This window comes from Rhizobium leguminosarum, from assembly GCF_010668065.1.
Lineage (GTDB): Bacteria > Pseudomonadota > Alphaproteobacteria > Rhizobiales > Rhizobiaceae > Rhizobium > Rhizobium leguminosarum_S.
This window is the reverse complement of sequence record NZ_WUEN01000001.1, coordinates 115343-171916: the sequence shown is the minus strand read 5'-3', so window position 1 is coordinate 171916 and position 56574 is coordinate 115343. Positions and strand designations below refer to the sequence as shown.

Genomic DNA, 56574 nt, shown 5'->3' with positions numbered 1-56574 from the left:
GATGGGGAGGACATCCTGCGCCGCCTGGGCGCCGACGTGGCTACGGCACCAAGTGTCACTGAGGCGATGGAAATTCTGGCAGGCCAGTCCTTCGATCTGGCGCTTCTCGATGTCAATCTTGGCGATGAGACGAGTTTCGGAATTGCCGACCGGCTGGCAGCCGACGGCGTGCCCTTCGTTTTTGCCACGGGCTATGGGGAGGGCATCGCCCAGGCGAACAGCCACTCGGACGCGCCTGTGCTACAGAAGCCTTATACGATGGAAGGCATGACGGATATTCTTGCCCGGGTGCCGCTTCCAAGAAGAGGGTAAACCCTCACGCCTCAAGGGGATCCGGTCGCAGGCCGCCGATGAAGAGCTGTTCCAGAAACCGCGCCGCATCCTCGAAGCGCCCTTCGCCCGAATGTTCCTGCCCCAGCACGGCACGCACCTGGACGTCGAAGTCCGCGTAATGCTGCGTCGTCGACCAGATGGAGAAGATCAGGTGATAGGGATCGCATTTGACGATCTTGCCTGATTTCGCCCAGGCGCGGATGACCTCCGCCTTCTCGTCGACCAGTTCCTTCAGCGGTCCCTTCAGCTCGTCCTCGATATGCGGCGCGCCCTGCAGCACCTCATTGGCGAAGAGCCGGCTCTCGCGCGGAAAATCGCGGGCCATCTCCAGCTTGCGGCGGATGTAGCTGCGGATTTCCGCCTCCGGATTGCCTTCGGCGTTAAAGGCCCGCAGCGGCTCCAGCCAAGTGTAGAGCACCCGGTCGATCAGCGCCCGGTGCATCGCTTCCTTGGTGCGGAAATAATAGAGCAGGTTGGGTTTCGACATGCCGGCCACTTCGGCGATCTGGTCGATGGTCGAGCCGCGGAAGCCGCTTGCCGAAAACACGTCGAGGGCCGCTTCCAGGATCTGCTCTTCCTTCTCCTCCTGGATTCGCGTCCGCCTCAGGGTTTTCGCTGCTCTCGGTATGGTCACAGGCTGTTATTTCCCCTTGAAATTCAACTTCTTCGCTCAAGTTTTTCTGGAAGCGATCCCCCGCCGCCTTCTTGAGCAACCGCCCGTATTTTTATCGGCAATTTTCGTGATTTTCGTCTTGAGCCCGGCGGTGGAAGTTGTAATGTTTACCAATCGGTCAAATTATCCGCCAGATGCAAAACAAAGGCAACTGGCGATTTTCCGGCGCTCGACAAAACCAATAAGGGGGCGCAGGAAAGGACCACGGGAACCGGCGGGCATGCCCTTTGCATGACTGCCGCAAACAGGTGAGGGCATACGAAATGGTGGCAGCACCAGGCGAGAACATGCGCGTCAATGGCGACCGCCTCTGGGACAGTCTCATGGAGATGGCGAAGATCGGCCCCGGCATAGCCGGCGGCAACAACCGCCAGACGCTGACGGACGCCGATGCGCAGGGCCGCAGCCTTTTCAAAAAATGGTGCGACGATGCCGGTTTGACCATGGGTGTCGACCGCATGGGCACGATGTTCGCCACCCGCCCCGGCGCCGATCCCGATGCTCTGCCCGTCTATGTCGGCTCGCATCTCGACACCCAGCCGACCGGCGGTAAATATGACGGTGTGCTCGGCGTGCTTGCGGCTCTCGAAGTCGTGCGCACGATGAACGATCTCGGCATCAAGACCAAACATCCGATCGTCGTGACCAACTGGACCAACGAAGAAGGGGCGCGTTTTGCTCCTGCCATGCTGGCGTCAGGCGTCTTCGCCGGCGTGCACAGCCTGGACTTTGCCTATAACCGCAGGGACCCCGAGGGCAATCTGTTCGGCGACGAACTGAAGCGCATCGGCTGGGTCGGCGACGAAGAAGTCGGCGCCCGCAAGATGCACGCCTATTTCGAATATCACATCGAGCAGGGACCGATCCTCGAAGCCGAGGAAAAGCAGATCGGCGTCGTCACCCATTGCCAGGGTCTCTGGTGGCTGGAATTCACGCTAACCGGCAAGGAAGCCCATACCGGTTCGACGCCGATGAACCTGCGCGTCAATGCCGGCCTCGCCATGGCCCGCATCCTGGAGATGGTCCAGGGCGTGGCGATGGGCGAACAGCCGGGCGCCGTCGGCGGCGTCGGCCAGGTGTTTTTCTCGCCAAATTCCCGCAACGTCCTGCCGGGCAAGGTGGTCTTCACCGTCGACATCCGCTCGCCCGACAAGGAGAAGCTCGACCGCATGCGGGCAAAGATCGAGGCGAAAGCGCCTGAGATCACCGATGCACTCGGCGTCGGCTGTTCCATCGAGGCGATCGGCCACTTCGAGCCGATCACCTTCGATCCGAAACTGGTCACCTCGGTGCGCGACGCCGCCGAGCGGCTCGGCTACAGCCACATGAACATCATCTCCGGCGCCGGCCACGACGCCTGCTGGGCCGCCAAGGTCGCACCGGCAACGATGGTCATGTGCCCCTGCGTCGGCGGGCTCTCGCATAACGAGGCGGAAGAGATTTCCAAGGAATGGGCGATGGCGGGAGCCGATGTGCTGTTCCATGCGGTGGTCGAGACGGCGGAGATTGTCGTGTGATGGCGGCCGACTTGCCAGCGACTTATCTCGATTATCCTGATATCTTTAAGTTCGAAACTCAGCCAACTGCCGACGACCTCGCGTGGGCCACCCGCAATGTGACGCCAGTGAACGAAGGTCCGTGGGACGACGTCCCTGGCGTGCAGATCTTCTACATTGGCATCAACACGGCAGGCGAGCGGATCAAGCTTCCGCAAATATCGAGCTTTTGGCGATATAAACCTTCTGGTGTTCAGCTGGCCAAGTCAGATGACCGCGACCCAGATGCGCTCCACCAAACCTACTATATCTATGGGCCTGGGCCCGGTGTCGTTCGCATCGAACTTGGCCCTTCCATGCCTGGCATACTGATCAAACGTCCCAAGGACAGCCAACCCGTACAGTCAACCGGGCTGATCGACGGCAAGGATTTTTACTTTCGCGAATGCGATGGCATTTGGTCCTTGTCGGTGGGTGGCATTGACGTCCTTGAGCAGCCCGACTGGTATTACGAAGAGAAGCACGACAAGCCGAATGAGTTGAGTGAGGAGGCTGTCTACAGCCTTATCGCCAAGGGTGCGGCGCTCTTTAGAAACGGCACGCCCACGATGGCAGTGGAGCGGTAAGACAATAAGATCGCAGGGAAAAGGAACAGCAGCCATGACCACAGTCATCAAGAACGGCACCATCGTCACCGCCGACCTGACCTATAAGGCTGACGTGAAAATCGACGGCGGCAAGATCGTCGAGATTGGTCCGAACCTCTCGGGCGACGAGACGCTGGATGCGACCGGCTGTTATGTCATGCCCGGCGGCATCGATCCGCACACCCACCTCGAAATGCCCTTCATGGGCACCTATTCCTCCGACGATTTCGAGAGCGGCACGCGCGCCGCCCTTTCCGGCGGCACGACGATGGTAGTCGATTTCGCCCTGCCCGCCCCCGGCCAGTCGCTGCTCGAGGCGCTGACCATGTGGGACAACAAATCGACCCGCGCCAACTGCGATTATTCCTTTCATATGGCAGTCACCTGGTGGAGCGAGCAGGTCTTCAAGGAGATGGAGGCCATCGTCCGCGACAAGGGCATCAACACCTTCAAGCACTTCATGGCCTATAAGGGCGCGCTGATGGTCGACGATGACGAGATGTTCGCCTCGTTCCAGCGCTGCGCCGAACTCGGCGCCCTGCCGCTGGTGCACGCCGAAAACGGCGATGTCGTCGCCTCGATGTCGGCAAAGTTGCTCGCCGAGGGCAATAATGGCCCCGAGGCGCATGCTTATTCCCGCCCGGCCGAGGTGGAAGGCGAAGCGACTAACCGCGCCATCATGATCGCCGACATGGCCGGCTGCCCGGTCTATATCGTCCACACCTCCTGCGAACAGGCACACGAGGCGATCCGCCGCGCCCGCGCCAAAGGCATGCGCGTCTACGGCGAACCGCTGATCCAGCACCTGACGCTCGACGAGAGCGAATATTCCAACCCCGACTGGGATCATGCCGCCCGCCGGGTGATGTCGCCGCCCTTCCGCAACAAGCAGCATCAGGACTCACTCTGGGCGGGGCTTGCCTCCGGCTCGCTGCAGGTCGTCGCCACCGACCATTGCGCCTTCACCACGGCGCAGAAGCGCTTCGGGCTCAGCGATTTCACCAAGATCCCGAACGGCACCGGCGGCCTCGAAGACCGCATGCCGATGCTTTGGACCCATGGCGTCAACACCGGGCGGCTGACGATGAACGAATTCGTCGCCGTCACCTCGGCCAACATCGCCAAGATCCTCAACATCTATCCGAAGAAAGGCGCGATCCTTGTTGGCGCCGACGCCGACATCGTCGTCTGGGACCCGCAACGTTCCAAGACCATCTCGTCCAAGGCCCAGCAATCGGCGATCGACTACAACGTCTTCGAAGGCAAGGAAGTGACCGGCCTGCCGCGCTATACGCTGACGCGCGGCGTTGTCGCGATCGAGGAAAACACCATCAAGACCCGCGAGGGCCACGGCGAATTTGTCAGGCGCGAGCCGGTCACGGCTGTCAGCAAGGCGCTTTCCCAGTGGAAGGACATCACTGCGCCGCGCAAGGTGACGCGGAGCGGCATTCCGGCAAGCGGCGTATGACGATGGCGCATGACGATACGGCCATCAACCGGGGACCGCTGCCTCTATGCCAATGACCTCACGCCGGCACCAAAGCGTCCAACTCCGGCAGAAGCACGACGCTTTCCTGCTCGTTCGGATCGGTGCGGGCGATGATCGCCGTGCACGGCGTGCTGCTAAGGTTCGCCGGCAGGTGCGGCACGCCGGCCGGGATATAGAAAAGTTCACCGGCATGGACGATGACGTGATGCTCGAGCCGGTCTCCGTACCAGGTATGGGCTTCGCCGGAGAGCATGTAGATCGCCGTCTCGTGCGCCTCGTGCAGATGCGCCTTGGCCCGTACGCCCGGCGGGATCGTCAGGAGGTGCATGCAGATGCCCTTGGCGCCAACCGTCTCGGCCGCGACCCCTTGGAAATAGCTGAGCCCCTGCTTGCCGTCATAGGCATGATTGGGGCGAACGATGTGGCAGGTGGGCTTTGATGTCACGTCCATCCTCATCCTCCATGGAGTGTATCGTCGATAAAACCGGCGGTAATGATAGCACGCAAACCGCGCTCCCGCGGCGAAAACAAGACTGGTCGCATTGATGCAAGCACCTTCCGTCGTATCCGCCAAGGATCTCTGTCTCACCTACCAGGCGAATGACGGCCCGGTGAGTGCACTGAGCAATGTCAATCTCGATGTCCGCAAGGGCGATTTCGTCTCTTTCATTGGCCCGTCGGGCTGCGGCAAGACCACTTTCCTGCGTGTCATCGCCGATCTCGAGAAGAGCACGTCTGGCGAGATCTCGATCAACGGCATGACACCGGAAGAGGCTCGCAAGGCCCGCGCCTACGGCTATGTCTTCCAGGCGCCGGCGCTCTATCCCTGGCGCACCATCGAAAACAACATCGCCCTGCCCTTGGAGATCATGGGCTATTCCGGCGCCGAGCGGACGCGGCGCATCGCCGAAGCGCTCGATCTGGTCAGTCTTTCGGGCTTCGAGAAGAAATTCCCCTGGCAGCTTTCCGGCGGCATGCAGCAGCGCGCCTCGATCGCCCGTGCGCTCGCCTTCGACGCCGACCTGCTGCTGATGGATGAGCCCTTCGGCGCCCTGGACGAGATCGTCCGCGACCATCTGAACGAAGAGCTGCTGAAACTCTGGACCCGCACCAACAAGACGATCTGCTTCGTCACCCATTCCATCCCCGAGGCAGTCTACCTCTCGACCAAGATCGTGGTGATGTCTCCCCGCCCGGGCCGCGTGACCGATGTGATCGACTCGACCCTGCCGGCCGAACGCCCGCTCGACATCCGCGAAACCCCCGAGTTCCTGGAAATCGCCCATCGCGTCCGCGAAGGGCTGAGGACGCGGCACGCATGAGGAGCGGGAGCGTGCGCCCTGGGGTCACCCCCCTCTGCCCTGCCGGGCATCTCCCCCACAAGGGGGGAGATCGATATGCTGCACCGGCTTCCCCAAACAAGGATCGCCGTTCCGTTCGCTATAGAGCCAACGGGGACCGACGCGCTATCCTCCTGCCGATCTCCCCCCTTGTGGGGGAGATGCCCGGCAGGGCAGAGGGGGGTGGCTGCGCGTTCGACGCCAACAAATGGGGGCAGTCGCTGTGAAACCCGACACATTCAAGGACAAGATCGTCCCCGTCACCACAATCCTGCTGGCCCTCGTCGTCATCTGGTATGTCGCCGCCATCCTGATGAACGCGCCGTTCCAGCGCGACATGGACGGCCGCGCCGGCGCCACACCTACGACCCTCGAATTCATCGGCAAGACGCTGGCGCAGCCGAAGCCGATCCTGCCGGCGCCGCATCAGGTGGCGCAGAACGTCTACGAGAACACCTTTCTGCGCAGCCTTTCGAGCAACCGCAGCCTCGTCTATCACAGCTGGGTAACGCTCTCCTCCACCCTGCTCGGCTTCGGCTTCGGCATGCTGCTCGGCATCCTTCTCGCCGTGCTGATCGTCCACAACCGCGCCATGGACCGCTCGCTGATGCCCTGGCTGGTGGCGAGCCAGACCATACCAATCCTCGCCATCGCACCGATGATCGTCATCATCTCCTATAACGTGCTGACCGGCGACAATGCCGTTGCGCATCTGTTGAACCTCGATTCCGACGCTTCCCGTCTCGTCTCGAAGGCGCTGATCTCCACCTACCTCTCCTTTTTTCCGGTCGCCGTCGGCATGGTGAAGGGGTTGCGTTCGCCTGAGATCATGCATCTCGACCTGATGCGCACCTATTATGCCAGCCCGATGCAGACTTTCTGGAAGCTGCGCGTTCCAGCCTCGATCCCTTTCCTCTTCACCTCGATGAAGGTCGCGATCGCCGCTAGCCTCGTCGGCGCCATCGTCGGCGAGTTGCCGACGGGTGCCGTCGCCGGCATCGGCTCGAAGCTGCTCGCCGGCTCCTATTACAGCCAGACTATCGATATCTGGGCCGCCCTCGTCGCCGGATCGCTGCTGGCGGGCATCCTGGTTGCGATTGTCGGCGTTGCGGCGAAGATCGTCGACCGCGCCATGGGCGGGAGGCCGGCATGAGACATCTGACCTTCTCCTGGCAAGGCGTGGTCGCCCTCCTCCTCTGCGTCGGGGCGCTGACGGCCCTGCCGCTCCTGGCCGAGAGCGCGGCGCGCGCCCTCACCGACGGCACGGCAAGCCTCATTTTCACCATCGTCATCGCGGCTTCCCTGCTGTCATTCGCACCGCAGCCGCCGGCCTATCGGGCCACCGTGCTGTTTATCGGCGCGCATGGCGCCGCCTGGATGCTGCTTTCGGCTCTTTCCGGCAACGAGGGCACGGCGACGCGGGCTTTCTTCCTGCTGCTCTTTGCCTGCTGGCTGCTTGCCTGGCGATGCGTCAGCGAACTGTCGAAACTGCAGCCCGTCACGACTTTCGGCAAGTCGGTACTCCAGCTCCTGATCCCGGCGATCTTCGGCGCCTGGATCCTCATTCTCTGGGAAGGCGTGACGCGCGGCGCTGGCGTCCCCTTCATCCTGCTGCCGCCGCCGAGCGCCATCGGCGCGCGGTTCATGGCGTCGCTGCCCATCCTCGGCGCGGACGTCAGGCAGACGATCTTCAAGGCTGTGCTGATCGGTTATATCGTCGGCTGCCTCAGTGGCTTCGTCGTCGCGGTGCTCGCCGACCGCATCGCCTTCCTGCGCCGCGGCCTTCTGCCGATCGGCAACATGGTCTCGGCCTTGCCGATCATCGGCGTCGCCCCTGTCATGGTCATGTGGTTCGGCTTCGACTGGCCGTCGAAGGCCGCCGTCGTCATCATCATGACCTTCTTCCCGATGCTGGTGAATACCGTCGCCGGCCTTGCCGCCTCCGGCAGCATGGAGCGCGACCTGATGCGCACCTATGCCTCCGGCTATTGGCAGACGCTGCTGAAACTCAGGCTCCCGGCGGCAATGCCCTTCATTTTCAACGCACTGAAGATCAACTCGACGCTGGCGCTGATTGGTGCCATCGTTGCGGAATTCTTCGGGACGCCGATCGTCGGCATGGGCTTCCGTATCTCCACCGAGATCGGCCGCATGAATGTCGACATGGTCTGGGCGGAAATCGCCGTCGCGGCGCTGGCCGGCTCGATCTTCTATGGCATCATCGCCCTGACCGAACGGGCGGTGACGTTCTGGCATCCGTCTATCCGTGGTGGCTAGGCGCGCGCGGGCTCCAGAAACGGGGTCCGGGCATAACTTCAGAGGGTAAGGATAAGAAAATGAGAAAGTTGATGGTTGCAATGATGGCGAGCGCGATGTCGCTTGCATCGGCCCATGCGATGGCCGCCGACAAGGTGGTGCTGCAGCTGAAATGGGTCACGCAGAGCCAGTTCGGCGGTTATTACGTCGCCAAGGACAAGGGCTTCTACAAGGAAGAAGGCCTCGACGTCGAGATCAAGCCGGGCGGCCCTGATATCGCCCCCGAGCAGGTGATCGCCGGCGGCGGCGCCGATGTCATCGTTGACTGGATGGGCGGCGCCCTGGTTGCCCGCGAAAAGGGCGTTCCGCTGGTCAACATCGCCCAGCCCTACCAGAAGGCGGGCCTGGAAATGGTCTGCCGCAAGGACGGCCCGATCAAGACCGAAGCCGACTTCAAGGGCCACACACTCGGCGTCTGGTTCTTCGGCAACGAGTATCCCTTCTTCGCCTGGATGAACAAGCTCGGCTTGTCGACCGAAGGCGGTCCGAACGGCGTCACCGTGCTGAAGCAGAGCTTCGACGTGCAGCCGCTCGTCCAGAAGCAGGCCGACTGCATTTCCGTCATGACCTATAACGAATACTGGCAGGCGATCGATGCCGGCTTCAAGCCGGAAGAACTGACGGTCTTCAACTACACGGAAATGGGCAACGACCTTCTTGAAGACGGCCTCTATGCGATGGAAGACAAGCTGAAAGACCCGGCCTTCAAGGAGAAGATGGTCAAGTTCGTCCGCGCATCGATGAAGGGCTGGAAATATGCCACCGAGAATCCCGACGAAGCCGCCGAGATCGTCATGGACAATGGCGGCCAGGACGACAACCATCAGAAGCGCATGATGGGTGAAGTCGCCAAGCTGGTCGGCGACAGCTCCGGCAAGCTGGACGAGGCGCTCTATGCCCGCACGGCAAAGGCGCTGCTCGACCAGAAGATCATCAGCAAGGAGCCGTCGGGCGCCTGGACGCACGACATTACCGACGCCGCTTCCAAGTAGTTTCGGCAAGATGCTAAGCGAAACGCGCGGGAGATTTCCCGCGCGTTTCGTCTTTTTCTAGAGCATGATGCCAAAAAGTGTCCGCGGTATTCGGACGACATTCTCTATCTATTTGATTTAGACGCTGATTCAGATTTCCGATCAGTCGGCCTTAAATCATCTGCATCCAGCAACCGAAAAAAAATGCCTTGCAACTGTCGCATTTATCGGGCGTCAAACGTCTTAGGGATGAGCGTGATCAATCTTCGTAATGTTGACATAACCTTGCGGTGATTGATTGACGTCGGAATGGTAATTAATATCGCCTAATGGGGAATTGTTTTCTGCCGGACTTGTAGATCGAGCAAATCGATACCACCTACAAGCCGAATTTGCCGGCGAGGGATGAAGACGGCAAAGGATCGGCGGATACCTCTGAGAATGCAGGAAGGGCAGTGGCCTGATCGCGCGCTGAGTGGCAGACGCTCGAGTTCGGCCAACCTTATCATAAGATTGGACGAAGACGCATGGCACGCAAGCCGATTGGAATACTAGGCGCCTCCACCCTTTTTGCGGCGGCTCTCGCCGCATCCGCCGCTTTTTCGCAGGAGACGCCGGTCGCAAAACCGCAGCAGAACCTGCCGGCGATCGTTGTCACCCAGGCGACGAACCGAACCCTCGTCGACCGCGTAATCGGCACGGGTACGCTCAAACCCGTCGAAGAAGTCTATATCCAACCGCAGGTCGAAGGCCTCTCCATCCGCACGCTGAAAGCCGATGTCGGCGACAAGGTGCAGGCGGAAAGCACGCTCGCCACGCTGAACGAGGACGCGCTGATCCTGGAGAAGAGCCAGATGCTGGCGACGAGAGCCAAGGGTGAGGCAAGCCTTGCCCAGTTGCGCGCTCAGCTCATCGAGGCGCAGGCCAACGCCGAACAGGCAAGGCAGCAGCAGGCCCGCGCCCAGGAAATGGGCAAGAAGGGTACGGTCTCCACCGCACAGGTCGAACAGGCCGATGCGACGGCCGCCGCAGCCAATGCCCGCGTATCTTCCGCCGAACAGGCGATCGAAGTTTCCGTAGCCGATCTCAAGGTCTTCGACAGCCAGATCGCCGATGCCGATCTGAAACTGGCACGCACCGATGTAAAGACGCCGGTCTCGGGCACGATCTCAGCGAAGAACGCCAAGGTCGGCGCCATTGCCGCCGGCAACGGCGATCCGCTGTTCACCATCATCCGCGACGGCGATATCGAGCTTGTCGCCGAGGTCGCCGAAAGCGATGTCGTCAGGATCATGGCCGGCCAAAAGGCAACGATTTCGCTTTCCGGCAGCCGTGACAAGCTCTCCGGTGCCGTACGCCTGGTTTCGCCCACCGTCGATCCGGTCACCCGCCTTGGCCTCGTCCATATCTCCATCGACGATGACAGCAAGGCGCGTTCCGGCATGTATGGCAGCGCCGAGATCATCGTGCGCGAGACTGAAGGCGTAGCGCTTCCCCTGACCGCCGTGCTGACCAGCAACGAGGGCTCCTCTGCTCGCAGGGTCGAGGATGGCGTGGTGAAATACGCCAAGGTCGAGACCGGCATCCAGGACGGTGCCTATGTCGAGATCGTCAATGGATTGAAGACCGGCGACGAGGTCGTGGCCAAGGCGGGCGCCTATGTCCGCGACGGTGACCGCATCACTCCGGTGCGTGAACAGCTCCCGGCTTCCAACTAAAGGGACCATCCGATGAATTTTTCAGCCTGGTCCATTCGAAACCCCATCGCACCGCTGCTGGCCTTCTGCCTGCTGGTGTTCATCGGCATGCAGTCCTTCAACTCGCTGCCGATCACCCGTTTTCCCAACATCGACGTACCGCTGGTTTCGATCAGCGTGACGCAGAGCGGCGCTTCGCCTGCCGAACTCGAAATGCAGGTGACGAAGGAGATCGAAGACGCAGTCGCCTCGATCACCGGCATCGACGAAATCCAGTCGACCGTGACCGATGGCAGTTCGCAGACCAACGTCATGTTCCGCATGGAAGTGCCGACCGAACAGGCCGTGCAGGACACCAAGGACGCGATCGACCGCATCCGCAGCGATCTGCCGGCAAACGTCGAAGAACCTATTGTCTCCAAGGTCGATGTCGAAGGCCAGGCGATCCAGACCTTCGCCGTTTCCTCGCCCGCCATGTCGCTGGAGGAACTTTCCTGGTTCGTTGACGACACGATCAAGCGTTCGCTGCAGGGCCAAGCCGGCATCGGCCGCGTCGACCGCTACGGCGGCGCCGAGCGCGAAGTGCGCATCGAACTCACGCCCGACAAGCTCAACGCCTATGGCATCACCGCCGCAAGCGTGAACGAGCAGCTGCGCGGCACCAACATCGACCTCGGCTCCGGCCGCGGCCAGGTGGCCGGCAGCGAACAGGCGATCCGTGTTCTCGGTGACGCCCGCAACGTCGCCGACCTCGCCAACACGACGATCGGCCTGCCGAACGGCCGCTTCGTCAAACTATCCGATCTCGGCGTCATCAAGGACACCTATGAGGAGCCGAAATCCTTCTCGCGCTTCAACGATACCCCAGTCGTTACCTTTGGCGTCTTCCGCTCCAAGGGCGCCAGCGAGGTCAGTGTCGCCGAAACCGTGGCGCAGAACCTCGACAAGGTTCGGACCGAAAACCCGAATGTGAAGATCGAACTGATCGACGATTCGGTTTATTTCACCTACGGCAACTACGAAGCCGCCATTCATACGCTGCTCGAAGGCGCGCTGCTCGCCGTCATCGTCGTCTTCCTGTTCCTGAGGAACTGGCGCGCGACGCTGATTTCCGCGATCGCCCTTCCGCTGTCCGCGATCCCGACCTTCTGGATCATGGACTTGATGGGCTTCTCGCTGAACCTCGTCAGCTTCCTCGCTTTGACGCTCGCGACGGGCATCCTCGTCGACGATGCGATCGTCGAAATCGAAAACATCGCCCGCCACATCAAGATGGGCAAGACCCCCTATCGAGCGGCGATCGAGGCGGCTGATGAAATCGGCCTCGCCGTCATCGCCACTACCTTCACGATCATCGCCGTCTTCGTGCCGGTTTCCTTCATGCCGGGCATTCCGGGCCAATACTTCATCCAGTTCGGCTTGACCGTCGCCTTCTCCGTCTTCTTCTCGCTGATGGTGGCGCGCCTCATCACACCGATGATGGCCGCCTATCTGATGCGCCCCGAAGACGCGATGGAAGACCATCACGACAATGACGGCCTGCTGATGAAGGGCTATACCCGTCTCATACGTGGCACGACCGGACGCTGGTACACGCGTTATGCGACGCTGATTGTCGCGTTCGGCTTCCTGGTCGGCTCTGTTATGTTGCTGATGCAGGTTCCCGGCAGCTTCCTGCCGCCGGAAGACGCTTCACGCATCGTTCTCTCCGTCGAACTGCCGCCCAATGCACGGCTTGACGACACCGAGCAGACGACGGATGCGATCTATGACAGGGTCAAGGACATCAACGGTGTCGATAGCGTCTTCGTTCTCGGCGGCGCATCACCGAAGGGCGAACTCGAACTGCGCCGCGCGACCATCACGCTCGCCCTCGACAAGCTCGACCAATCGCTGATCAAGAAGATGGTCAACGACGTGCTCGGCCATATCCCGGTCGTTGGCCCGATGCTGCCGAAGGTGGAAGTCCACGGGCGCGAACGTCCGCAATGGAATATCGAAAAGGAAGTCTTCGCCAAGCTGCGCGACATTCCCGACGTCCATATCCTGAAGCTTAACGACCGCGGCGAACGCGACCTCTCCTTCAACTTCCTCTCCAAGAACGAGAAGGACCTGAACGACGCCGTCGGCATTCTGGAATCCAAGCTCCGCGCCGATCCGCTGCTTGCCAATGTCAGCGCCGACGGCGCCCTGCCCCGTCCCGAACTGCAGGTTCATCCGCGCAAGGATGAGGCTGCCCGCCTCGGCATCACGCCGCAGCAGATCTCCGAGACGATCCGCGTCGCCACCATCGGCGATGTCGATGCAGCCCTTGCCAAGATCTCGCTCGACGATCGCCAGATCCCGATCCGTGTCCAGACTTCACTCGACATGCGCCGCGATCTCGCGGCCATCCGGGCGCTGAAGGTCCAGACGGCCAGCGGCGGCACCGTTCCGCTCGCAAGCGTCGCCAATATCGACTATTCGGAAGGCGTAAGCTCGATCAAGCGCAACAACCGCAACCGCGTCGTCTCGATCGGCTCCGACCTGCCGCAGGGCGTGGCGCTCGACACGGCTTCGGCCCGCTTCCGCGAGATCGTCAATGGGGCCAACATCCCGGCCACGGTGCACCTTGCCGAAAGCGGCGACACCAAGGTGCAGACGGAGATGCAGCAGAGCTTCGTCAACGCCATGCTGATGGGCCTGCTGCTGGTGCTGACGGTGCTGATCCTGCTCTTCAAGGACGTGATCCAGCCCTTCACCATCCTGTTCTCGCTGCCGCTCGCCATTGGCGGCGTCGCAGCCGGCCTGCTCGTCACCAATAATCCGCTGTCGATGCCTGTCATGATCGGCATCCTGATGCTGATGGGTGTCGTCACCAAGAACGCAATCCTGCTCGTCGATTTCGCGATCGAGATGCGCCACCAGGGCATGCCTCGCGTCGAGGCCATGGTCGAAGCCGGCCGCAAGCGCGCCCGTCCGATCATCATGACCTCGATCGCCATGTCGGCGGGCATGCTGCCTTCTGCGCTCGGCGTCGGCGAAGGTGGCTCGTTCCGCGCGCCGATGGCGATCGCGGTGATCGGCGGCATCATCGTCTCGACCGTGCTCTCGCTCGTCGTCGTGCCCTCCTTCTTCCTGATCATGGACGATCTGTCCCGCCTGCTCGGATGGGCTTTCGGCCGCCTGGTCGGCAGGAAGGACAACGAGGAGCTGCCGCTATCGCGCGAGGATCTCACCCGCGTCACCCGGGAGAACCGCGACGACATCGACTCGCTGGGGGAGCGCCTGACCGCGATCGAAAAGCCGGAAAGCAAACGCAAGACCGCCAACGGCAACGACACCAACGTGCTGCGACTACCGCCCTTCGCGGCGGAATAAGCAAAGCCGAGGAATTGAACGGGCCGGGAGCGATCTCCCGGCCCGTTTCGTTTTTTTCATTCATCTCTGACGGTTGACCAAAATCAATTCCGTCGCCGTCTCCTTCCCGTATTTTGTCCGGCAGCATAAGGAATTGAAAAGACCGGCCATATCAGGAGACCGGGAGATGAACAGAACGCTGACACTCAACGGCCATGAGGCCGCTGTACTTGCCAAGGCCGCCTTCATGGCCGGGCTCGACCACGACGAGGCCGAAGGCCTGCGCGCCTGCGCCACCGTTCTCCTCTGCGACCCGCACGACGTTCTCTTCGAGGAGGGCGACAAGGCGGCCTATTTCTATTGCGTGCTCAGCGGTTATATCAGGCTCTATCGTCATAACGGCGACGGCAGGCAGGCCGATATCCGCATCTGCGAACCCGGCGACAGTTTCGCCGAATGCCTGATCCATACCGCCGAAACCTATCGTTACGGCGCACAGGCGATGGATCATGCCGTGCTGGCATGCTTCCACATTCCCAAGGTTCGTCTGTTGCTCGAGGAACGACCGCGGATCGGCAAGGCGATCATGCGCAGCCTGTCACTGCATCTGATCTCGACGATGGAATGCCTGGCAAGCGACCGCATGCAGACGGCGCCGCAGCGCGTGGCGCACTATCTGCTGACCCATTGCGTTGAGAACGGTGCGACCGCTTCGCTGCGGCTGCCCTTTCCGAAAAATCTGCTCGCCCGCAAGCTCGGTCTCGCGCCGGAGGCGCTTTCGCGCGCCTTCTCGACGCTGAAGACGAAAGGTGTCACGGTGCGCGGCCGGGCGATCGCCATCAGCGACGTCAACCTGCTGCGGCAGGTCTGTCCGCCAAAATCATCCCGCTTTAGAGCCCGCCCTGCTCCCTGAGGAAGCTGACGATCGAGCTGACGCCGTCGCCGCGCTTCATGTCGGAGAAAACGAAGGGGCGGCTCGCACGCATGCGCGTTGCATCCCGGTCCATGACCTCGAGATCGGCGCCGACATAGGGCGCCAAATCCTTCTTGTTGATGACGAGCAGGTCCGATCGGGTGATACCGGGGCCTCCCTTGCGCGGGATTTCCTCGCCCTGGCAGACGGAGATGACATAGATGGTGATATCGGCAAGATCGTGCGAAAAGGTCGCTGCCAGATTGTCGCCGCCGGATTCGATGAAGACGACGTCGAGATCGGGGATCCGCTGGTTGAGGCCAGCGATCGCCTGCAAATTGATCGTCGCATCCTCGCGGATGGCGGTATGCGGGCAGCCACCCGTCTCGACGCCGACGATGCGGTCCGAAGTCAATGCCTGCATCCGCACCAGCGCCTCGGCATCCTCGGTCGTGTAGATATCGTTGGTGACGACGGCGACGGAATAATCGTCGCGCATCGCCTTGCAGAGCTTTTCGGTCAGCGCCGTCTTGCCCGAGCCGACCGGCCCGCCGATGCCGACACGCAAAGGTCCGTTTCTTGATTTCATGTGCCTTACTCCAATCGAACCCCGATGATAACGAAGCCGCCCGCCTGCGCCACCGTCAAATGACTTAGAGCGCTTGTTTTTCTTCGAATCACCGAAGCGCTCTATCTCTTTGTTTTCACGCAATTCCGGACGCAAAACCGCTGCGCACTTTTGCTGGAATTGCCCTCGCCGCCGCGATAATTTCGGACAATCACGAGCGGAACAGCCGCGTCGCCTGGGTCTCGTGGCGCAGGCTGGCAATATCGGCCTGCACCGTCGCCGAACCCAGATCGTTGAGCGTCGAGGCAGACGCCCTCCCGGCGACCTCCGCGATATGATCTTCGAGACCGGCAAGCACGGCAACGCCATCCCTCTGCCCGGCGACGCCGAGGCGGATGCCTGATGAAACCGCTTGTGAGGCATAGGCGTGCAGGAAGGCGGCGAGTGCCTTCTCGGGCTTTATGCCATGGGCGCCCGTTACCGCCCCGACCGCAATGGGATAAGCGACCTTGTCGGGCAGCCGCTCGAATACCCCGTCCGGCCAAGCCCGCGCCGCTGCGAGGAAAGCCTCACCGAGCAACATCGTTTCCTGATGCCGCTCGCGTGATCCGGCCAGCGCCTCGGCGAGTGCAGCGACTTCGGCAAGGCGTGCGGGTTCTGCCTGTTGCCTGTGGCTTTCGGCCAGAAGCACCGCATCGTTCCAGGCCGAACCATTCCCGACCAGCGTGCCGATCCAGGCCGCAAGCGAGGTCGCATCCGTAACGAGCCCGTCGGCCACCGCCCGCTCCAGCCCGCCCGAATAGGCAAAGCTGCCGATAGGAAAGGCCGGCGAGAGCCATGCCGTCAGGCGCAGCAATGCCTGCAGCTCGCGATCCCTGGTCATCAAGACTCAGTCGTGCTTGTGGTCATGATCATGACCGCGATCGTGGCGGTGCTCATGCTCATGCTCGTAGCCATGTTCGTGATCGTGGTCATGGCCGTGATCATGCCCGTGGTCATGCCCGTGGTCATGATTGTGATCGTGATCATGCCCATGCGAATGTCCGCCTTGGGAATGATAGGCGCCGCGCGCCGGCTGGAACGGCTCGTCGATCTCGAGGACAACGGCGCCGAGGCCCTGCAGCATGGTGCGGATGACATGGTCGCGCAGGATGACGATGCGGTCTTCCTCGATCTGCGCGGCAAGATGCCGGTTGCCGAGATGCCAGGCGAGCTCGACCAGATGGGTGCGGTCGCGACCGCGGATTTCGAAGAGTTTCTCGTCGGCGGCGAGGATCTCGATCAGTTCGCCGTCGTCGCGCACCAGCAGGTCGCCATTGGCGAAAAGCACCGGATCCTTGAGATCGAGCATGACCATCTCACCATTTTCCAGATGCAGCAGCTTGCGGCGCAGATGGCGCAGATCATGCGGCAGCTTGACCTGGGCGATTGGGTGGGAGGAAGGGGTTCCGGCGGGAAGATAGGAGGTGACGCGCTGCATGACATGTCCGTTTTTCTGAGAGGACGACCATGCAAAATAGCTCTTCCCGATGCAAGCACCAATGGCCTTTCGTCTAAATCAAAAAATAGAGCATGATGCCGTCCGAAAACCGCAAACACTTTTCGGCATCATGCTCCAGACCTGGCTTTTATATTCCGTAAGCCTGCATCACATGGTCGCTCTCCGGTCCTCTGTTCTCGCCATCGACGCCGTTCTCGACGAGCCCGTGCCAGGCGTGATGCAGACCTTCCCGTTCGTGTACGACGCGATTGCGCCCAAGCGCCTTGGCGAGATAGAGCGCCCGGTCGGCGGAGGCATAAACCGCCTGCTTGTTGCGCCCGGCGACGAGATCGGCAACGCCGCCGGAAACGGTGATGCGGATATCGTGCCCCTCGGCCTTGATGGCGCCGCCGGCGATCCGGGCCCGGACACCTTCAATACGCTCCATCCGTGCCTCCAGCGGCTCGCCGGATAGGATCACACCAAACTCCTCCCCACCCAGCCGTGCGACGACGGACATCTCATCGAAGGCGGATGTGAGCATGGACGAAACGGCGATGATGACGGCATCGCCGCAACCGTGGCCGAAGCGATCATTGATCGCTTTGAAACGGTCGACGTCGAAAATCACTAGGGACGCGTTGCCATCGGCATTCTCAAGCGCCTCGGTAAAAGCGCGCCGGTTGAGCAGCCCGGAAAGCGTATCCGTGCGGCTGAGTTTTTCGAACTCCGCTCGCGAGAGCGCGAGGTCGCGCATGGCAAAGCCGGCAAACAGCGACAGCATGCCGGAAACGGTACCGCCGATCAGCCAGGAAAAGATCGCGCTGAAGCCGATTGCATGGGCGAGTGTCACCGGTAGAAGCCCGAGAAGATCGAGCGACGGCATCGTCAATGCGATGATGACTCCTGAGAGAATAACCGCAAGAAAAGCCATCTTCAGGGCGAAGACGTAGACGTTCCTGCGGTATTGAAGATCGCCAAAATCGGCCTGCAGCGAAATCCAGTTTCTCATGAGAATCAACCTTCCTGCTCGGCGTTTCCAGGCATTGATAAGAGCCCAATTGCTGCGGGGGTCTTAATTGACTCGTTAAAATTCGAACGGTTTTGGACGTTTCGGTGGACAGAATTTTTCTAGCAAGGGATGCAGCTTTCCAATCCCTGAATCGAACAGCGCAGAGAGACAGATAAACAATTGATATAAAAGGGATTTATTGAGCTTCCAGATGCGGTTGTTCCAGAATGGCTTAGCTGAAGAAAATACCGGTTTTTCCACCGATTTTTACAACCAGATGGAGAGCTCTATTCACAATTCACTTTAAGAGCGGACAGGCCCGACGGCTGCTTCAATTGTAGACAGAAACAGACAATCGCAATGCTTGTGGAAGCGGGTTCCATATGCCGGTTCGAAGCCCAGCCGAGCGCAGGGCAGCGGCAGTCCAGGTGTTGCAGCCGAAGAGGGCGTTGAAGTATCCCCTGGCCTCGAAGAACCGGTCGATCTCGCCGTAACCCGCACCCGGAATCGGCACCACCGCGCCCCCGTCACGGACGAAGCTCTCGGAGATAAAATCGCGCAGCTGCGCCAATTGATCCTCACTGACATTGAATGCCGTAACGGTGGGCTGCGGCTCGGTGATTGGGCCGGCAAGGTCCACATGCAGCACGGAACGGTCTATCGTCAGCGCGCGCAACACCGGCAGCGGCTTCAGCTCCGCCCATGTGGGAGTTTCCAGATAGAAGGCACGACCGCCCCAGCCGATAATGAGCCACTCCGCATTCGGATGGCCGAGCGGAAAACCGGTATCGTCAAGGAAAGAAAAGGCAGCCCGCGTTTCCGCGTCGAGCGGAATGGCAATATCGGTATGGATCGGGCCCGACAGCAGCAGGATCCGATGCGTCACTGCGGCAGACGACGCCTTGACCGGCGCAATCAGCGGCCGGGGAATAAGGGTCCCGCAGGCCGCCGAAAGCACGAGCAGGAATACGATCCGCAACAACCAGCGGATGCCTGTCCTCATCGCAACCGTCCATCACGCATCGGACGTAGGCCTAGAACAGAAAATAGCGCTGCGCCATCGGCAGCACCGTCGCCGGCTCGCATGTCAGCAATTCGCCGTTCGCCCTGACCTCATAGGTCTCCGGATCGACCTCGATCTCGGGTGTCAGGTCGTTGTGGATCATCGATGCCTTGGAGATGCCGCCGCGCGTATTCTTCACCGCGACCAGTTCCTTGGCGACACCGAGCCGACCCTTCAGGCCGCCGTCGAGGGCGGCCTGGCTGACGAAGGTAACGGAGGAATTGGTGAGGCTCTTGCCATAGGAGGCAAACATCGGCCGGTAGTGCACCGGCTGCGGCGTCGGGATCGAGGCGTTCGGATCGCCCATCGGGGCGGCCGCAATCGAGCCTCCGAGCAGCACCATATCGGGCTTCACGCCGAAGAAGGCCGGATTCCACAGCACGAGGTCGGCGCGCTTGCCGACTTCGACCGAGCCGATCTCACGGCTGAGACCATGGGCGATCGCCGGGTTGATCGTATATTTGGCGATATAGCGACGGACACGGAAATTGTCGTTGTCGCCCTTTTCCTCCTTCAGCCGGCCGCGCTGACGCTTCATCTTGTCGGCCGTCTGCCAGGTGCGGATCGCCACTTCGCCGACGCGGCCCATGGCCTGACTGTCGGACGAGATGATCGAGAAGGCGCCGATATCGTGCAGGATGTCTTCGGCGGCGATCGTCTCCTTGCGGATCCGGCTTTCGGCAAAAGCGATATCTTCGGGGATCGACGACGACAGATGGTGGCAGACCATCAGCATGTCGAGATGCTCGGCGATCGTATTGACCGTATAGGGACGCGTCGGATTGGTCGACGACGGAATGACATTCGGCTGGCCGCAGATCTTGATGATATCAGGCGCATGCCCGCCGCCCGCCCCTTCCGTGTGGAAGGCATGGATGGTGCGGCCCTTGATGGCGCCGATCGTATCCTCGACGAAGCCGCTTTCGTTCAGCGTATCGGTGTGGATCATCACCTGCACGTCGTATTCGTCGGCAACCGATAGGCAGCAGTCGATGGCGCCTGGTGTCGTGCCCCAATCCTCGTGCAGCTTCAGAGAGGTGGCGCCGGCCAGCACCATTTCGGTCAGCGCCCCCGGCAGCGAGGCATTGCCCTTGCCGGCAAAGGCGAGGTTCATCGGAAAGGCGTCGGCCGCTTCGATCATGCGCGCGAGATGCCAGGGGCCGGGCGTGCAGGTGGTGGCAAGCGTGCCGTGTGCCGGACCGGTGCCGCCGCCGAGCATACAGGTCATGCCGCTCATCAGCGCTTCCTCGATCTGCTGCGGCGCGATGAAATGGATATGGCTGTCCATGCCACCGGCGGTGACGATCTTGCCTTCGGCGGCGATCGCCTCCGTGCCGGGGCCGACGATGATGTTGACACCCGGCTGCATGTCGGGATTACCGGCCTTGCCGATCGCAACGATGCGCCCATCCTTGAGGCCGATATCGGCCTTGTAGATACCTGAATGATCGACGATCACCGCATTGGTGATGACCGTATCGACCGCGCCATCCGCCCGTGTCACCTGGCTTTGGCCCATGCCGTCGCGGATCACCTTGCCGCCGCCGAACTTCACCTCCTCGCCATAGGTGGTGAAATCCTTCTCGATCTCGATGAAGAGCTCCGTATCGGCAAGGCGCACCTTGTCGCCGGTGGTCGGTCCGAACATGCCGGCATAGGCGGCGCGCGAGATCTTGTAGGGCATCTATCAGGCTCCTTGGGAGGAAGAGACGAGTGTTTCTCCGCCGAGCCGCACGAGGCGGCCAGCGGCAATATGGCTATCGACAAGCTGTCGTTCGGCCGCAAATGGGTGCAATTCCCAGCCGACGTGGCCGAAGCCGACAAGCGTCACCTCGGCCTCGGCATATGTGTTCAGCACCTCGGCAATGACGATCATACCGCTGCTCGGCACGACATAGGGCGACGGAGAAAACGCCGAAAGCGAGGCATCCACGGACTCGTGAACCGCCTTGCCGATGACGCCGTGCTTCTTGCCGGTATCGGCGCAGAAGACACTGAATTCATCCGTATAGTCGTCGCAGAAATCGTCGAGTTCCGGATGCGAGACGGCAAGCGGTGCCCGCATCGCGGCGAATTTTTCCGGGTCGCGCACGCTCCAGATTTCGCCAGCCGACACCACGCCCGGATGGGCGCGCCACTCACGCGAGCCGAGCATCGCCTTTGCCGGTCTGCCGGTATTGCAGACCGCGACGGCATCCGTGCGGCTGCCGCCGTCGCCATAGGAGCGGCAATCATTGAAGCGGATGACGAAATCGGCGGCATCGATGATGCCAGCCCCGCCCTCCTCAATGTCGCCATTGCCGACGATCATGATTTTCCTGATCACCCTAGTTGCTCATCGTATCTTCGAGCTCTTTCAGCTCTTTCGTGCGTTTGTCCGTGATGTTGGCGAGACACCCGGCGACCAGCATCGGCTCCATCGTGCCACCGCGGGCCTGAAAGCCGAAGGCGTCGCATTCGGCGTCGCGATAATCGATCCAGCTGCGCTGCGCCTTGACCAGCGCCTGCTCCGCGCCCTTCCTGTCGCCATCCAGGTCCTTGTCGATCGCTGCCAGGACGGCGCGGGTCTTCTTGTACTGCGCATTCAAAGCCTTGTCGGCGGCCTCATGGCGCGCCGCCTCGCAAGACGTCATGTCCGATTGCGTCTTGGGGCTGTTGCAATCGATATCCTCAGCAGAGGCAGCACCTGCCGTCAGCAGCATCGCCGCCCCGACGAGGCAGATATTCAAGCGCATGCATTCCTCCAGCCCATTGTTCTTAAAGCTTGCCCATCACCAGCTGGCGGAAGCCGTAGACCTCGCGCTTGCCGGAAAGCGGGATCAGCGTCACCGAGCGCGTCTGCCCCGGCTCGAAGCGCACCGCCGTCCCCGCCGGGATATCGAGCCGCTTGCCGTGTGCTACCGCGCGATCGAAGGAAAGCCCGGCATTGGTCTCGGCGAAATGATAGTGGCTGCCGACCTGCACCGGCCGATCACCCGTATTGGAAACCTCCAGCGTCACAGTCGGCGCGCCGGCATTCAGTTCGATGTCGCCGCTTGCGGCAATGATTTCGCCTGGAATCATCTCGTTCTCCTTAAGCCGCCTTGGGCGCGCAGCCCTCCGCTTTCAGCACACGCTTCGTCGACGCCGGATTTTTGGCGAGCATGGCCGCCGGCCGAATGGGTCTCGCGACGAGATTGCCGCCGCAGTTCGGGCAGACACCCTCCAGCACGCCGTCCACGCAATCGGCGCAGAAGGTGCATTCATAGGTGCAGATCCGTGCCTGAGTGCTATCCGGCGGCAGATCCTTGTCGCAGCATTCGCAATTGGGCCTGAGCTCGAGCATCCCTGTCTCCTCACCGGATCGGCTCGTGCACGGTGACGAGCTTGGTTCCATCAGGAAACGTCGCCTCCACCTGCACGTCGTGGATCATCTCTGCAATCCCCTCCATCACCTGGTCGCGGCCGATCACATGGGCGCCGGCTTCCATCAGCTCGGCAACCGGGCGGCCATCGCGGGCGCCTTCGACGACGAAGTCGCTGATCAGCGCGATCGCTTCGGGATAGTTCAGCTTGACGCCGCGCTCCAGTCGCCGCCGCGCCACCATCGCCGCCATCGAAATCAACAGCTTGTCTTTTTCTCTCGGAGTGAGGTTCATCGCTTGTCCATCTGCTTGACCGAATGCTTACGTTCATAGATTCCAGACTTTCGGCACAGGCGCACCATTGCGCAAGGCGGAAATGACGGAGATCAGGATTTTTCTGAGTGAGAAGCCGTCGGCTGCGGCAAGGCGAACGACGAGCTTGCCCTTCCAAGCGCTCGCACCGCCCATCGATCCTTCGACGAGCGGCCGGACTTTGCTAAGATAGGCTTCTGAAAGCGGCCCGGCATAAAGCAACGTCGCAAAGGCCACCTGTCCGCCGAGCACGGCCTGCCGCGCCGCCAGTGCCGCCACACCTTCGGAAAGCCTGAGTTCTTCGGCGTGGATCAGTTGACCCGAGCGGCGGATGCGCCAGCGATCGCGGAACAGCCCCGATACCACCGCCTCACCCATCGCCTTGCGGCCGAGCAGCACTGCTTCGACAGCCAGAAATTCGGCGCTCTCGTCAAGATCGACATCCAGCCGGCGGAAAAGTGCGGCCCGGTCGAAGAGGATCGTTTCCTGCGGCAGCCAGTCGACGCGGGCTTGGGCTCCGACCTTGATGCAGGTCGCCACCTCGGCGATGCCGGCCGATGCCTTGTAGATCTTCTCGCAAGCCTGAGTGGTGACGTCGATGCGCGTGCCGGCGCCGGCATCCACGCTCCAATCCATCCGATCGCCGCCCGTTAGCCCGCCAGCGGTATTGATGATGACGGCTTCCATGGAGGCATCGAAGGTATCGGGCAGGCGGATCTTCGCTGCCCCCTCCTGATAGAGTTCACGGATGCGCGTGCGGCCATCGAACAGCTTTGCCGCCAGATGCCCGCGCCCTTCCGCTCTTTGCGGTCTCGTGCCTGCCGCCGCAATCGTCATATCGTCCCTTTCGGTCACGCCCCTGTTTTCATTCAAGCGCGCGGATAACGGAAAGCAAGCAATTCCTATGCCGTCCCGAGCAGACCTCTGGCGACGGCGGACGGTTTTCCAGGCGCCGCGCGCTCTGCTGCAAAATGCGGCATCTGCCGGTCAGACAGTCAGGTGGCGGCGGGCCTCCGGCGTATCCAGCGTCTCGGCAAGCCCTTCATGCACGATTTCGCCGCGGTCCATGATGTAGACATAGTCGGCAAGCTCGCGGCAGAAATCGAGATATTGCTCGACGAGCAGGATCGCCATGCCTGTGGAGTCGCGCAGGTAGCGGATCGCCCGGCCGATATCCTTGATGATCGATGGCTGAATGCCCTCGGTCGGCTCGTCGAGCACGAGAATCCTAGGCCGCGTCACCATGGCTCGCCCGATCGCCAGCTGCTGCTGCTGCCCGCCGGAAAGATCGCCGCCGCGACGTGACAACATCGACTTCAGCACCGGGAAGAGACTGAAGATGTCATCGGGGATGTTGCGGTCGCGGCGGCCAAGCGGAGCAAAGCCGGTTTCGAGATTTTCCTTGACTGTCAGCAGCGGGAAGATTTCGCGCCCCTGCGGCACATAGCCGATGCCCTGCTTGGCGCGGGCAAAGGGCGGCAGGCCGTTGAGCTTGGTATCGTTGAAGGTGACGGTACCGGCCGACAGCGGATGCTGGCCGGTAACGGCGCGCAGAAGAGAACTCTTCCCCACGCCGTTACGCCCCAGCACGCAGGTAATCTTGCCCATCTCCGCTTTGATCGAGATGCCGCGCAGCGCCTGAGCGGCGCCGTAGTGGAGGTTTGCGTTTTCGACTGTCAGCATCGGTTTCCCTTTACATTCAAACTGCTGTCGGAGCAGGCCGCTGCCCCTCATCCGGCTGCCGCCACCTTCTCCCCGCTTGCGGGGAGAAGGGAATATGCCGCGACCTGTCCGTCCCTCGTCCACCTCTCGCATGGCACGTCCCCTCGCCCCGTTTACGGGGAGAGGGTTAGGGTCAAACACGACGCTCACCGCCCCAAATAGTTCTCGATGACCTTCGGATCCGAACTCACAAAGTCGATCGAGCCCTCCGCCAGCACCGATCCCTCAGCAAGGCAGGTCACCTTGACGCCGAGGTCGCGGATGAAGCCCATGTCATGTTCGACGACGACGACCGACCGGGTTTTGGCGATATCCTTGAGCAGGATCGCAGTTTCCGCCGTCTCCGCATCGGTCATGCCGGCCACCGGTTCGTCGACGAGCAGGAGCTTCGGCTCCTGCGCCAGCAGCATGCCGATCTCCAGCCATTGCTTCTGCCCGTGCGAGAGATTGGCGGCGAATTCGTCGCGGCGATGCGTCAGCCGCACCGTTTCGAGGATCTCCTCGATGCGCGTCTTGTCCTCGCCCGAAAGCCGGTAGAACAGCGTCGAGAACACGCCGCGACGGCGGTTCAGCGCCAGCTCCAGATTGTCCCAGACCGTATGGCTTTCGAAGACGGTCGGCTTCTGGAATTTGCGACCGATGCCGAGCTGGGCGATATCGGCCTCGTCCTTCTTGGTAAGATCGATCGTGCCGTTGAAGAACACCTCGCCCTCGTCGGGCCTGGTCTTGCCGGTGATGATGTCCATCATCGTCGTCTTGCCGGCGCCGTTCGGGCCGATGATGGCGCGAAGCTCGCCGGGTTCGATGACGATCGACAGCGAATTCAGCGCCTTGAAGCCGTCGAAGGAAACCGAGACGCCGTTGAGGTAAAGCACGCTGGTGGGTTTGTCGTCGGGGATCATGGCGCTCACTCCGCTGCCTGGATTTTCGGCTCGATACCGTCTTCCTCAGCCGCCAGCGGGGTCGCCTTGGAGACGACCTTCCGCTTGCCGAGATATTGCGCAATCGTGCCGACGACACCCTTGGGCAGAAGCAGCGTGACGGCAACGAAGAGGCCACCGAGCGCGAACAGCCAGAACTCCGGGAAGAGGCCGGTGAAGATCGTCTTGCCTCCGTTGACGAGGATCGCGCCGATGATCGGCCCGATCAACGTCGCCCGCCCACCGACCGCCGTCCAGATGACGACTTCGATCGAATTGGCAGGCGCGAATTCGCCGGGATTGATGATGCCGACCTGCGGCACGTAGAGCGCGCCGGCAATACCGGCCATCATCGCCGAGACGACGAAAGTGAAGAGCTTGAAATGCTCGACGCGGTAGCCGAGGAAGCGCGTCCGGCTTTCGGCATCGCGTACGCCGACCAGCACCTTGCCGAACTTCGAGCGCACGATCGCCGAGGCGATCAGCAGCGATAGAGCCAGGAAGATCGCAGTTGCCGCAAAGAGGACTGCACGCGTGCCGTCAGCCTGGACGTTAAAACCGATAATGTCCTTGAAATCGGTAAGGCCGTTATTGCCGCCGAAGCCCATGTCGTTGCGGAAGAAGGCCAGCAGCAGTGCATAGGTCATCGCCTGGGTGATGATCGAGAGATAGACGCCGTTGACGCGTGAGCGGAAGGCAAACCAGCCGAAGACGAAGGCGAGCAGGCCGGGCACGACGAGCACCATCAGCGCCGCAAACCAGAAATGGTTGAAGCCGAACCAGAACCAGGGCAGATCCTTCCAGTTCAGGAACACCATGAAGTCGGGCAGGATCGGATCTCCGTAGCTGCCGCGCGTGCCGATCTGGCGCATCAGATACATGCCCATCGCATAGCCGCCGAGCGCAAAGAAGGCACCGTGGCCGAGGGAGAGGATGCCGCAGAAGCCCCAGACGAGATCAAGCGCCAGCGCCAGCAGCGCATAGGTCAGATACTTGCCGAACAGCGACATGATATAAGTCGGCACGTGCAACGGATTGGTCGGCCCCGTCATCAGGTTCAGGACCGGCACAAGGACGGCGACCAGAAGCAGGAGGGCGATGGCAATGACGATCTTGCGATCGAGTGATCGGAGAAGGAAGGCCGTTATCATGCTTCCACCGCCCTTCCTTTGAGTGCGAAGAGTCCGCGGGGACGCTTCTGGATGAAGAGAATGATGAGGACGAGCACCAGGATCTTGCCGAGCACGGCGCCGGCGAAGGGCTCGAGGAACTTGTTGACGACGCCGAGCGAGAGTGCACCGACCAGCGTGCCCCAGAGATTGCCGACACCGCCGAAGACGACGACCATGAAGCTGTCGATGATGTAGGATTGACCGAGGTTCGGCGAGACATTGTCGATCTGGCTGAGCGCCACGCCGGCGATGCCGGCAATGCCCGAGCCGAGCGCGAAGGTGAAGGCATCGACCCAGCCGGTGCGGATGCCCATCGACGACGCCATGCGCCGGTTCTGCGTAACTGCACGCATCTGCAGGCCGAAGGCGGACCGTTTGAGCAGCAGGAGCAGCGCCACAAAGACCACCATCGAAAAGACGATGATCCACAGTCGGTTCCAGGTGATGGAGAGCCCGCCGAGATCGAAGACGCCGGACATCCAGGTCGGATTGCGGACCTCGCGGTTGGTCGGGCCGAAGCTGCTGCGCACCGCCTGCTGCAGGATGAGCGACACGCCCCAGGTGGCGAGCAGCGTTTCGAGCGGCCGGCCGTAGAGATAGCGGATGACGGCGCGCTCGATCACCAGACCGACGAAGCCGGTAAAGGCGAAGGCCGCAGGCACGGCAAAGGCCAGCGAATAATCGGCAAGTTCAGGAAAGGCGGAAGTAATGTATTCCTGCACCACATAGGTAGTGTAGGCGCCGATCATCACCATTTCGCCATGCGCCATGTTGATGACGCCCATGACACCGAAGGTGATGGCAAGGCCGATTGCGGCAAGCAGCAGGACCGAGCCGAGAGACAATCCGTACCAGATGTTCTGGACGATATCCCACAGCGCCAGGCTGCGATTGATCGAGCTGATATCCGCCTGGATCGCCGGCTTCAGGTCGTCAGGCGCGGTTTCGAGTGTGGTCGTGAGGATGGTCAGCGCATCGCGATTGCCGCGCGCCGCGATCGTATCGATCGCAGCCTTTTTGTCTTCCACGCTCGCATCCGTCTTGAGCAGCAACACTGCGCGCGCCGCTTCCATCGTATTCTTGATCTCAGCGTCCTTTTCGGCCGCAAGCGCCGTGTTCAGCAGGTCGAGATTGGCGGGATCGGCATCTTTCAGCAGGCCCTGCGCCGCGGCAAGCCGCGCGGAACGGTCCGGGCTCATCAGCGTCAGCTGGCTGGTGGCGGCGCCGATGACGCCGCGAAGCGCGTTGTTGATCTTGACCTTCGTCATCAGATCCGGATCGACATCGGCAGCGGCTTCGCCGGTGATCGGATCGGAATAGGTCGGTTCGTCATCGGTGCCGCCCTGGAGGAGAACCGGGCCGCCATCGGAATTGACGTAGAGAAGGCCGTCGCTCAACTGCTGCAGGATCTGGCTGACATGCGGATCCTTGGAAGCGACCAGCGCTTTGATGGCCGCTTCTCGTTCCGGGAAGTCGCCGACGCCGAGCGCGTCGATAAGCACGTGGATATCATCCTGGGCCTGGACTTCGCTCGAGATTGTCAGGCCCGAAAATGCAAAGCCTGAAAATACGAGACCCGAAAATGTCAGGCAAACCGTGATGAGGAAAATCTTTATGGCGCGATACATCGGCTTTCTCGCCCTTGATAGTGTTGGCCTCGCGGCGCAATCGCTGGGACGGAGCTTCCGCCCGGGATCAAACCCGGACGGAATCCTTCAGGCATCGGATCGAGGCGTACTCAGGAGCCCTTGCCGCCGCACTTGCCCGTAGCGACGTTGAAGTTGCCGCAGGACATCGGCTTGCGCCAATCGGAGATCAGATCCTTGGAGTCAGGCAGGAAATCTGACCATTCGTCGCCGACGACGGCAGGTGTCTGCTGGACGATTTCGAACTGGCCGTCAGCCTGGATTTCACCGATCAGCACCGGCTTGGTGATGTGGTGGTTCGGCATGACGGTCGCATATCCGCCGGAGAGGTTCGGAACGCTGACGCCGATGATGGTGTCGAGAACCTTGTCGGTATCGGTCGTGCCGGCAGCCTGGACGGCCTTAACCCATGCGTTGAAGCCGATATAAGCAGCTTCCATCGGGTCGTTCGTCACGCGCTTGTCGTTCTTGGTGAAAGCGTGCCAATCCTTGATGAACTTCTTGTTGGCCGAGCTTTCGACCGATTCGAAGTAGTTCCAGGCAGCGAGATGGCCGACGAGCGGCTTGGTGTCGAGGCCGGCAAGCTCTTCTTCGCCAACCGAGAAAGCGACGACGGGGATGTCTGTTGCCTTGATGCCCTTGTTGCCCAGTTCCTTGTAGAACGGAACGTTGGCATCGCCGTTGATCGTAGAGACGACAGCGGTCTTCTTGCCGGCCGAACCGAATTCCTTGATCTTGGAAACTTCGGTCTGCCAGTCGGAGAAGCCGAACGGCGTGTAGTTGGTCATGATGTCTTCTTTCGGAATACCCTTCGAAATCAGGTATGCCTCGAGAATCTTGTTGGTCGTGCGCGGATAGACGTAGTCCGTACCTTCGAGAACGAAGCGCTTGACGCCTTCTTTTTCCATCAGGTAGTCGACAGCAGGAATGGCCTGCTGGTTCGGAGCAGCACCGGTGTAGAAGATGTTGCGCGAGGACTCTTCGCCTTCATACTGGACCGGGTAGAAGAGGATCGAGTTGGTCTCTTCGAAAACCGGCAGAACGGACTTGCGCGACGAGGACGTCCAGCAACCGAAGACGGCGGCAACCTTGTCCTTCTGGATCAGCTCACGTGCCTTTTCGGCAAACAACGGCCAGTCGGAAGCCGGGTCGACGACGACGGCCTCGAGCTTCTTGCCGAGAAGGCCGCCCTTCTTGTTCTGCTCGTCGATGAGCATCAGCATGGCGTCCTTGAGCGTGGTCTCGGAGATGGCCATGGTGCCGGAGAGCGAGTGCAGAATGCCGACCTTGATCGTGTCATCGGCGGCAACTGCACCGCCGAAGGCGGCCGACGCCGCGATGACGGCGCCGAGCGCTGCGCCCGTAATAGTGGATTTGAGATTCATCTGGTTGAACTCCCCTCTTCTTGTTCCGCAACAGACCGGAAACGGAGATTAACTGTTGCTTAAAGAACTATCGGGTGCTGCAGCGCGAAAACACATACGTCGATTGACGTAGGCGCGGGGGGCAAACAGGCAGCAGGCCGGGAGAGAGGTGGCATCCCCCACCGCGGGAGATGCCCTGTCGATTCTCTCGGGGAAATTATCCGTCGATCGTCAAGACGACTGATGTCGGGCCGTAGGAGAGGCTCGCCTTGTGGCCGGAGACAGTGAACTTGCCGAAGGTGCCGGTCACGGCACTCGCCTTCAGGATTTCGATCTTGGTTCCGGGCGTCGGGACATAGCCATCGACAAACGTCACGTCGAGGTCGCCGGCCAGCGCCGCCTTGCCCTCGACGACCAGCGTGCCTCCGCCGTTCGCGCCGAGCGCCGGCTTCGCCGCGGCATTGGCGAGCTGCTGATAATCACCACTCACGGTCAACGGCTTGTCGGCCGCCAGAACGAGCGAACCGCCATTGACCGTCAGCCCGCCGGTACCGAAGGCCAACGGAGAGCCGGCCACCAGCGCGCCCTCTTCCAGCACGGTGCCGCCGGCATAGCTGTTCGCGCCCGACAGCCCGAGGATGCCTTCGCCGCGCTTCACCAGCCTGCCCTTGCCGGTGATGTCGTTCCGCCAGGTATCGATCGCATTGAAACCGCCCTTTGCCGCGTCCATCGTCACGGTCACGTCCTGTTCGAACGCACCGTAGCCATCGGCGGCGGCAAACAGGTTGAGGCGGCCGTAGCCCTCCGCTTCGTCGAGGAGCGGGTAGCCGGAGGCGATCTCCGTCGTCTTCAGCACGTCGCGGCGCTGCTCGCTGTCCAGATAGGGCAGACGCGTTTCGAGAAGCGCTTCAGCGCCCTGCGGCACGCGCGCCGGCTGATCCGTCGCATGGATCGTCGGCAGGCCGTAACTCAGGCGCTGCAGCACGTAAGCGCGATTGGCGTCATGATCGGCGAAACGGTCTGTAGCCAGTGGTGCCGCATGGGCGGCGACTTCAAGCGCGCCCGCATCCGCAACGCCTGATTTGGCGACGAGCCATGCCTGCGCTTGGGCGTAAGCATCGCTCTTCAGCGCGGCATTGTCGGCCTTGTTCAGATTGTAGACGACCGTGGCCGTTCCGAGCATCCGACCGCCCATCACGTCGAGAGGAGAATGCATGCCGGCGAGGATGCGGTCTTCACCCAGCTCGCTGGCGCGCGTGATCATTTCCTGGAAGCGCTGCGGCACGAGATAGGCCATGGCGAGCGCATCCCGCCAGGCTTCCGCCGTATGCCCGCTCGGGAAACCGCCGTCCTCAACCGGCTTGCCGCTCTTGGCGGGCTGCAGCGTCGGCACCACCGACACGTCCTGGCTCCAGCGGTAGGGACGGCCATATTTGAAATAGCGCTTGGCAGGCTCCGTCGAGCCGTCACCGCTTGCAGCGTTGATGAAGTCGATTGCAAGTCCCATGTCCGGGTTGGCATCGGTCTTGTTTTCCGCATCCGGCTTGCTGCCGGCACCGCGATTGTTACCCTTGTCGTCATATTTGACCGTCGTCGCATCGGCCGCCACCTCGATGATCGTGGTGGTCTGCTTCGAGCCGGCCTTCCAGGCATCCGTCAGCGGACCGAGGCCATCGACGATGCTGGCATTCTTGCCGCGCCGATCGTCGAGATAGGCGGCCACCGCCTGGTCGGCCGTCCGCGCCCGTGTCGCTTTGACGACATAGCCGATGTTGGCGTCATGGACGGCCTGGTTGACGATATGGCCGTCGGTCTTGCTGGCGGGAATACCATCCCAATCCGTCTTGGCGACCGCCGGGCAATTGTCCTTGGCCGGGGCTTCGACGCCGGCATCGACAAAAGGCGTGCGCGGTGTCCAGATTTCCAGGAAGCCGGAGAGAAGGTGAACGGCAGCGTTGCTGTCCACCGTCGAGAAGCAGGCGTCACCACGCTTGTTGGTGTTTCCAGCCTGCGCATAAGGCGCTTTCGCCGCCGTGGCCTGCTCGGCGCTGGCAAGCGATGGCACGATCGAAAGAAGGCAGACGAGGGCAGTGCTCAGGCGGCAAAGGCTTAAAACAGACATGGTGATACCCGAAATGGTTGAACGAACGCCGGGAGAGTTAGAGCTCTCATGTGACAGTTCAATTGCAAAAATATTGCCATTCTGTGAACCAGCCGGTGCCTGCCTCTTGCCTTTCCCAACCATCCCGCCAAAACTGCCGGAGAGACGATGAGCCCAACCGGAATGCCGGAAAGGAAGACATGGCAGCGCGCCAACGCATCATTCCGGTAAGACGCGAATATAATCGCTGGGTCGCCAACCAGACGCTGGAAGATTACGCGCTGCGCTTCACTGCCAAGAGCGCCCGGCATTTCTCCTCGCAGCGCATCTCGCAGACCGCGATCGGCGCGATCTCCTTCCTGGCGCTGGAGGCGATCGGCGGCGCAATCACCCTCTCCTACGGCACCACCAACGCCTTTTACGCCATCATCGTCGCCTCGGTCGCCATGCTGGCGATCGGCCTACCGATCAGCCGCTACGCCATCCGCCACGGCGTCGACATCGATCTGCTGACGCGCGGCGCGGGCTTCGGCTATATCGGCTCGACCATCACCTCGCTGATCTATGCGAGCTTCACCTTCATGCTGTTTGCGATCGAGGCATCGATCATGTCCGGGGCGCTGGAGCTCACCCTCGGCATCCCGCTCTGGATCGGCTACATCATCAGCGCCGTCATGGTGATCCCGCTGGTGACGCACGGCGTGCGTCTGATCAGCAAGTTCCAGCTGATGACCCAGCCCTTCTGGATCGTGCTGAATATCCTTCCCTTCATCTTCATCGCCTTGCTGGACTGGGAAAAATTCGATCTCTGGCGCGCCTTTGCCGGCATCCGCCATGCCTCCGGCCCGCCCGGCACCATCGCCGAATTCAATCTGGTGGAGTTCGGCGCTGCCTCCGCCGTAATCCTGGCGCTGATGTCGCAGATCGGCGAACAGGCCGACTTCCTGCGCTTCCTGCCGCCGGACCCGCAGCGCAAGTGGCGCCACCGCCTGGCGATCTTTCTCGCCGGCCCCGGCTGGGTCATCATCGGTGCGCCGAAGCTGCTTGCCGGCTCCTTCCTGGTGGTGCTGACCTTCACCTCGGGCGTCCCGCTCGATCGCGCCGCCGACCCGGCGCAGATGTATCTGACCGCCTTCGGCTACATGGTCCCCTGGCACAATGGCGCGCTGCTGTTGATGGCCGCCTTCGTCGTCGTCTCGCAGCTGAAGATCAACGTGATGAACGCCTATGCCGGTTCGCTCGCCTGGTCGAACTTCTTCTCGCGACTGACGCACAGCCATCCCGGCCGCGTCATCTGGCTGGTGTTCAACGTCGCAATCGCTCTGCTTTTGATGGAACTCGGCATCTACCGGCTGCTGGAGGAGACGCTCGGCATCTTCTCGATCATCGCCATGGCCTGGCTCTGCACGATCTCCGCCGATCTCTTCATCAACAAGCCGCTGGGGCTGGCTCCTCCCGGCATCGAGTTCAAGCGGGCCCACCTCTACGACATCAACCCGGTCGGCCTCGGCGCCATGACGCTGTCGGCGACGGTGTCGCTGATTGCCCATTTCGGCGCCTTCGGCGAGATCGCCGCCTCGCTCGCTCCCTATATCACCCTCGTCATCGCGCTGGTCGCCTCGCCTGCCATCGCCTGGGCAACGAAAGGCAAGTTCTATCTCGCCCGCAAGCCGCGCCAGAGCTGGAAGAACCTGACGAACATCACCTGCTCGGTCTGCGAGCATCCCTTCGAGCCGGAGGACATGGCCTGGTGCCCGGCCTATGCCGCGCCGATCTGCTCGCTCTGCTGCTCGCTCGATAGCCGCTGCCACGACATGTGCAAGCCGTCCGCCCGTTTCAACGCGCAGGTCGGCACCGTCGCCAAGGCGCTGCTGCCGGAAGCCATTCTGGGGAAGCTGACGACGCGCCTTGGCCGCTACGGCATCGCCGTCGTTTTGGCATTGACCGCCATCGGAGCAATCCTGGCGATGATTGCCCATCAGGTCGCCTCCGCCTCGCCCGAGACGGGTGAGGTCGTCAATCGCACCATCCTCATCGTCTTCTTCGTCTTCTCGGTGATCTCAGGCGTCGTCTGCTGGTTCTATGTGCTCGCCCATGACAGCCGCGTCGTTGCCGAGGAGGAATCCTCACGCCAGAACACGCTGCTGCTCAAGGAAATCGCCGCCCACAAGAAGACCGACGCCGCCTTGCAGAACGCCAAGGAAACCGCCGAGGCCGCCAACCGCGCCAAGAGCCGCTATGTCGTCGGGCTCAGCCACGAATTACGCACGCCGCTGAACGCCGTGCTCGGCTACGCCCAGATCCTCGAACGCGACGAGACCATCCCGGCGCCGCGCCAATCCTCGATCAAGGTCATCCGCCGCAGCGCCGAACACCTCTCCGGGCTGATCGATGGCCTGCTCGATATTTCCAAGATCGAGGCCGGCCGTCTGCAGGTCTATTCCAACGAGATCAACATCCAGGATTTCCTCGACCAGATCGTCGATATGTTCCGCCCGCAGGCGCAGGCAAAGGGGCTTGCCTTCATCCATGAGCGCGCCCCGGCCTTGCCGCAATTCGTCCGCACCGACGAAAAGCGCCTGCGCCAGATCCTGGTCAACCTGCTCTCCAATGCCATCAAGTTCACTGACGAAGGCAGCGTCACCTTCGACGTCGGCTATCGCAGCCAGGTCGCGACCTTCACCGTTGCCGATACCGGCCGAGGCATCACGGAGAAAGACCTGCCCCGTATTTACGAACCCTTCCAGCGCGGTGAGGCCGAAAGCGTGCGGCCGATGCCAGGGCTCGGCCTCGGCCTCACCATCACCCGGCTTTTGACCAATACGCTCGGTGGCGAGATCTCGGTTGCAAGCGTGAAGGACGAAGGCTCGACCTTCCGCGTCCGGCTGATGCTGTCCGCCGTCATGCGCGCCGTGGCCGCAGCGCCGCAGGAGAAGCGCGTTGTCGGTTATGACGGCCCGCGCCGCACTGTTGTCGTCGTCGACGATAACGAGGACCACCGCGAGATGATGCGCGAGATCCTGGCGCCGCTCGATTTCATCGTGCTGACGGCAGCAGGCGGCGGCGAATGCCTGACGCTGATCGAGGGCATCATGCCGGACCTCTTCCTGGTCGATATTTTGATGCCCGGCATGAACGGCTGGCAGCTCGTCTCGCGTCTGCGCGAGGCCGGCCAGACGGCGCCGGTGCTGATGCTCTCGGCCAATATCGGTGATGCGGCCGTTCTCAGCGACAGCGACGACAGCCACAACGATGCGATCGGCAAGCCGGTCGACATCCGCCAGCTGCGCGATAAGCTCGCCCTGCATCTTGGCCTGACATGGATCTATGCCGATGCCGTGCCAGCCATTCCTGTCAAGATCGAAGCGCCGATGCTGAGTCCAGGTGCTGCCCATGTGCAGGAATTGCTGCGGCTCGGCGAGATCGGCTATATCAGAGGCATTGAAGCCAAGCTTTCGGACCTTGCCAAGGTGGAGGCAAATCAGCCATTCACGGAGGAACTTCGCGCCTATGTCGCCGCCTTCGATCTCGCCGGCTTCATGACCTTCCTGCACGACTTCGACGAAAAGGTGGAATCCATTGGCTGAGCCGGCCCTCCCCCGCGACATCGTTCTGCTCGTCGACGACTCGGCCGAAGCCCTCGGCTTCATGACCGACGCGCTCGAACAATCCGGCTTCTCCGTGCTGATCGCCACATCGGGCACGGCGGCACTTGGTATCGTCGAGCGCATCACGCCCGATCTCATCCTGCTCGACGCGGTGATGCCGGGTATGGATGGCTTCGAGACCTGCCGCCGGCTGAAGGCGAATGCCGCGGTGGCGCAGGTGCCTGTCGTCTTCATGACCGGCCTGACCGAGACCGAGCATGTCGTGCACGCGCTGGAATCCGGCGGCGTCGATTATCTCAGCAAGCCGATCAACATCGATGAACTGCGCGCCCGCATCCGCGTCCATCTGCGCAACGCTCGCTCGGCCCAAAGCGCCCGCATCGCCCTGGACGCAGCCGGCCGCCATCTGCTGGCAGTCAAGGGCGACGGCGCCATCCACTGGTCAACGCCGCAAGCGACACGGCTGGTCAATGCCGCCATGGGCAGCGACGACGGCATGGAAATCGTCGTTCGCCATATCGCCGGCTGGATGCGCGATCGCGTCGCCGCAGTGCGCGACGGCATCATCTCGATCGCCCATGCCGGCCAGGCAGCGCTGCAGCTCGCCTTCCTCGGCGCAATCGGCCCTGACGAATATCTCTTCCGCCTCACCGCCGCCAGTCAGCGCAGCGACGACGAGGTGCTGCGCCAGCGCTTCTCGCTCACCCAGCGCGAATCCGAAGTGCTGCTCTGGATCGCCAAGGGCAAGGCCAACCGCGACATCGGCGAAATATTGGGACTGTCGGCGCGGACGGTGAACAAACACCTCGAACAGATTTACGTGAAGCTCGGCGTCGAGAACCGCGCCTCGGCCGCCGTGAAAGCCACGCACGTGCTGTACGAGATGTGAGAGGGTGATGGAGGCTAATTTAGTTCCGTGGCGCTGCCGAGATGCCGCGGGACCATGACGGTCAAGCGCCGGATCGTACCATTTTTCGCCGTCAGCCCCCCCAGCGAAGCGAGCTGCCGCACGCCATAACGCTCCGTCTTCGTGGGATCGATCGATGAGCGATTGCGGCACGGTAGCCAGACCGGAATTGAAACACCCGCAAAAAGAAAGAAGCCCGGTCGGAACCGGGCTTCGATAATCATGTCCCATAAAGGGAAGCGAGGGTTACATGCCCTGCGGGAAGTAGCTGTACTTGCCGTCCGGACCCTTCTTCCATTCATACATGATGTAGCCAGGAATCTTCGGGTCGCCCTTTTCGTCGAACGAAATGTCGCCGAGAACGGTCGGGAACGGGCCCTTTTCCTTCATGGCCTTGGCAACGGCCTCAGGATCCAGCGAACCGGCAGCCTTGGCGGCCCCGGCGATCGTCTGCATCGCAGCGTAGGAATAGAGCGTGTAGGCTTCCGGATTGAAACCAGCGGCCTTGAACTTTTCGACGAGTTCCTTGTTCGCAGGGTTCGCTGTCGGATCGGGGCCGAAGGTGTTCAGCGTACCGGCGACGGCGTCACCAGCGATCGAGGCCAGTTCGTTCGAAACGATACCGTCGCCCGAAACCAGCGTCGCCTTCAGGCCCTGGTCGGCCGCCTGGCGGATGATGAGACCGGCTTCGGTGTGCAGACCACCCCAATAGATGATCGAGACGCCGGCTTCCTTCATCTTGGCGATGAGGGCCGAGAAGTCCTTGTCGCCGACGTTGATGCCTTCGTATATGACTTCCGTGACGCCAGCGGCATTCATAGCCTTCTTGGTTTCGTCGGCAAGGCCCTGACCGTAGGGGGTCTTGTCGTGAACGACAGCGATCTTGGCGTCCTTGAAGTGATCGGCAAGATATTTGCCGGCGATGGCACCCTGCTGGTCGTCACGGCCGCAGGTGCGGAACGTGTTCCAGAGGCCCCGTTCCGTGAAAGTCGGGTTCGTCGCGGCCGGGGTGATTTCGAGGATGCCGTTTTCGGCATAGACTTCCGAGGCCGGGATCGAAACGCCCGAGTTGAAGTGGCCGATGACAAACTTGACGCCGTCAGCAGCGAACTTGTTGGCGACCGAAATGCCCTGCTTCGGGTCGGAGACGTCGTCGCCGAGCTCGATCTTGATCTGCTCGCCGTTGATGCCGCCAGCCGCGTTGATGTCGGCGGCTGCCTGTTCAGCACCCTTCTGGAGCTGAGCGCCGAACGCGGCGTTCGGACCAGTCAGCGGACCAGCGACAGCGATGAGAACGTCGGCCCATGCGTTGCCGCTGAAGGCGACCATCGCCGTCAGAGCCACCGCCGACAGAAGAGACTTCTTCATATTATTACTCCCAATTTTTGGGCGGGTTCCGGTCCAAGGCCCAGCGCACTACCCACCATTGACTGCGCCAGGAAAGCTGTTCCACTCGGAAGGCAATTCATGCCTAGTTTCAACGGACTGTCAATGTTTGTCCTTCCACGAAAACGCGGAAGTTTTTTCGTACAGCCAGTAATAGTTGTTAACCATCTGATTGGTGCGGCGGTAGCGGAAGCCGGCCGTCGAGAACACCAGCAGCGTCACGAAGTCGAGGATATAGTAGAAGGCGTTGAGCATCGGCCCATTGAACAGGGCATGATGCAGGAACTGCATCGCCCAGGCGAGCAGAAATGTATAGACGATGACCAGCGGATAATCGCTCCAGCCCTCGGCAACCGCTTTGCCGGCGCGCCAGGCGGTCCAGAAGCCTAAGAGCAAGACGATGACTCGGATCGCCACAAGGGGGCCGGCATCCGCTTCGAAGAAAAGTCCCTGCATGTCAAACTCTCCTTTCGACCTAGTGTCTTCCGCCTTCGAGATAGGCGGCGCGGACCTCGGGATTGGCAAGAAGCTCCTTGCCGGAGCCGCTCATCGTCACCTTGCCGTTCACCATCACATAAGCGCGGTGTGAAAGCCTGAGGGCGGCGAACGCGTTCTGCTCGACGAGGAAAACGGTGAGCCCCTCCGCCTCGTTGAGCTTCTTGATCGCCTCGAAGATGCCCTTGACGATCAGCGGCGCAAGACCGAGCGAGGGTTCGTCGAGAAGCAGCAGCTTCGGGCGCGCCATCAGCGCGCGGCCGATCGACAGCATCTGCTGCTCGCCGCCCGAAAGTGTTCCACCCCGCTGGGCGTGACGTTCCTTGAGACGCGGGAAGAGCGTGAAGATCTTCTCGACGTCTTCGGCGAAGTGTTTCAGATTGTCGAGGCCGGCACCCATCTGAAGATTTTCCAGAACCGTCATGCGCGGGAAGATGCGGCGGCCTTCCGGCGACTGTGCAATGCGCAGACGGGCGATTTCATGCGTCGGCATGCGGGTGATGTCGCGGCCCTCGAAGACCACCGAACCGGTGCGGGCCTGCGGGCTGCCGCAGATCGTCATCATCAGTGTCGACTTGCCGGCGCCATTGGCGCCGATCAGGCTGACGATCTCGCCCTTGTTGACGTGGACATCGACGCCGGCCAGCGCCCGGATATTGCCGTAATAGGTTTCGACGCCATTCACCTGAAGGAGCGGTTGACCCGTCATTACTTCATCGCCCATCAGTTTGCGCCTCCTTCGAGCTGCTCGACGGCTGCGATCACCTCTTCCACTTCTTCATCCTCGACGCCAAGATAGGCCGCGATGACCCGCGGATCGTTCTTCACGTGATCCGGCGTGCCATCGGAAATCTTCTGACCATATTCGAGGACGACGACGTGGTCGGAGATTTCCATGACCACAGACATGTCGTGCTCGATCAGCAGGATCGACGTTCCGGTTTCGGCGCGAATGCTCTTCAGCAGCGCGTTGAGCGTTGCCGATTCCCGTGGGTTGAGGCCGGCAGCCGGTTCATCCAGGCAAAGCAGCTCCGGGCCGGTGCACATGGCGCGGGCGATTTCGAGACGCCGCTGGGCGCCGTAAGGCAAATCGCCGGCGGGGTCGTCGGCGCGGTCGATCAGGTCGGCCTTCTCAAGCCAGAAACGGGCAAGCTCGATCGCCTCGGCCGCTTCCCGCCTATAGGGGCCGACACCGATAAGGCCGAGGATCGTATAACCCGATGCCTTCATCAGCTTGTTGTGCTGGGCAACCAGCAGGTTTTCGAGAACGGTCAGGCCGGAGAACAGCCGGATGTTCTGGAAGGTACGCGCGACCTTGGCTTCCTTGGTGATGCGAAAGTCCGGCAGGCGCTCCAGCAGGTATTGCTTGCCGCTCTTCTGGTTGAACGTGATCATGCCCATCGTCGGCTTGTAGAAGCCGGTGATGCAGTTGAAGACGGTGGTCTTGCCGGCGCCGTTCGGGCCGATCAGCGCGGTGATATCGCCACGCTTGGCTTCGAAGGAGAAGTCGTTGATGGCCATCAGGCCGCCGAACTTCATCGACAGGTGTTCGACCTTGAGAAGAGTGTCGTCAGACATCGTATTCGTTACGGGGCTCATCAACCATGGCCCTCCTTGATGAAGCTTCCGGATATCGCCTTGCGTTCTCTGAGGAAGGCTGTCGGCTCACGCGAGCCGACGAAGCCGCGCGGCTTGAACAGCATGACGACGACCATGGCGAGGCCGAAGATCAACATGCGGTAGAGTTCCGGCGTAAAATCTGGTCCGAAGATGAGTTTTAGGAAGCTCATCTCGCGCAGCAACTCGGTGCCGCCGACCATGACGATGGCGGCAATCGCGATGCCGGTCAACGACCCCATGCCGCCAAGGACAACAATGGCGAGAATGACGGCCGATTCCAGGAAGACGAAGGATTCCGGCGAGACGAAGCCCTGGCGGGCGGCAAAGAACGAGCCGGCGAAACCGGCAAACATCGCGCCTGTCGCAAAGGCGGTGAGCTTGGTCGTCACCGTGTTGATACCGAGCGAACGGCAGGCGATCTCGTCTTCGCGCAAAGCTTCCCAGGCGCGTCCGATCGGCATGCGGCGCAGCCGGATGGTGACATAGGCCGTCAGCATGCAGAGCGCCAGGATCAAATAGAACAGGAAGATCTTGTAATAGGCCGAGGAGATCGGCAGGTGAAAGAGCTTGGCAAAGCCGCCGGCCGTCGCATCGAAGGGAATGCCGAAGAGTGTTGCCTTCGGGATGCTCGAGATACCGAAGGTGCCCTTCGTCACGTCAGTCCAGTTGATGAGGACGAGACGAATGATTTCACCGAAGGCAAGCGTCACGATGGCAAGGTAATCGCCGCGCAGGCGCAGCACCGGGAAGCCGAGAATGACGCCCCAGAGTGCCGCGAAGATGCCCGAAAGCGGCAGCAGCACCCAGAAGGACAGGCCGAAATAGCTCGAAAGCAGCGCGTAGGAATAAGCGCCGACGGCATAGAAGGCGACATAGCCGAGGTCGAGCAGGCCGGCGAGGCCGACGACGATGTTCAGCCCCCAGGCGAGCATCACATAGATCAGGATCTGGATGCCGAAATTGTCGACATATGTCAGCGAGCCCTGAGGGCCTCTGATCGCCACCACCACCATGGGATAAAGCAGCAGCGCGATCAGCGCGATCTTCAGGAAATGCCGGTGGAAGAAGCTCTTCTCGGTCGAGATGGCGAGCTCGCCCTCGCGCGCCTTGCTGAGCTTGCGGCGGTCGATATTCGGCCTGATGAAAACGACCATGGCGAAGCGGCCGATGGCGGCGACCGCGACGAAGATCGCAAGCAGGCCCCAGCGCTGGACAATGATCAACTCGTTGCTGATGTTCTGGTCGGTCTTGAGGCCGACATAGAGAACGAACATGCCGAACGACAGGACGGCGGCGAAAAGAGCTTCGGTAAGGCCTTTGCGGACAAGTCCGGCATCGGGCTTGCCTGCAGAATTTTCGATGTTTGCCATGACGTTATACCTTCTCGACTTCCGGCCGCCCGAGGATGCCGGTCGGCTTGAAGATCAACACGAAAGCCAGGATCGCAAAGGTCGCGACGTCCTTGTAGGCGATGGTGAAGTATGCCGACCACAGCGACTCGATAAGGCCGATAAGCAGGCCGCCAAAGACGGCGCCGGGCAACGAACCGATGCCGCCGAGAACGGCTGCCGTGAAGGCCTTCACACCAGGCGTGAAGCCGTCGTTAAACGAGGCGACGCCATAATACATCAGGTACATCGTGCCGGCCACGGCCGCGAGTGCCGCACCCATAACGAAAGTGATCGAGATCGTCTGGTCGACGTTGACGCCGAGCAGCGCCGCCATCTTGCGATCCTGCTCAGTGGCGCGCTGGGCACGGCCGAGTGCCGTGCGATTGACGATGTACCAGAAGATCGTCAGCAGCACTGCGGTGATCACGATGATGATGATCTGCTTCAGCGACACCGAGATGTTGCCGAACTGGTAGACCGAGCTCACCATCGGCGGGATCGGCTTGTTGCGTGGACCCTGCGTCACCTGGATGAAGTTGGACAGCGTGATCGACATGCCGATCGCGGTAATCAGCGGCGCCAGGCGGAAGGACCCGCGCAGGGGCCGGTATGCGACGCGCTCGATCGTCCAATTCCACAAACTCGTCATCAGCATCGCAACGACAAGCATCACCAGCAGCAGAACGGCCACCGGGAGACCTGCGAAGATGGATGTGAGGACGAGGAAGACGATAAGAGCGGCGAAACCACCGAGCATGAAGATGTCGCCATGGGCGAAATTGATCATGCCGATAATGCCGTAAACCATCGTATAGCCAATAGCCACAAGGCCATAGATGGATCCGAGCGTCAGCCCGTTTAAGAGCTGCTGGACGAAATACTCCATATGTCGTTTTCCCCTGGATGCGAGCGAAACATGCTGCATCTCTTTTTGGTTCTTCGGTTCCCCGTTTCAGGGAACCTCATAGGCCGAATGCATAGCGGTTTCGTCGAAAATGTGAAGACAAAAAGGGTTTACTCCGACAGATTCTTGCGGAAACAGGGTTAACTGGCGCATTTTGAACCAAAATCCACAGAAAAACGGCAGAGCAGGGCCTATTTTTAGCCAGAAACGGCCACTGGGTTAACCATCCGGCGATATCGCCGTCGATTTCCTGCACTGCTTTCTGCGTAAGCTATTCCACAGAATTGGAAGATGGAGCAAATTCAGACCCCAAGGCAGCCCCTTTGACGAATGCCATTTCACCAGAGATGCAGCATCTTCGTCTGACAAGGCTGAAAACTTATGGTAGCATCATCAGGCTGCGTATTGAGGGATGCGGAGCACGACGGGGAACACCATATAAGCTTGCGTATCTGGTTGTGACAGGGATGGTTTGCGGACGAGCAACAGCGGGGTGCTCGCCGCGTGGCGAACGGCAAAAGGACAATGCTGAGGACATTTGAAAAGGCGGCGCTCGAAGCCGGCAAGGCCATCATCACGGTCTTGCGCGAAGGCTTCCCTGTCGCCATGAAGGCGGATGCAAGTCCGGTCACGGTCGCCGACGAGGAGGCCGAACGCATCATCCTCGCTCATCTCGCCAGAGATTATCCCGAAATACCCGTCGTGGCGGAAGAATCGGTCGCCGCCGGCAAGGTGCCCGACATCGGCGGCCGAGGCTTCTTCCTGGTCGACCCTCTCGACGGCACCCGTGAGTTTGTCGACGGACGACAGGAATTCACCGTCAACATCGCCTATATCGAGAACGGCGCCCCAGTGGCCGGCATCGTCTATGCGCCGGCGCTGGGGCTTGCCTTCTCTGGAGAACGCGGCCACGCCGAAAGGCTCGTCGTCATGGACGATTTCACGGTTGGTGCGCGCAGCGCAATCACGGTGCGCGAACAGCCGGACGACAGGCTGGCGCTTGCAAGCCTTCGTCACAACAGCCCGGAGACCGGAAGCTTCCTCGCCGACCACGCGATCTTCAAATGCACCAATATCGGTTCCTCGTTGAAGTTCTGCCTGCTGGCGGAAGGCAAGGCCGACGTCTATCCGCGTTTCACCCGCACGATGGAATGGGACACCGCGGCCGGTGATGCGGTGCTGCGCGCCGCTGGCGGTTCGACGGTGACGCTGGACGGAACGCCGCTGACCTACGGCAAGACGGGAACGGCGGCCGATTTCGACTTCGCCAACCCGAACTTCATCTCCTGGGGCGGCAGGAAACGCGTCCTCGAACCGGCGTGATCACCCGCGGGAATCGCTGAATACCGGCAGGCGGCGCAATCCTTTGCATCGCCGCCACGCGTCCAGGTCTGACGCAACGATCCGCGATCGACCTCCGGCCCCCCCCTTACCCGCCAATATCCTCCCCCCCTGCGGGTCCGGAAGCGTGTCCACGATCCCATTTCCAGCTGTGAGTGATTCGCGCGATCGGGCCTCACCAAGTGATTCTGGCCGGAAACTCGTCGCTCTGCATCGTTTCCGGACGCTATGCCGCCACCCAACACGCCTTGATTTTGTCACATTCTGACACGGCTTCGACACCAATCGATATCTTCATCAGAAAAATTTCGCCTCGTCTGCCGTTAAGAAATACGGTTAAGAGCCATGGGCCAAGTGTCGAAACGGCACGTCGCCGGCCCCCGGCGAACCCCTCCAAAGGCCTAGAAACTTTGACAAAATTTCAATTATTAACGAAATATCATGAGCTTGCCTCAACTTAACGCAGATGCGAAAGATTTGCTGCGATGCGATATTTCTCTGGACACCATTACACAATTGTCGCATTTTTCCGTTTTAGTAGGGTTACCAAGACCTAAGTGCAGCCCTGGTGACAGGGTTAACCATTGATCGCCTATTGCCGCCGCGCCCCCTCGAAGACAACAGAGTACGATCCTTGAGCATCACGGAATTAAACAACAGCATTTCGACAGAGTCCTTCCGGCCGAGCCGCCGCCAGCAGCCGAGCCTGAAGATCCAGACCCCTGTTATCCACAGCGATGCGCCGCAGGCGCCGTTGGTGGATCTGGTCCTGAAGCGGGCGTTCGACATTGTTTCGTCGTTGAGCGCCCTCCTCGTCCTCGCCCCTTTCCTTCTGTTCGTCGCCCTGCTGATCAAGATCGACAGCCCAGGGCCGGTGCTCTTCAAGCAGACCCGCTGGGGCAAGAACTGCAAGGCCATCAAGGTCTACAAGTTCCGTTCCATGCGCACCGACCTCTGCGACGTCTCCGGCGTTGCCCAGACGGTGATGAACGATCCGCGCGTCACTCGCGTCGGTGCCATTCTGCGCCGCACGAATGTCGATGAGTTGCCGCAGCTGCTGAACGTACTGCTGGGCCACATGTCGGTCGTCGGTCCGCGCTGCCATGCGATCGGCATGCGCGCCGGCGGCGTGCTCTACGAAGAGCTCGTACCGGAATACCATCAGCGCCATGCGATGCGCCCCGGCATGACGGGTCTTGCCCAGATGCGCGGCCTGCGCGGTCCGACCGATCGTCCGGCCAAGGCGCGCGCGCGCATCGCCAGCGATCTCTACTACGTCGGGAATTTTTCGATCTTGATGGACATGCGCATCATTTTCGGAACCGTCGTGTCGGAGCTGACCCGCGGAAAAGGCTTCTAAAGCACGTCGCGATCTTTCAGATTCGCTCCTCGCGCTTTAGTCTTTGTTTTGCGCATGTCGCACAAAAAGCGATGTACACTTTGCGCGACATGCTTCCCAGCTTTAGCTTTGTGAGAAAGGGCCGGCTGCCTCAGAGCAGCCGGTACCGGAATGCTCCGGCGACCGCCTGCATGCGGCTGACCGAATCGAGCTTGCGCATCGCGCTCTTCAGATAACCCACCACCGTATGCGACGAGAGATCGAGAATGATCGCGATCTCGTCGCTGCTCTTGCCGGCCGCCGACTACAGCGCCGCGCGTCTTTTTAGACGCGCAAAGGACGCTGTAGCACTTTGAATTGCTGGCTGATTCCTTAAATCGATTCCGATTTAAAGAATCAGCCAGCGTCGCAGGCATTCGATTTCGCGCCGGGTGAGCGTCTCCAACGGGCCATCCTCCACGCTGCTGCTACGCGAAACTTTGTCCAGAAGCTCCATGCAGCCATAGAGCAGAGCCATCGCCTGCTCTCGATTGGGCATGGGACAGTCGCCTGAGAAGGCGAAGATGTATTGTTTCAGGTCAGCGTCGTGCAGCGTGAAGGCGAAGGTATTCTTCAGCCCATGCATCTGAAAGAGCACGTTGAGTTTGCGGTTTTCCTGATTGGCGGCGCTGCCCGCAAACGACCCCTCCTCGCAGAAGATCGGCACAATCGTCCGCTTCATCGCGGTCACCAGTCTGCCGCAATAGAAGAGATCGGCAGCCTCGTAGAAGTCGACAAGGCTTTGCGGCCAATTGCTGATCAACCGGTTTTCGGTGAAAGCTGTGCGGTCGCCCCGCGGGAAAGCCGAGAGCAGATAGAAATCGAAGCCCGCAAGCTTCGCCATCGCGTCGAGCCGTTCCTTGCAGTCGTCGGCCGAAACCCCGGTGCCATCGGCCTGCGAAGGCGAAAATGCAGCATCCTCAACGCAGTCGCCGACTGCGCGCTCACGTCTTTTCAACTTCATATCCTCGTATGGCCAGCTTCGGCTCGGCCTCGCTGCCGGCGGCGAAAACTTCGCGCCGGGGCATCAGCAAAGACGGTTTCTGCCCGCATCCCGAGGATACGAAGCATCAAAAACACGAACTGGACTGATACAGCGGGAAGAACGGAGACGAAGTCTTGCGCTCATTCTTATGTTGCCGCCCCTATAAGATCGTCCCGGGAAATCAGCTGATATTCATTCCGTATGGCTCCCATGCAGGCGCTACAAATTGACGTGGCGGCAGGCAGCCGCCTCCATCACCGGCCAGGGCGGGCGTCTAAATTTGTTATCAAAGTCTTACGATGGGTTTAGGCAATTTTTAAATGTGGCAGGCTAGAGTGGGGCTCGTGGTCTTGCGTTGTGTAGAGAGTCCAATGACCGAAATGATACGTCCCCGAGTAAAATATGTCATCGGCCCCGATGGCAGCCCCCTGACGATCGCGGATCTTCCGCCGCCCAATACGCGGCGCTGGGTGATTCGCCGGAAGGCAGAGGTTGTCGCGGCTGTCCGCGGTGGCTTGTTGAGCTTGGAAGAGGCCTGCGAGCGTTACACGCTCACGGTCGAAGAATTCCTCTCCTGGCAGTCGTCGATCAACAGCCACGGTCTTGCCGGCCTGCGCACCACGCGCATTCAGCAATATCGTCACTGATCACCCAGCATTGACGACATTTATTTCGGGCCGGACGCATCTCCCATGAGGGAATGAAGAAGGCCCGAAATCATTGACGAGGCCGCGTAGCACCAGAGGCCGGGCTGCGTGAAGGCATCCGCCAGCCCCGTCGTCTTCGCCGCCGCAATGACGATCGCGACGAGCAGCACATCCATCATCGACCACTTGGACAGATGCGGTACGACGCGACGATAGAACAGGCTGCCGGCCCCACCCCCGGCGGCGGTCGCTTCTGCGGTGATCCCCATCGCCTCCACGGTGATGCCGATCATCTTCAGAAACGGGAGCAGGATCGAAACCAGGGCGACGATTGCCGCCAGCAGCCCGTCCCCGCCTTGCCAGAGCGAGACGATGATTTCGATGAGCGACGGCGTTTCGTCGAAGAAATACAGCGTCTCGAAACGGACCAGCGGCAAGACGAGGCCGAGCGCCAGGAAGAACGGCGCAGCCACGAGAAGCACGGGGCGAGCCATCGAAAGCGCACTCATTGCCCTGAACCTCTCATCGATCCGACGTTTTGCATGAACACTCTGTCTCCTGCCTGTATTGCCTCCACGGCTTGGCACGACCGCGCCGCCATGTCACGGTCCGCTACGACAATATCGGTTATGAGGAAAGACAATGGACATTCGAAGTGAGGAAGGCGTCTCCGGCGGCCGCTATGCGGCCGAGGTCGAAGGGCACGAGGCGGAGATGACCTATTCACGCACATCGCCAAAGCTGGTCATCATCGATCACACGGCCGTTCCCGATTCGCTGCGCGGCAAAGGTGTCGGCCAGGCACTGGCGCTCCACGCCGTGGAGGCAGCCCGCACCGGCGGCTGGAAGATCTTCCCGCTCTGCCCATTCTTCAAGGCGCAGGCGCAACGCCATCCGGAATGGAAGGATGTCGTGAATTAATGGATGTCGCCCAAAAGCGCACAGCGGGTTTGGGACAAGGACGTGCATAAAGTAAAATCGTCCCTGCGGGGGACGAATCTCGTTTCCGGTGGGAGCGACGCCACAAGGCGAACACCAAAAGCCATGTATAACGGACAGCGCGCCCATCATACATGGCTTCTCAGTGGCGATCCCAGGGCGCCGAAGCCGGCACCCGCCGTTTCTCTTACGCCCTTGCTCTGGCGCCGCCGTCACGCTCTTCGAGCGCTGTGGCCCTTGCATATTCCGCCTGCATCTCCTCGAGCGCCATTTCCAGCGTCTCTTCCTGCATCTTCAGTTCCTTGATCGAAACCTGCAGGTTGTCGGCCCGCTGACGCGCGGCCTTGGCGAAGGTCGGATAAGCAAAGTGATTCGGATCGGAAATACCGGACTTCTTTTCCTCGACGACGATCTGGCTCTCCAGATCCTTCGTCATCCGTTCGAATTCAGACATCATCATCTGCAACTGCTGCAACTGACGTCGTTTTTCGTTCACCTGAAATTCCTTCAGGCGAACGAGACTTTCTCGCGACTTCATACGCATTACTCCCGTGATGCGAGACCCCGGCTCAACTTGAAACCGCCCTGCGCGCCGCTTTGACACGGTTTGCTAAAAAATTTCCCGCGATATTAACAAATACCTACCGCTGGTAACCTTTCGTTTACGGGCATCGTTAATGATAGGCCCGATGATTTAAGGGTCGGTAAATGCCGAGGCATGAAGTTCGAACCTTTTCATTGGCGAGTCGGATGAATCACTTAGCGCTGTTTCCTAATGTTAAAGTTGAGAAGCACCTTTTTGAGATTCCTATTGGAAAACAGAGAAATGGAAAAATTGTTTAATAAATTCGATACTCCTTGCCAGAGTGAATTAGAATTTGTTAACCATTTCGTGGCAGCTTTCAAATCACGTAGCGTGTTCGGTATCGTGTAGGGGGCCAGACCACCTTTCGGCGGCGGTAAAGGGGATAATTATGCGGGTACTTCTAATCGAGGATGACAGCGCGACGGCGCAGAGCATCGAGTTGATGCTTAAATCAGAGAGTTTTAATGTTTATACCACCGATCTCGGTGAAGAAGGCGTCGATCTGGGCAAGCTGTATGATTATGATATCATCCTTCTCGATCTGAACCTGCCCGACATGTCCGGATATGAAGTGCTTCGCACTCTCCGGCTGTCCAAGGTCAAGACGCCCATCCTTATTCTGTCGGGCATGGCCGGCATCGAAGACAAGGTTCGCGGCCTCGGTTTCGGCGCTGACGACTACATGACCAAGCCGTTCCACAAGGACGAGCTCGTCGCCCGCATCCACGCCATCGTCCGCCGCTCCAAGGGACACGCCCAGTCGGTCATCATGACCGGCGAGCTGATCGTCAACCTCGATGCCAAGACTGTCGAAGTCGGCGGCCAGCGCGTCCACCTGACGGGCAAGGAATATCAGATGCTGGAGCTGCTTTCGCTCCGCAAGGGCACAACCCTCACCAAGGAAATGTTCCTGAACCACCTCTACGGCGGCATGGACGAGCCGGAACTGAAGATCATCGACGTCTTCATCTGCAAGCTCCGCAAGAAGCTCGCCAACGCTGCCGGCGGCGCCAACTACATCGAGACCGTCTGGGGCCGTGGTTACGTTCTTCGCGAGCCGGATGGTGCCGAATACGCCGAAACCGCCTGATATTTTTTCCGATCCCCCTTATCGGATAAACGAAGATCCCGCCTTTTCGGCGGGATTTTTCGTTTCTGCCTACGGTAAGCAATAAGAATCCGCCCTCGCAGCACATGATCTCAGGCTGGATCGGCCTGAAATCCTCTGTATTTCGATCAAGGAAATAACGTGGGGTAGCCGAAACCGCTTGCACGCGGCATCATGCTCCGTTGGTGCCGATATCGGCGGAAGAGATCGCGTCAGGCGGCGATCGCGCGGTTTCCGAAAACGGCGGTCAGGATCTTGCGATCGAACGGCTTCAGCAGGAAGTCGGTGGCACCGGCCCGTTTGCCCGCCATCAGTTTCTTCAGATCCGCCTCGACGACGCAGTAATAGATCTTGACCTCTTTGCCGCCCTCCATGGCACGGATGGCAGCGATGAGGTCGAGGGCGCCTTCCATGCCGGAATCGACGATCAGATATTCCGGCAGCTCCGCCTGGCAGCGCTGCAGCGCCTCGCCGGCGTTGGAGGCCTCGCTGACGAGAAAGTCGAGTTCGGAGAGAATGCGTTTGCCGACCTTGCGGACGATGTCCGAATTATCGGTGATCATGAACCTTTGCATGGCCGCTCCTTTGCCCCCGCATTCGTCGCAGCAAGAGGCCTCTTACAACCCTGGAGAATAGGTCCATCAGGCTAACGAATCGTTACCGGACGGGGCGCCGACACAGGTCCGCGCCCCGAAATCAGGCTGCCGCAGCCACTGCCGTGAACACCAGTTCGTCGGCGCTGGCGCTGTGATCAAGCGTCATTCCGCACTCCTGCGCCAGAAGCACGGTGTAATAGGGCTGGATCGAATGGGCATCGATCGCTTCCTCGATAGTGCCGGTCGATATCTCGACGAACTTCGGCGGCAGGCGCATCAGTTTGCCTTTGGACGTGAGCTTGAATTTCGCATCGAACTCGGGATTTTCGAGCGTTACCTCGAGCACGCCGCCGCGCGGAATGGCGGAATAGGCAACGAGGAAGAGGTTGAGCAGCAGCTTGACACGGTTCTTGGCGACGATGGCGCGCGGTCCGTTCCAGATCACCTCGGTCTTCTTCTCGGCGACGGCGAAATCCTTGGCTGCACGCTCGGCCTCGCCGGTGTCGATCGAGGCGCCGACGGAGCCCGACGCGCCGAAGGCGAGACGTGCGAATTTCAGGCGGACGGAAGCATTGAGCGCGCTGGTGCGGATCAGGTCCATCGCATCGGCATCGGCGCCGCCTTCATCCAGGAGCTCCAGCCCGTTATTGATCGCGCCGACCGGCGAGATGACATCGTGGCAAACGCGGCTGCAAAGAAGCGCGGCCAGATCCGGGCCGGACAGGGTGAGATTGGGGTTCTTGGACATCATTGTCTCCTGATGGGCGGCAATTTCATTGCGCCCGGAATATGCTTCATCAAAATTGCGCGAAGTTTGCGATCGTACTCGATGCCATAATGACACCATATTTGGTAAACCGATTGTTAAGATCATCGGCGCAAAATGCACCAATCGCCGCGAGCGGTTGCCCGCTCTCAGCCAAACGACGAACGGATGACACCATGCGCCCTCAATTTCCGCACCGATTCATCGGCTTCTGCAGGTTACTTTCGGCCCTCATCTTCTCCTCGCTGATGGTTGCCGGGCCGGCTGCCGCCCAGGACAACGGCCAGTACACGATGCAGGAAATCGTCGACGCCGGCCACTCCTTCTTCGGCTCCGCCAGCGGCGGGCTTGCCAAGGTCGTCGAGAGTGCCTTCCAGAAATACGGCCTGCCGAACGGCTATATCCTCGGACAGGAAGGCGGCGGCGCCTTCATCGCCGGCCTTACCTATGGCGAAGGCCAGCTGAATACCAAGAACGCCGGCGAACATAATCTCTACTGGCAGGGGCCCTCGCTCGGCCTCGATTACGGCGGCCAGGGCTCGCGCGTGATGATGCTGGTCTACGACCTGCCCTCCGTCAACGGCATCTATGCCCGCTTCGGCGGCGTCAGCGGCTCGGCCTATGTGATCGCCGGCTTCGGCATGACGCTGCTCAAGAACAACGACGTGCTGGTCGTGCCTATCCGCACCGGCGTCGGTGCTCGCCTCGGCGTCAATGTCGGCTATCTCAAGATCACCCAGGCGCCGACCTGGAACCCCTTTTGAGGCCGCAAAGCCGCTGGAATCTGCCGCCGTCCCCACCGGCGGCCTTGCCATGCGCGTCACGCGTGCTTAATCATCGCGGCTGACCTCGTATCAACCTTCTTACCGATGGCCGCGCCGTGATCGAATATGCTCTCTTGTTCGGATTGGGCTTCCTGACCGCGGCCTTCCTCGTCTTTCTGGTCTCGCCCGCCGTTCATCGCCGCATCGTCTGGTATACGGAGAACAGGCTGAAAGCGACGATGCCGCTGAGCCCGCAGGAGGTCCGCGCCCAGAAAGACATGGTGCGCGCGCTCTATGCCGCCGAAAACGCCCGCACCACCCAGGACCTTCTGCGTGAGCGCGAGAAATCCCTGTCGTTCCAGCTTCGCCACGACGCCCTCGCCGTCGATGCCGGCAGGCTTGCCGCCGAGATCGGCGAATTGCAGGCCCAGATCGGCGAGATGCATGTCGAGGCGGCCGACCAGCGCTCGCATCTGCGCAAGGACGAGAACTATATCAGCCAGTTGAAAACCAATCTGCATATTGCCGAGCAGTCCGCTGCCAACAAGGAGAGCGAATTGACGACGATGCGGACGCGGCTGAGCAAGCTCGGTGAACAGGCCGATGGGCTGAGAATAGACCTAGCCGCGCGCGAGACCGAGGCGGAGAGCCTGAAATTCCGCGTCAACGCGCTGCGCGACGAACGCGACACGCTGCGCCAGGACGTCAGCCTGCTGCAGAAGCGCGCCAAGGATGCCGAACAGAAACTGACGCAGCAGCAGCATATGGTGATCCGCCTGGAGGATAAGGCCGCGCGCGAGAGCGCTTCCGCCATCGAAAAGGAAACCCTGGTCGCTCGCCGCCAGCAGGAGATCGCCAGGTTGAAGGAGCAGTTGAAGACCGCCAACGCCGAGATCCGCAAGGTCAACCGGGTGCTGCGCGACGCCGGCCTTGCCGGGATGGTCGCGGAGCTGCCGGCGGAAATGACGACCGAAGACACGACCACATCGACGCTCGACACCGCTGTCGTCACGGCTGAGATGGGCGAGGATGTCCGTAAACGCAGCGCCGCCCTGGCCGAGCGCCTGCAAAAGGCAAAGGCCGTAGCCGGACGCGATGGTGCGATCCGCGAGGAGATCGCCTCGATCGCCGCCAATATGGTGGCGTTGACTGCACTGAACGAGGGTCCCTCCTCGCCGATCCGCGCGCTGCTCGTCGAAGGTGCGGAAAAGAGTCCCAACGATCGTGTCAATCTTGCCGACAGGGCAGCCGCGATCCTCGCCGATCCTCCGAGCGTCCGATAGGACGCGCGGCGCGCATGTTTGACCATCATGTTTGAATTGACGCAGAACCCTGAAAATCGATTCCGATTTGAGAGGGTATGCGTTAGACCCGGCCCATCGCCGAGGCCATCGAAAACAGCGCGATCCCCGTCGCCGTCGCGGCATTGAGGCTGTCGAGTTCCTCCGACTGTGGAATGCGCGCGCTCTGGAACCGCGCAAGCAGCGCCTCCGGCAACCCCTCGCCCTCGGTGCCGACGACGAGCGCCATGCGCGTCGACGCCGGAATGGCGCGGATATCGGTCTTGCCGTGCGGTGAAAGCGTCCAGATGGCAAAGCCCCGTTCGGCAAGCGCCAGGAGCACATCCAGCGCCTTGCCGCCGCGGCGGTGCGGAACGCTCAGCACCGAACCGACCGAGACGCGCAGCGCCTTGCGGTAGAGTGGATCACAGGAGGTTTCGTCGAGGAGCACCGCATCCGCCCGGAAGGCCGCCGCATTGCGGAACATCGAGCCGGCATTGTCGTGATTGGAAATACCGCAGCCGACGAGCACCAGCGCCCGTTCCGGCAGCGCGTCGAGAAGTGCCGCCTCCCCGCGGTCCTCACGCCGGCCGAGCGCGAGAACGCCGCGATGCAGATGGAAACCGACGACGCCGTCGAGCACATCAGCCCCGGCGACATAGACCGGCACATCGACCGGAAACCGCTCCAGGATGGGCAGCACGCCCTCGACGCGGTTGCGCAGCAGCAGGATCTTCTCGGCGAAAAAGCCGCGGCCTGCCGCATGCGCCTCGGCGAGCATGCGCAGCACGACCGTGCCTTCGGCGATGAAGCGGTTCTCTCGGCCCGTTAGGTCACGCTCGCGGATCTCGCTGAATTCAGCGACGCGCGGATCGTCGGCGCTGTCGATGTCGATCGGGACGGCGGCCATGCTGGCCTCAATTGCCCGTAACAGTGACGTCGGCGACGCTGCGGCCGGTCCTGAGATCGTAGACCAGCGCCTTGCTCTTGCCCTCGACCGTTTCGCCGTAGAACAAGATCTGCCCTGCCGAAAACGAGGTGGACTGCACCTTGAAGCCGAGTGGCAGGGAAACGGTTGCCGCAAGCGGCGCATCCGAGGGCACGCCGGAGGCGGTAACAGCCGACGCCGTCTCCTTTGGCTCGCTGTGCATCACCTTGTAGACAACCGCGCCGAAGACCGCCATAAGGCTCACGAACATGATGGCGCCGGAAACGATCTGCAGGCGGACCATCTTGCGCCGGACACTTTCCATCGCCGGATCAAGGGGCTTCTCTTCCTGGTCGTCTGGCTCGATTGCTGTCATCTGTGCGTCCCGTTCTAAAAAATACGTCGGAGAAGAAGCGTCTTGAGCGACCCCTTTAAACAAGCAGCCGGCAATAGAAAAGTCCTGACCGCCGATGAAACTGCCGAAGGCCGGTTGGACGCCTGGCTGACGGCGCAGGTCGGCGAGGAATTTTCGCGCAGCCGCATCAAGGCGCTGATCAAGGACGGCCAGGTTTTTCTGCGCGGCGAACCCGTCACCGACCCGCAGCGCAAGGTGCGCACCGGCGATAGTTTCGAACTCACGCTGCCCGAGCCGGAAGACCCGACGCCGCAGGGCGAGGACATCCCGCTCGATATCCTCCACGAGGACGACGACGTCATCGTCATCTCCAAGCCTTCCGGTCTCGTCGTCCATCCCGGCGCCGGCAACTGGACGGGGACGCTGGTCAACGCGCTGATCCACCATTGCAGCGATACGCTCTCCGGCATCGGCGGCGTTCGCCGCCCCGGCATCGTCCACCGTCTCGACAAGGACACGACAGGCGTCATGGTCGTCGCCAAGAACGACATTGCCCATCGCCACCTGTCGCTGCAATTTGCCGACCATGGCCGCACCATGCCGCTCGAGCGGGCCTATCAGGCAATCGTCTGGGGCCGGCCCCGCTCACTGTCGGGCACGGTCGACGCGCCGCTCGGGCGCGCCACCGGCGACCGCACGCGCCGCGCCGTCAAACGCCCCGACAGTCAGGACGCCGACGAGGCGATCACGCATTACCAGGTGATCGAGCGCTTCCATGAGAAGCCGGACGCGACCGCGTTCGCCTCGCTGGTCGAGTGCCACCTCGAAACCGGGCGCACCCACCAGATCCGTGTCCACATGGCCCATATCGGCCATCCGCTGCTCGGCGACACGGTTTACGGTGCCGGCTTCAAGACCAAGGCCAATCTCCTGCCCGAAGAGATCCGCAAGGTCGTCAACGGCTTCGGCCGCCAGGCGCTGCATGCCTTCATGCTGCAGTTCGAGCATCCCCGCACCGGTGAAATCATGCATTTCGAGGTGCCGCTGCCGGATGATATGGTCGAACTGGTCGACGCGCTGCGGCGATAAAGCCGGGCTCCGAATGCCGCCTGCCCAACTCACACCTGCGTGAGCGGCACCTTGAACCGCCGTTTCGCCACACTTATCTGTATATTGACTTAGTGCGGGCTCGCAGTAGAGCCGCACGTCCCGGTTTGCCTTTTTTAACGCGAGGATGCGTTTCCATCGGGAACCGGAATTCACTTTAGGAGGGTGCACTATGGCCCGAAATACCTTGCCGTCCATTACCGCCGGTGAAGCCGGTCTCAATCGTTACCTCGACGAAATCCGCAAGTTCCCGATGCTGGAGCCGCAGCAGGAATACATGCTCGCCAAGCGTTATGCCGAGCATGGTGACCGCGATGCCGCCCACAAGCTCGTCACCAGCCACCTGCGCCTCGTTGCGAAGATCGCGATGGGTTATCGCGGTTACGGCCTGCCGATCGGCGAAGTCGTCTCCGAAGGCAATGTCGGCCTGATGCAGGCCGTCAAGAAGTTCGATGCCGAGCGCGGCTTCCGCCTCGCCACCTATGCTATGTGGTGGATCAAGGCCTCGATCCAGGAATATATCCTGCGTTCGTGGTCGCTGGTGAAGATGGGCACGACCGCCAACCAGAAGCGCCTGTTCTTCAACCTGCGCCGGCTGAAAGGCCGCATCCAGGCAATCGATGACGGCGACCTGAAGCCGGAGCACGTCTCGGAGATCGCCACCAAGCTGAAGGTCTCGGAGGAGGAGGTCATTTCGATGAACCGCCGCCTCTCCGGCGACGCCTCGCTGAACGCGCCGATCAAGGCAGCCGAAGGTGACGGCGGCCAATGGCAGGATTGGCTGGTGGATGACCACGACAGCCAGGAAGACGTGCTGATCGAACAGGATGAGCTCGACACGCGCCGGCGCATGCTGGCGAAAGCGATGAGCGTGCTGAACGAGCGCGAACGCCGCATCTTCGAGGCTCGCCGCCTCGCCGAGGATCCAGTGACCCTGGAAGACCTTTCGACTGAATTCGATATCAGTCGCGAGCGCGTTCGCCAGATCGAGGTCCGCGCCTTCGAAAAGGTGCAGGACGCCGTCCGAAAGGAAGCCCTGGAACGCGCCAAGGCCGTCCGGGTTGTCGAAGCCACGGCATAAACCTGTCGCGTGATACAATTGAAGAAGGCGGGTCCTTGCGGCCCGCCTTTTCTTTTTCATTCATCCTTGTCCGCAGCCTCGGCACCGCGCCAAGATCGGGAAACCGTCACTGGCTCGTCGACACATCTCCGAGCGCAGTCCACTCCTTGATCGCGGTGTTGAAGGCGTCCGTTCCCGTACCGCCCTTTTCCATCGTCAGCAGCGCGCGGCGGCCATTGCGGTAGGTGATCGGTATATCGATCCAGTTGCGGGTCGACATCAGGTCGAGATTGGCCTTGCGCGCATCAGGGTAGTCGTTGAGCGCGATCATGTGGAAATCGTCGGTGATCTTGGCCGGAACCGCGATCAGCGCGTCACCGCGGTCCTGCTCCGTGCGCTTCATCGAGATGCGCTGGACGCTGTCGATGCTGCCACCTTCGAAATTCGGCGGCACCGAGAAGACGATCTCGACGAGATGGCTTGCCGGCAGCGACGGATCGGAATT

The 56574-nt window shown here is 61.2% G+C and carries 56 protein-coding genes and 1 pseudogene (2 of these 57 only partly in view); 23 read left to right on the top strand and 34 right to left on the bottom strand.

The features are described from left to right. Positions 1-312, top strand: the 3' end of a protein-coding gene (locus tag GR198_RS00765; RefSeq protein WP_164066987.1) for an HWE histidine kinase domain-containing protein. Its footprint begins 2256 nt before the window's first position; 312 of the gene's 2568 nt are visible here — the last part of the coding sequence; the start codon falls outside the window, past its left edge; it ends in the stop codon at positions 310-312. Positions 313-316: 4 nt separating this feature from the next. Here the strand turns inward: GR198_RS00765 and GR198_RS00760 are convergent, their stop codons facing one another. Further along, the gene (locus GR198_RS00760) at positions 317-967 is read right to left on the bottom strand and encodes a TetR family transcriptional regulator C-terminal domain-containing protein (RefSeq protein WP_029872411.1); all 651 of its coding nucleotides are present in this window, start codon (positions 965-967) and stop codon (positions 317-319) included. 16 nt (positions 968-983) lie between these two features. Here GR198_RS00760 and GR198_RS00755 point away from each other — a divergent pair, with 16 nt between their 5' ends. From GR198_RS00755 to hydA, 4 genes are read left to right on the top strand one after another with little or no spacing between them, the layout of a single operon-like run. Continuing rightward, on the top strand, positions 984-1241 hold the full coding sequence (locus GR198_RS00755) for a hypothetical protein (RefSeq protein ID WP_164066985.1): 258 nt from the start codon (positions 984-986) through the stop codon (positions 1239-1241). 28 nt (positions 1242-1269) lie between these two features. Beyond that, positions 1270-2523 (top strand): Zn-dependent hydrolase, encoded by a 1254-nt coding sequence (locus tag GR198_RS00750; RefSeq protein WP_029872412.1) that lies wholly within the window; start codon positions 1270-1272, stop codon positions 2521-2523. Next, positions 2523-3128, top strand: coding sequence for a hypothetical protein (locus GR198_RS00745; RefSeq protein ID WP_164066983.1), 606 nt, complete (start codon positions 2523-2525; stop codon positions 3126-3128). The genes GR198_RS00750 and GR198_RS00745 overlap by 1 nt, the downstream gene beginning before the upstream one ends. A gap of 34 nt (positions 3129-3162) precedes the next feature. After that, entirely contained in the window at positions 3163-4617 is a 1455-nt protein-coding gene (hydA, locus tag GR198_RS00740; RefSeq protein ID WP_164066981.1) for a dihydropyrimidinase, read from the top strand. 58 nt (positions 4618-4675) lie between these two features. Here hydA and GR198_RS00735 read toward each other — a convergent pair whose 3' ends face one another. Continuing rightward, positions 4676-5089 (bottom strand): cupin domain-containing protein, encoded by a 414-nt coding sequence (locus GR198_RS00735; protein WP_003542280.1) that lies wholly within the window; start codon positions 5087-5089, stop codon positions 4676-4678. 94 nt (positions 5090-5183) lie between these two features. Between GR198_RS00735 and GR198_RS00730 the strand changes: the two genes are divergently transcribed. The 7 genes from GR198_RS00730 to GR198_RS00700 all read left to right on the top strand — a co-directional run bounded on the left by GR198_RS00730 (position 5184) and on the right by GR198_RS00700 (position 15214). Beyond that, the gene (locus GR198_RS00730; protein WP_164066979.1) at positions 5184-5960 is read left to right on the top strand and encodes an ABC transporter ATP-binding protein; all 777 of its coding nucleotides are present in this window, start codon (positions 5184-5186) and stop codon (positions 5958-5960) included. A 241-nt stretch (positions 5961-6201) separates the two neighbouring features. Continuing rightward, complete coding sequence (locus tag GR198_RS00725; RefSeq protein ID WP_130684414.1) at positions 6202-7131, top strand: ABC transporter permease; 930 nt, start codon at positions 6202-6204, stop codon at positions 7129-7131. Beyond that, the gene (locus GR198_RS00720) at positions 7128-8255 is read left to right on the top strand and encodes an ABC transporter permease (protein WP_164066977.1); all 1128 of its coding nucleotides are present in this window, start codon (positions 7128-7130) and stop codon (positions 8253-8255) included. Before GR198_RS00725 ends, GR198_RS00720 begins: the two co-directional genes overlap by 4 nt. Before the next feature lie 59 nt (positions 8256-8314). After that, on the top strand, positions 8315-9286 hold the full coding sequence (locus tag GR198_RS00715) for an ABC transporter substrate-binding protein (protein WP_003542286.1): 972 nt from the start codon (positions 8315-8317) through the stop codon (positions 9284-9286). Between the two features lie 506 nt (positions 9287-9792). After that, positions 9793-10983 (top strand): efflux RND transporter periplasmic adaptor subunit, encoded by a 1191-nt coding sequence (locus GR198_RS00710; protein WP_164066975.1) that lies wholly within the window; start codon positions 9793-9795, stop codon positions 10981-10983. Positions 10984-10995: 12 nt separating this feature from the next. After that, a complete protein-coding gene (locus tag GR198_RS00705) occupies positions 10996-14322 on the top strand; it encodes an efflux RND transporter permease subunit (protein WP_164066974.1) in 3327 nt (1108 codons plus the stop codon). A gap of 166 nt (positions 14323-14488) precedes the next feature. Beyond that, positions 14489-15214 carry a Crp/Fnr family transcriptional regulator gene (locus GR198_RS00700; protein WP_164066973.1) on the top strand — a complete coding sequence of 242 codons (726 nt, stop codon included), beginning with the start codon at positions 14489-14491 and terminating at the stop codon, positions 15212-15214. On the opposite strand, the gene ureG is transcribed toward GR198_RS00700, so the two are convergent. The 18 genes from ureG to GR198_RS00610 form a co-directional block, all read right to left on the bottom strand. Further along, on the bottom strand, positions 15192-15803 hold the full coding sequence (ureG, locus tag GR198_RS00695; RefSeq protein WP_164066972.1) for an urease accessory protein UreG: 612 nt from the start codon (positions 15801-15803) through the stop codon (positions 15192-15194). The two genes, GR198_RS00700 and ureG, sit on opposite strands and share 23 nt — an antisense overlap. A gap of 190 nt (positions 15804-15993) precedes the next feature. After that, positions 15994-16665 carry an urease accessory protein UreF gene (locus GR198_RS00690; RefSeq protein WP_164066971.1) on the bottom strand — a complete coding sequence of 224 codons (672 nt, stop codon included), beginning with the start codon at positions 16663-16665 and terminating at the stop codon, positions 15994-15996. Positions 16666-16671: 6 nt separating this feature from the next. Beyond that, positions 16672-17262 (bottom strand): urease accessory protein UreE, encoded by a 591-nt coding sequence (gene ureE / locus GR198_RS00685; protein WP_164066970.1) that lies wholly within the window; start codon positions 17260-17262, stop codon positions 16672-16674. Positions 17263-17410: 148 nt separating this feature from the next. Next, positions 17411-18274: a GGDEF domain-containing protein gene (locus tag GR198_RS00680; RefSeq protein ID WP_164053767.1), complete on the bottom strand. Its 864-nt coding sequence runs from the start codon at positions 18272-18274 to the stop codon at positions 17411-17413. Between the two features lie 331 nt (positions 18275-18605). Beyond that, entirely contained in the window at positions 18606-19277 is a 672-nt protein-coding gene (locus GR198_RS00675) for a TIGR02117 family protein (RefSeq protein WP_164066968.1), read from the bottom strand. Positions 19278-19308: 31 nt separating this feature from the next. Further along, the gene (gene ureC / locus GR198_RS00670; RefSeq protein ID WP_062942715.1) at positions 19309-21021 is read right to left on the bottom strand and encodes an urease subunit alpha; all 1713 of its coding nucleotides are present in this window, start codon (positions 21019-21021) and stop codon (positions 19309-19311) included. A 3-nt stretch (positions 21022-21024) separates the two neighbouring features. After that, on the bottom strand, positions 21025-21648 hold the full coding sequence (locus tag GR198_RS00665) for a hypothetical protein (RefSeq protein WP_029872425.1): 624 nt from the start codon (positions 21646-21648) through the stop codon (positions 21025-21027). Between the two features lie 16 nt (positions 21649-21664). Further along, entirely contained in the window at positions 21665-22072 is a 408-nt protein-coding gene (locus GR198_RS00660; protein WP_164022923.1) for a lysozyme inhibitor LprI family protein, read from the bottom strand. A gap of 22 nt (positions 22073-22094) precedes the next feature. Continuing rightward, on the bottom strand, positions 22095-22400 hold the full coding sequence (locus tag GR198_RS00655) for an urease subunit beta (protein WP_003561953.1): 306 nt from the start codon (positions 22398-22400) through the stop codon (positions 22095-22097). A 10-nt stretch (positions 22401-22410) separates the two neighbouring features. Next, positions 22411-22662 (bottom strand): DUF1272 domain-containing protein, encoded by a 252-nt coding sequence (locus tag GR198_RS00650; protein ID WP_017989229.1) that lies wholly within the window; start codon positions 22660-22662, stop codon positions 22411-22413. A gap of 10 nt (positions 22663-22672) precedes the next feature. Further along, positions 22673-22975: an urease subunit gamma gene (locus GR198_RS00645; RefSeq protein ID WP_003561955.1), complete on the bottom strand. Its 303-nt coding sequence runs from the start codon at positions 22973-22975 to the stop codon at positions 22673-22675. Between the two features lie 33 nt (positions 22976-23008). Then, positions 23009-23830, bottom strand: coding sequence for an urease accessory protein UreD (locus GR198_RS00640; protein WP_164067616.1), 822 nt, complete (start codon positions 23828-23830; stop codon positions 23009-23011). Positions 23831-23980: 150 nt separating this feature from the next. Continuing rightward, positions 23981-24676 carry an urea ABC transporter ATP-binding subunit UrtE gene (urtE, locus tag GR198_RS00635; RefSeq protein ID WP_003542323.1) on the bottom strand — a complete coding sequence of 232 codons (696 nt, stop codon included), beginning with the start codon at positions 24674-24676 and terminating at the stop codon, positions 23981-23983. A 185-nt stretch (positions 24677-24861) separates the two neighbouring features. Next, positions 24862-25617 (bottom strand): urea ABC transporter ATP-binding protein UrtD, encoded by a 756-nt coding sequence (gene urtD / locus GR198_RS00630; protein WP_003542325.1) that lies wholly within the window; start codon positions 25615-25617, stop codon positions 24862-24864. A 5-nt stretch (positions 25618-25622) separates the two neighbouring features. Continuing rightward, positions 25623-26786 carry an urea ABC transporter permease subunit UrtC gene (gene urtC / locus GR198_RS00625; RefSeq protein WP_131644915.1) on the bottom strand — a complete coding sequence of 388 codons (1164 nt, stop codon included), beginning with the start codon at positions 26784-26786 and terminating at the stop codon, positions 25623-25625. After that, a complete protein-coding gene (gene urtB / locus GR198_RS00620; RefSeq protein ID WP_164022924.1) occupies positions 26783-28435 on the bottom strand; it encodes an urea ABC transporter permease subunit UrtB in 1653 nt (550 codons plus the stop codon). Before urtB ends, urtC begins: the two co-directional genes overlap by 4 nt. A 110-nt stretch (positions 28436-28545) precedes the next feature. Then, positions 28546-29838, bottom strand: a complete 1293-nt coding sequence (urtA, locus tag GR198_RS00615; RefSeq protein WP_029872432.1) for an urea ABC transporter substrate-binding protein — start codon at positions 29836-29838, stop codon at positions 28546-28548. 196 nt (positions 29839-30034) lie between these two features. Next, on the bottom strand, positions 30035-31939 hold the full coding sequence (locus GR198_RS00610) for an acid phosphatase (protein WP_164066966.1): 1905 nt from the start codon (positions 31937-31939) through the stop codon (positions 30035-30037). 179 nt (positions 31940-32118) lie between these two features. Between GR198_RS00610 and GR198_RS00605 the strand changes: the two genes are divergently transcribed. Together GR198_RS00605 and GR198_RS00600 are read left to right on the top strand one after the other, a co-directional pair. Next, positions 32119-35505, top strand: a complete 3387-nt coding sequence (locus GR198_RS00605) for a hybrid sensor histidine kinase/response regulator (protein WP_164066964.1) — start codon at positions 32119-32121, stop codon at positions 35503-35505. Then, entirely contained in the window at positions 35498-36415 is a 918-nt protein-coding gene (locus GR198_RS00600) for a response regulator transcription factor (RefSeq protein WP_017961753.1), read from the top strand. The genes GR198_RS00605 and GR198_RS00600 overlap by 8 nt, the downstream gene beginning before the upstream one ends. A 264-nt stretch (positions 36416-36679) precedes the next feature. Here GR198_RS00600 and GR198_RS00595 read toward each other — a convergent pair whose 3' ends face one another. The 6 genes from GR198_RS00595 to GR198_RS00570 form a co-directional block, all read right to left on the bottom strand. Beyond that, on the bottom strand, positions 36680-37801 hold the full coding sequence (locus tag GR198_RS00595) for a branched-chain amino acid ABC transporter substrate-binding protein (protein ID WP_003542332.1): 1122 nt from the start codon (positions 37799-37801) through the stop codon (positions 36680-36682). Between the two features lie 120 nt (positions 37802-37921). Further along, positions 37922-38275, bottom strand: a complete 354-nt coding sequence (locus GR198_RS00590; RefSeq protein ID WP_017961754.1) for a DUF6867 family protein — start codon at positions 38273-38275, stop codon at positions 37922-37924. 19 nt (positions 38276-38294) lie between these two features. Continuing rightward, positions 38295-39038, bottom strand: a complete 744-nt coding sequence (locus GR198_RS00585) for an ABC transporter ATP-binding protein (protein ID WP_018073714.1) — start codon at positions 39036-39038, stop codon at positions 38295-38297. Further along, on the bottom strand, positions 39038-39913 hold the full coding sequence (locus GR198_RS00580) for an ABC transporter ATP-binding protein (RefSeq protein WP_020486809.1): 876 nt from the start codon (positions 39911-39913) through the stop codon (positions 39038-39040). The genes GR198_RS00585 and GR198_RS00580 overlap by 1 nt, the downstream gene beginning before the upstream one ends. After that, positions 39913-41304, bottom strand: coding sequence for a high-affinity branched-chain amino acid ABC transporter permease LivM (gene livM, locus GR198_RS00575; protein ID WP_029872436.1), 1392 nt, complete (start codon positions 41302-41304; stop codon positions 39913-39915). Before livM ends, GR198_RS00580 begins: the two co-directional genes overlap by 1 nt. Before the next feature lie 4 nt (positions 41305-41308). Next, positions 41309-42211, bottom strand: a complete 903-nt coding sequence (locus GR198_RS00570) for a branched-chain amino acid ABC transporter permease (RefSeq protein WP_003542342.1) — start codon at positions 42209-42211, stop codon at positions 41309-41311. Positions 42212-42754: 543 nt separating this feature from the next. On the opposite strand from GR198_RS00570, the gene cysQ reads away from it, so the two are divergent. Both cysQ and GR198_RS00560 read left to right on the top strand, forming a co-directional pair. Then, on the top strand, positions 42755-43552 hold the full coding sequence (gene cysQ / locus GR198_RS00565; RefSeq protein ID WP_029872437.1) for a 3'(2'),5'-bisphosphate nucleotidase CysQ: 798 nt from the start codon (positions 42755-42757) through the stop codon (positions 43550-43552). Between the two features lie 652 nt (positions 43553-44204). Next, positions 44205-44930 carry a sugar transferase gene (locus tag GR198_RS00560; protein WP_026158830.1) on the top strand — a complete coding sequence of 242 codons (726 nt, stop codon included), beginning with the start codon at positions 44205-44207 and terminating at the stop codon, positions 44928-44930. Between the two features lie 130 nt (positions 44931-45060). Here GR198_RS00560 and GR198_RS00550 read toward each other — a convergent pair. Next, positions 45061-45906 (bottom strand): annotated as a pseudogene (locus tag GR198_RS00550) (autoinducer binding domain-containing protein). Between the two features lie 398 nt (positions 45907-46304). Here GR198_RS00550 and sciP point away from each other — a divergent pair. Continuing rightward, on the top strand, positions 46305-46580 hold the full coding sequence (gene sciP, locus GR198_RS00545) for a CtrA inhibitor SciP (RefSeq protein ID WP_007533628.1): 276 nt from the start codon (positions 46305-46307) through the stop codon (positions 46578-46580). 20 nt (positions 46581-46600) lie between these two features. Here the strand turns inward: sciP and GR198_RS00540 are convergent, their stop codons facing one another. Then, the gene (locus tag GR198_RS00540) at positions 46601-47167 is read right to left on the bottom strand and encodes a paraquat-inducible protein A (RefSeq protein ID WP_312876433.1); all 567 of its coding nucleotides are present in this window, start codon (positions 47165-47167) and stop codon (positions 46601-46603) included. Between the two features lie 55 nt (positions 47168-47222). Here GR198_RS00540 and GR198_RS00535 point away from each other — a divergent pair, with 55 nt between their 5' ends. Beyond that, on the top strand, positions 47223-47501 hold the full coding sequence (locus tag GR198_RS00535) for a GNAT family N-acetyltransferase (protein ID WP_164053788.1): 279 nt from the start codon (positions 47223-47225) through the stop codon (positions 47499-47501). A 205-nt stretch (positions 47502-47706) separates the two neighbouring features. Here GR198_RS00535 and GR198_RS00530 read toward each other — a convergent pair whose 3' ends face one another. Then, the gene (locus GR198_RS00530; RefSeq protein WP_003542353.1) at positions 47707-48057 is read right to left on the bottom strand and encodes a hypothetical protein; all 351 of its coding nucleotides are present in this window, start codon (positions 48055-48057) and stop codon (positions 47707-47709) included. Between the two features lie 436 nt (positions 48058-48493). Between GR198_RS00530 and ctrA the strand changes: the two genes are divergently transcribed. Further along, positions 48494-49195 carry a response regulator transcription factor CtrA gene (gene ctrA, locus GR198_RS00525; RefSeq protein WP_003542362.1) on the top strand — a complete coding sequence of 234 codons (702 nt, stop codon included), beginning with the start codon at positions 48494-48496 and terminating at the stop codon, positions 49193-49195. A 230-nt stretch (positions 49196-49425) separates the two neighbouring features. Here ctrA and GR198_RS00520 read toward each other — a convergent pair whose 3' ends face one another. Both GR198_RS00520 and chpT read right to left on the bottom strand, forming a co-directional pair. Then, complete coding sequence (locus tag GR198_RS00520; RefSeq protein WP_003542364.1) at positions 49426-49788, bottom strand: response regulator; 363 nt, start codon at positions 49786-49788, stop codon at positions 49426-49428. Between the two features lie 121 nt (positions 49789-49909). Continuing rightward, positions 49910-50557: a histidine phosphotransferase ChpT gene (gene chpT / locus GR198_RS00515; RefSeq protein WP_003542366.1), complete on the bottom strand. Its 648-nt coding sequence runs from the start codon at positions 50555-50557 to the stop codon at positions 49910-49912. 194 nt (positions 50558-50751) lie between these two features. Here chpT and GR198_RS00510 point away from each other — a divergent pair, with 194 nt between their 5' ends. Further along, positions 50752-51339, top strand: a complete 588-nt coding sequence (locus GR198_RS00510; protein WP_003542368.1) for a DUF1134 domain-containing protein — start codon at positions 50752-50754, stop codon at positions 51337-51339. A 116-nt stretch (positions 51340-51455) separates the two neighbouring features. Continuing rightward, positions 51456-52622 (top strand): hypothetical protein, encoded by a 1167-nt coding sequence (locus GR198_RS00505; RefSeq protein WP_164066960.1) that lies wholly within the window; start codon positions 51456-51458, stop codon positions 52620-52622. Positions 52623-52704: 82 nt separating this feature from the next. On the opposite strand, the gene GR198_RS00500 is transcribed toward GR198_RS00505, so the two are convergent. Beyond that, positions 52705-53529, bottom strand: a complete 825-nt coding sequence (locus GR198_RS00500; protein WP_164066958.1) for a TrmH family RNA methyltransferase — start codon at positions 53527-53529, stop codon at positions 52705-52707. 7 nt (positions 53530-53536) lie between these two features. Further along, positions 53537-53923, bottom strand: a complete 387-nt coding sequence (locus tag GR198_RS00495; protein WP_164066957.1) for a hypothetical protein — start codon at positions 53921-53923, stop codon at positions 53537-53539. Between the two features lie 42 nt (positions 53924-53965). On the opposite strand from GR198_RS00495, the gene GR198_RS00490 reads away from it, so the two are divergent. Then, positions 53966-54991, top strand: coding sequence for an RluA family pseudouridine synthase (locus GR198_RS00490; RefSeq protein ID WP_164066955.1), 1026 nt, complete (start codon positions 53966-53968; stop codon positions 54989-54991). A 190-nt stretch (positions 54992-55181) separates the two neighbouring features. Continuing rightward, the gene (gene rpoH / locus GR198_RS00485; RefSeq protein ID WP_003561986.1) at positions 55182-56090 is read left to right on the top strand and encodes an RNA polymerase sigma factor RpoH; all 909 of its coding nucleotides are present in this window, start codon (positions 55182-55184) and stop codon (positions 56088-56090) included. Positions 56091-56196: 106 nt separating this feature from the next. Here the strand turns inward: rpoH and GR198_RS00480 are convergent, their stop codons facing one another. Continuing rightward, positions 56197-56574, bottom strand: partial view of a hypothetical protein gene (locus GR198_RS00480; protein ID WP_164066953.1) — the 3' end only. 2166 nt of this gene lie beyond the right edge of the window; only the last 378 of its 2544 coding nucleotides appear in the window; its start codon lies beyond the right edge, outside the window; the stop codon is at positions 56197-56199.

Coding starts and splice junctions, on each gene's coding strand:
- GR198_RS00690 (WP_164066971.1), bottom strand. CDS start 16,665: ATGACCAGGGATCGCGAGCTGCAGGCATTGCTGCGCCTGACGGCATGG.
- GR198_RS00650 (WP_017989229.1), bottom strand. CDS start 22,662: ATGCTCGAGCTCAGGCCCAATTGCGAATGCTGCGACAAGGATCTGCCG.
- GR198_RS00500 (WP_164066958.1), bottom strand. CDS start 53,529: ATGGCCGCCGTCCCGATCGACATCGACAGCGCCGACGATCCGCGCGTC.
- ureG (WP_164066972.1), bottom strand. CDS start 15,803: ATGAAATCAAGAAACGGACCTTTGCGTGTCGGCATCGGCGGGCCGGTC.
- GR198_RS00605 (WP_164066964.1), top strand. CDS start 32,119: ATGGCAGCGCGCCAACGCATCATTCCGGTAAGACGCGAATATAATCGC.
- GR198_RS00660 (WP_164022923.1), bottom strand. CDS start 22,072: ATGCGCTTGAATATCTGCCTCGTCGGGGCGGCGATGCTGCTGACGGCA.
- GR198_RS00585 (WP_018073714.1), bottom strand. CDS start 39,038: ATGGGCGATGAAGTAATGACGGGTCAACCGCTCCTTCAGGTGAATGGC.
- sciP (WP_007533628.1), top strand. CDS start 46,305: ATGACCGAAATGATACGTCCCCGAGTAAAATATGTCATCGGCCCCGAT.
- urtA (WP_029872432.1), bottom strand. CDS start 29,838: ATGAATCTCAAATCCACTATTACGGGCGCAGCGCTCGGCGCCGTCATC.
- rpoH (WP_003561986.1), top strand. CDS start 55,182: ATGGCCCGAAATACCTTGCCGTCCATTACCGCCGGTGAAGCCGGTCTC.
- GR198_RS00595 (WP_003542332.1), bottom strand. CDS start 37,801: ATGAAGAAGTCTCTTCTGTCGGCGGTGGCTCTGACGGCGATGGTCGCC.
- urtD (WP_003542325.1), bottom strand. CDS start 25,617: ATGATCCCCGACGACAAACCCACCAGCGTGCTTTACCTCAACGGCGTC.
- GR198_RS00645 (WP_003561955.1), bottom strand. CDS start 22,975: ATGAACCTCACTCCGAGAGAAAAAGACAAGCTGTTGATTTCGATGGCG.
- cysQ (WP_029872437.1), top strand. CDS start 42,755: ATGCTGAGGACATTTGAAAAGGCGGCGCTCGAAGCCGGCAAGGCCATC.
- GR198_RS00715 (WP_003542286.1), top strand. CDS start 8,315: ATGAGAAAGTTGATGGTTGCAATGATGGCGAGCGCGATGTCGCTTGCA.
- GR198_RS00530 (WP_003542353.1), bottom strand. CDS start 48,057: ATGAAGTCGCGAGAAAGTCTCGTTCGCCTGAAGGAATTTCAGGTGAAC.
- ctrA (WP_003542362.1), top strand. CDS start 48,494: ATGCGGGTACTTCTAATCGAGGATGACAGCGCGACGGCGCAGAGCATC.
- livM (WP_029872436.1), bottom strand. CDS start 41,304: ATGGCAAACATCGAAAATTCTGCAGGCAAGCCCGATGCCGGACTTGTC.
- urtE (WP_003542323.1), bottom strand. CDS start 24,676: ATGCTGACAGTCGAAAACGCAAACCTCCACTACGGCGCCGCTCAGGCG.
- chpT (WP_003542366.1), bottom strand. CDS start 50,557: ATGTCCAAGAACCCCAATCTCACCCTGTCCGGCCCGGATCTGGCCGCG.
- ureC (WP_062942715.1), bottom strand. CDS start 21,021: ATGCCCTACAAGATCTCGCGCGCCGCCTATGCCGGCATGTTCGGACCG.
- GR198_RS00590 (WP_017961754.1), bottom strand. CDS start 38,275: ATGCAGGGACTTTTCTTCGAAGCGGATGCCGGCCCCCTTGTGGCGATC.
- GR198_RS00640 (WP_164067616.1), bottom strand. CDS start 23,830: ATGACGATTGCGGCGGCAGGCACGAGACCGCAAAGAGCGGAAGGGCGC.
- GR198_RS00520 (WP_003542364.1), bottom strand. CDS start 49,788: ATGCAAAGGTTCATGATCACCGATAATTCGGACATCGTCCGCAAGGTC.
- GR198_RS00750 (WP_029872412.1), top strand. CDS start 1,270: ATGGTGGCAGCACCAGGCGAGAACATGCGCGTCAATGGCGACCGCCTC.
- GR198_RS00495 (WP_164066957.1), bottom strand. CDS start 53,923: ATGACAGCAATCGAGCCAGACGACCAGGAAGAGAAGCCCCTTGATCCG.
- GR198_RS00665 (WP_029872425.1), bottom strand. CDS start 21,648: ATGATCGTCGGCAATGGCGACATTGAGGAGGGCGGGGCTGGCATCATC.
- GR198_RS00735 (WP_003542280.1), bottom strand. CDS start 5,089: ATGGACGTGACATCAAAGCCCACCTGCCACATCGTTCGCCCCAATCAT.
- GR198_RS00610 (WP_164066966.1), bottom strand. CDS start 31,939: ATGTCTGTTTTAAGCCTTTGCCGCCTGAGCACTGCCCTCGTCTGCCTT.
- hydA (WP_164066981.1), top strand. CDS start 3,163: ATGACCACAGTCATCAAGAACGGCACCATCGTCACCGCCGACCTGACC.
- urtB (WP_164022924.1), bottom strand. CDS start 28,435: ATGTATCGCGCCATAAAGATTTTCCTCATCACGGTTTGCCTGACATTT.
- GR198_RS00680 (WP_164053767.1), bottom strand. CDS start 18,274: ATGAGAAACTGGATTTCGCTGCAGGCCGATTTTGGCGATCTTCAATAC.
- GR198_RS00700 (WP_164066973.1), top strand. CDS start 14,489: ATGAACAGAACGCTGACACTCAACGGCCATGAGGCCGCTGTACTTGCC.
- GR198_RS00580 (WP_020486809.1), bottom strand. CDS start 39,913: ATGAGCCCCGTAACGAATACGATGTCTGACGACACTCTTCTCAAGGTC.
- GR198_RS00675 (WP_164066968.1), bottom strand. CDS start 19,277: ATGAGGACAGGCATCCGCTGGTTGTTGCGGATCGTATTCCTGCTCGTG.
- urtC (WP_131644915.1), bottom strand. CDS start 26,786: ATGATAACGGCCTTCCTTCTCCGATCACTCGATCGCAAGATCGTCATT.
- GR198_RS00535 (WP_164053788.1), top strand. CDS start 47,223: ATGGACATTCGAAGTGAGGAAGGCGTCTCCGGCGGCCGCTATGCGGCC.
- GR198_RS00730 (WP_164066979.1), top strand. CDS start 5,184: ATGCAAGCACCTTCCGTCGTATCCGCCAAGGATCTCTGTCTCACCTAC.
- GR198_RS00745 (WP_164066983.1), top strand. CDS start 2,523: ATGGCGGCCGACTTGCCAGCGACTTATCTCGATTATCCTGATATCTTT.
- GR198_RS00655 (WP_003561953.1), bottom strand. CDS start 22,400: ATGATTCCAGGCGAAATCATTGCCGCAAGCGGCGACATCGAACTGAAT.
- GR198_RS00705 (WP_164066974.1), top strand. CDS start 10,996: ATGAATTTTTCAGCCTGGTCCATTCGAAACCCCATCGCACCGCTGCTG.
- GR198_RS00720 (WP_164066977.1), top strand. CDS start 7,128: ATGAGACATCTGACCTTCTCCTGGCAAGGCGTGGTCGCCCTCCTCCTC.
- ureE (WP_164066970.1), bottom strand. CDS start 17,262: ATGCAGCGCGTCACCTCCTATCTTCCCGCCGGAACCCCTTCCTCCCAC.
- GR198_RS00710 (WP_164066975.1), top strand. CDS start 9,793: ATGGCACGCAAGCCGATTGGAATACTAGGCGCCTCCACCCTTTTTGCG.
- GR198_RS00570 (WP_003542342.1), bottom strand. CDS start 42,211: ATGGAGTATTTCGTCCAGCAGCTCTTAAACGGGCTGACGCTCGGATCC.
- GR198_RS00510 (WP_003542368.1), top strand. CDS start 50,752: ATGCGCCCTCAATTTCCGCACCGATTCATCGGCTTCTGCAGGTTACTT.